This window comes from Variovorax guangxiensis (assembly GCF_003952165.1).
GTDB classification, from domain to species: domain Bacteria; phylum Pseudomonadota; class Gammaproteobacteria; order Burkholderiales; family Burkholderiaceae_C; genus Variovorax; species Variovorax guangxiensis.
Map to the genome: position 1 here is coordinate 108500 of NZ_RXFT01000011.1, position 52535 is coordinate 161034.

Annotated in this window: 61 protein-coding genes (2 of these 61 running past the window's edge); 31 read left to right on the forward strand and 30 right to left on the reverse strand. The window is 68.3% G+C overall.

Annotated elements, in window-relative coordinates:
- Nucleotides 1-507, reverse strand: partial view of an RluA family pseudouridine synthase gene (locus tag EJP67_RS23685; RefSeq protein WP_126024167.1) — the 5' portion only. Its footprint begins 144 nt before the window's first position; 507 of the gene's 651 nt are visible here — the first part of the coding sequence; the start codon lies at nt 505-507; its stop codon lies beyond the left edge, outside the window.
- 87 nt (nt 508-594) lie between these two features.
- Between EJP67_RS23685 and EJP67_RS23690 the strand changes: the two genes are divergently transcribed.
- A complete protein-coding gene (locus EJP67_RS23690) occupies nt 595-1911 on the forward strand; it encodes an MFS transporter (RefSeq protein ID WP_240650758.1) in 1317 nt (438 codons plus the stop codon).
- On the opposite strand, the gene EJP67_RS23695 is transcribed toward EJP67_RS23690, so the two are convergent.
- The 3 genes from EJP67_RS23695 to EJP67_RS33685 are packed head-to-tail and all read right to left on the reverse strand — an operon-like array spanning nt 1908 to nt 2622.
- On the reverse strand, nt 1908-2195 hold the full coding sequence (locus EJP67_RS23695; protein ID WP_126024168.1) for a 2Fe-2S iron-sulfur cluster-binding protein: 288 nt from the start codon (nt 2193-2195) through the stop codon (nt 1908-1910). The genes EJP67_RS23690 and EJP67_RS23695 overlap by 4 nt on opposite strands.
- A complete protein-coding gene (locus tag EJP67_RS23700; RefSeq protein ID WP_126024169.1) occupies nt 2192-2473 on the reverse strand; it encodes a VF530 family protein in 282 nt (93 codons plus the stop codon). Before EJP67_RS23700 ends, EJP67_RS23695 begins: the two co-directional genes overlap by 4 nt.
- A complete protein-coding gene (locus EJP67_RS33685; protein ID WP_165909684.1) occupies nt 2473-2622 on the reverse strand; it encodes a hypothetical protein in 150 nt (49 codons plus the stop codon). The genes EJP67_RS23700 and EJP67_RS33685 overlap by 1 nt, the downstream gene beginning before the upstream one ends.
- 87 nt (nt 2623-2709) lie before the next feature.
- Between EJP67_RS33685 and EJP67_RS23705 the strand changes: the two genes are divergently transcribed.
- The 3 genes from EJP67_RS23705 to EJP67_RS23715 all read left to right on the forward strand — a co-directional run bounded on the left by EJP67_RS23705 (nt 2710) and on the right by EJP67_RS23715 (nt 4936).
- Complete coding sequence (locus tag EJP67_RS23705; RefSeq protein ID WP_126024170.1) at nt 2710-3228, forward strand: GNAT family N-acetyltransferase; 519 nt, start codon at nt 2710-2712, stop codon at nt 3226-3228.
- Between the two features lie 15 nt (nt 3229-3243).
- On the forward strand, nt 3244-3936 hold the full coding sequence (locus EJP67_RS23710; protein WP_126024171.1) for a PepSY-associated TM helix domain-containing protein: 693 nt from the start codon (nt 3244-3246) through the stop codon (nt 3934-3936).
- Nucleotides 3937-4027: 91 nt separating this feature from the next.
- A complete protein-coding gene (locus tag EJP67_RS23715; RefSeq protein WP_126024172.1) occupies nt 4028-4936 on the forward strand; it encodes a DUF808 domain-containing protein in 909 nt (302 codons plus the stop codon).
- 258 nt (nt 4937-5194) lie between these two features.
- Here the strand turns inward: EJP67_RS23715 and EJP67_RS23720 are convergent, their stop codons facing one another.
- Complete coding sequence (locus EJP67_RS23720; RefSeq protein WP_126024173.1) at nt 5195-6616, reverse strand: lactonase family protein; 1422 nt, start codon at nt 6614-6616, stop codon at nt 5195-5197.
- 292 nt (nt 6617-6908) lie between these two features.
- Between EJP67_RS23720 and EJP67_RS23725 the strand changes: the two genes are divergently transcribed.
- Nucleotides 6909-7490: a hypothetical protein gene (locus tag EJP67_RS23725; RefSeq protein WP_126024174.1), complete on the forward strand. Its 582-nt coding sequence runs from the start codon at nt 6909-6911 to the stop codon at nt 7488-7490.
- A 133-nt stretch (nt 7491-7623) separates the two neighbouring features.
- Here the strand turns inward: EJP67_RS23725 and EJP67_RS23730 are convergent, their stop codons facing one another.
- The 3 genes from EJP67_RS23730 to EJP67_RS23740 all read right to left on the reverse strand — a co-directional run bounded on the left by EJP67_RS23730 (nt 7624) and on the right by EJP67_RS23740 (nt 10633).
- Nucleotides 7624-7836 (reverse strand): hypothetical protein, encoded by a 213-nt coding sequence (locus EJP67_RS23730; protein ID WP_126024175.1) that lies wholly within the window; start codon nt 7834-7836, stop codon nt 7624-7626.
- A 26-nt stretch (nt 7837-7862) separates the two neighbouring features.
- Nucleotides 7863-9350: a PPC domain-containing protein gene (locus tag EJP67_RS23735; RefSeq protein ID WP_126024176.1), complete on the reverse strand. Its 1488-nt coding sequence runs from the start codon at nt 9348-9350 to the stop codon at nt 7863-7865.
- A 95-nt stretch (nt 9351-9445) separates the two neighbouring features.
- Nucleotides 9446-10633 carry a YncE family protein gene (locus tag EJP67_RS23740; protein ID WP_126024177.1) on the reverse strand — a complete coding sequence of 396 codons (1188 nt, stop codon included), beginning with the start codon at nt 10631-10633 and terminating at the stop codon, nt 9446-9448.
- Nucleotides 10634-10726: 93 nt separating this feature from the next.
- On the opposite strand from EJP67_RS23740, the gene EJP67_RS23745 reads away from it, so the two are divergent.
- From EJP67_RS23745 to EJP67_RS23755, 3 genes are all read left to right on the forward strand, one after another.
- Entirely contained in the window at nt 10727-10999 is a 273-nt protein-coding gene (locus EJP67_RS23745) for a DUF2164 domain-containing protein (protein ID WP_126024178.1), read from the forward strand.
- A gap of 90 nt (nt 11000-11089) precedes the next feature.
- A complete protein-coding gene (locus EJP67_RS23750; protein ID WP_126024179.1) occupies nt 11090-11512 on the forward strand; it encodes a hypothetical protein in 423 nt (140 codons plus the stop codon).
- A gap of 31 nt (nt 11513-11543) precedes the next feature.
- Entirely contained in the window at nt 11544-12344 is an 801-nt protein-coding gene (locus EJP67_RS23755; RefSeq protein ID WP_126024180.1) for an enoyl-CoA hydratase/isomerase family protein, read from the forward strand.
- 17 nt (nt 12345-12361) lie between these two features.
- Here the strand turns inward: EJP67_RS23755 and EJP67_RS23760 are convergent, their stop codons facing one another.
- Complete coding sequence (locus EJP67_RS23760; protein ID WP_126024181.1) at nt 12362-13465, reverse strand: M14 family metallopeptidase; 1104 nt, start codon at nt 13463-13465, stop codon at nt 12362-12364.
- Nucleotides 13466-13508: 43 nt separating this feature from the next.
- Nucleotides 13509-14837, reverse strand: a complete 1329-nt coding sequence (locus EJP67_RS23765) for an MFS transporter (RefSeq protein WP_126024182.1) — start codon at nt 14835-14837, stop codon at nt 13509-13511.
- 131 nt (nt 14838-14968) lie between these two features.
- Here EJP67_RS23765 and EJP67_RS23770 point away from each other — a divergent pair, with 131 nt between their 5' ends.
- Complete coding sequence (locus EJP67_RS23770) at nt 14969-15871, forward strand: LysR family transcriptional regulator (RefSeq protein ID WP_126024183.1); 903 nt, start codon at nt 14969-14971, stop codon at nt 15869-15871.
- Here the strand turns inward: EJP67_RS23770 and EJP67_RS23775 are convergent.
- Nucleotides 15868-16527, reverse strand: coding sequence for a glutathione S-transferase (locus tag EJP67_RS23775; RefSeq protein WP_126024184.1), 660 nt, complete (start codon nt 16525-16527; stop codon nt 15868-15870). The genes EJP67_RS23770 and EJP67_RS23775 overlap by 4 nt on opposite strands.
- A gap of 68 nt (nt 16528-16595) precedes the next feature.
- On the opposite strand from EJP67_RS23775, the gene EJP67_RS23780 reads away from it, so the two are divergent.
- From EJP67_RS23780 to EJP67_RS23790, 3 genes are all read left to right on the forward strand, one after another.
- Entirely contained in the window at nt 16596-17465 is an 870-nt protein-coding gene (locus tag EJP67_RS23780; protein WP_184636244.1) for a helix-turn-helix domain-containing protein, read from the forward strand.
- A gap of 53 nt (nt 17466-17518) precedes the next feature.
- The gene (locus EJP67_RS23785; protein ID WP_126024186.1) at nt 17519-18421 is read left to right on the forward strand and encodes an SDR family oxidoreductase; all 903 of its coding nucleotides are present in this window, start codon (nt 17519-17521) and stop codon (nt 18419-18421) included.
- 100 nt (nt 18422-18521) lie between these two features.
- Nucleotides 18522-19244 carry a DUF899 family protein gene (locus EJP67_RS23790; RefSeq protein WP_126024187.1) on the forward strand — a complete coding sequence of 241 codons (723 nt, stop codon included), beginning with the start codon at nt 18522-18524 and terminating at the stop codon, nt 19242-19244.
- Here the strand turns inward: EJP67_RS23790 and EJP67_RS23795 are convergent.
- On the reverse strand, nt 19238-19846 hold the full coding sequence (locus tag EJP67_RS23795; RefSeq protein ID WP_126024188.1) for a GNAT family N-acetyltransferase: 609 nt from the start codon (nt 19844-19846) through the stop codon (nt 19238-19240). The two genes, EJP67_RS23790 and EJP67_RS23795, sit on opposite strands and share 7 nt — an antisense overlap.
- A gap of 101 nt (nt 19847-19947) precedes the next feature.
- Here EJP67_RS23795 and zigA point away from each other — a divergent pair, with 101 nt between their 5' ends.
- Nucleotides 19948-21141 carry a zinc metallochaperone GTPase ZigA gene (gene zigA, locus EJP67_RS23800; protein ID WP_126024189.1) on the forward strand — a complete coding sequence of 398 codons (1194 nt, stop codon included), beginning with the start codon at nt 19948-19950 and terminating at the stop codon, nt 21139-21141.
- A 6-nt stretch (nt 21142-21147) separates the two neighbouring features.
- Here the strand turns inward: zigA and EJP67_RS23805 are convergent, their stop codons facing one another.
- On the reverse strand, nt 21148-21621 hold the full coding sequence (locus EJP67_RS23805) for a Fur family transcriptional regulator (protein ID WP_126024190.1): 474 nt from the start codon (nt 21619-21621) through the stop codon (nt 21148-21150).
- Between the two features lie 202 nt (nt 21622-21823).
- Between EJP67_RS23805 and EJP67_RS23810 the strand changes: the two genes are divergently transcribed.
- The 7 genes from EJP67_RS23810 to EJP67_RS23840 all read left to right on the forward strand — a co-directional run bounded on the left by EJP67_RS23810 (nt 21824) and on the right by EJP67_RS23840 (nt 27764).
- Nucleotides 21824-22834, forward strand: a complete 1011-nt coding sequence (locus EJP67_RS23810; protein ID WP_126024191.1) for a Bug family tripartite tricarboxylate transporter substrate binding protein — start codon at nt 21824-21826, stop codon at nt 22832-22834.
- Nucleotides 22835-22987: 153 nt separating this feature from the next.
- Nucleotides 22988-23650: an alpha/beta hydrolase gene (locus EJP67_RS23815; protein ID WP_126024192.1), complete on the forward strand. Its 663-nt coding sequence runs from the start codon at nt 22988-22990 to the stop codon at nt 23648-23650.
- Nucleotides 23651-23683: 33 nt separating this feature from the next.
- Entirely contained in the window at nt 23684-24001 is a 318-nt protein-coding gene (locus EJP67_RS23820; protein WP_126024193.1) for a putative quinol monooxygenase, read from the forward strand.
- Between the two features lie 137 nt (nt 24002-24138).
- The gene (gshA, locus tag EJP67_RS23825) at nt 24139-25698 is read left to right on the forward strand and encodes a glutamate--cysteine ligase (protein ID WP_126024194.1); all 1560 of its coding nucleotides are present in this window, start codon (nt 24139-24141) and stop codon (nt 25696-25698) included.
- Between the two features lie 149 nt (nt 25699-25847).
- Nucleotides 25848-26774 (forward strand): SDR family NAD(P)-dependent oxidoreductase, encoded by a 927-nt coding sequence (locus EJP67_RS23830; protein WP_126024195.1) that lies wholly within the window; start codon nt 25848-25850, stop codon nt 26772-26774.
- 113 nt (nt 26775-26887) lie between these two features.
- Nucleotides 26888-27307: a nuclear transport factor 2 family protein gene (locus EJP67_RS23835; RefSeq protein WP_126024196.1), complete on the forward strand. Its 420-nt coding sequence runs from the start codon at nt 26888-26890 to the stop codon at nt 27305-27307.
- On the forward strand, nt 27297-27764 hold the full coding sequence (locus EJP67_RS23840) for a MerR family transcriptional regulator (protein WP_126024197.1): 468 nt from the start codon (nt 27297-27299) through the stop codon (nt 27762-27764). The genes EJP67_RS23835 and EJP67_RS23840 overlap by 11 nt, the downstream gene beginning before the upstream one ends.
- Here EJP67_RS23840 and EJP67_RS23845 read toward each other — a convergent pair.
- The 3 genes from EJP67_RS23845 to EJP67_RS23855 all read right to left on the reverse strand — a co-directional run bounded on the left by EJP67_RS23845 (nt 27751) and on the right by EJP67_RS23855 (nt 29414).
- A complete protein-coding gene (locus EJP67_RS23845) occupies nt 27751-28110 on the reverse strand; it encodes an HPF/RaiA family ribosome-associated protein (protein WP_126024198.1) in 360 nt (119 codons plus the stop codon). The genes EJP67_RS23840 and EJP67_RS23845 overlap by 14 nt on opposite strands.
- 102 nt (nt 28111-28212) lie before the next feature.
- Nucleotides 28213-28641 (reverse strand): CBS domain-containing protein, encoded by a 429-nt coding sequence (locus tag EJP67_RS23850; protein ID WP_126024199.1) that lies wholly within the window; start codon nt 28639-28641, stop codon nt 28213-28215.
- Nucleotides 28642-28787: 146 nt separating this feature from the next.
- Nucleotides 28788-29414, reverse strand: coding sequence for a cell envelope protein SmpA (locus EJP67_RS23855; RefSeq protein WP_126024200.1), 627 nt, complete (start codon nt 29412-29414; stop codon nt 28788-28790).
- A 227-nt stretch (nt 29415-29641) separates the two neighbouring features.
- Here EJP67_RS23855 and ylqF point away from each other — a divergent pair, with 227 nt between their 5' ends.
- A complete protein-coding gene (ylqF, locus tag EJP67_RS23860) occupies nt 29642-30598 on the forward strand; it encodes a ribosome biogenesis GTPase YlqF (RefSeq protein WP_126024201.1) in 957 nt (318 codons plus the stop codon).
- Nucleotides 30599-30610: 12 nt separating this feature from the next.
- Here ylqF and EJP67_RS33690 read toward each other — a convergent pair whose 3' ends face one another.
- Nucleotides 30611-31432 (reverse strand): hypothetical protein, encoded by an 822-nt coding sequence (locus tag EJP67_RS33690; protein WP_165909685.1) that lies wholly within the window; start codon nt 31430-31432, stop codon nt 30611-30613.
- 141 nt (nt 31433-31573) lie between these two features.
- Between EJP67_RS33690 and EJP67_RS23870 the strand changes: the two genes are divergently transcribed.
- The gene (locus EJP67_RS23870; RefSeq protein WP_126024202.1) at nt 31574-32668 is read left to right on the forward strand and encodes a suppressor of fused domain protein; all 1095 of its coding nucleotides are present in this window, start codon (nt 31574-31576) and stop codon (nt 32666-32668) included.
- A 116-nt stretch (nt 32669-32784) separates the two neighbouring features.
- Here the strand turns inward: EJP67_RS23870 and EJP67_RS23875 are convergent, their stop codons facing one another.
- A complete protein-coding gene (locus tag EJP67_RS23875; protein ID WP_126024203.1) occupies nt 32785-34434 on the reverse strand; it encodes a DUF4139 domain-containing protein in 1650 nt (549 codons plus the stop codon).
- Nucleotides 34435-34657: 223 nt separating this feature from the next.
- Between EJP67_RS23875 and EJP67_RS23880 the strand changes: the two genes are divergently transcribed.
- Nucleotides 34658-35104: a PaaI family thioesterase gene (locus EJP67_RS23880; RefSeq protein WP_126024204.1), complete on the forward strand. Its 447-nt coding sequence runs from the start codon at nt 34658-34660 to the stop codon at nt 35102-35104.
- Here EJP67_RS23880 and EJP67_RS23885 read toward each other — a convergent pair.
- Nucleotides 35016-36263 (reverse strand): acyltransferase family protein, encoded by a 1248-nt coding sequence (locus EJP67_RS23885; protein WP_126024205.1) that lies wholly within the window; start codon nt 36261-36263, stop codon nt 35016-35018. The genes EJP67_RS23880 and EJP67_RS23885 overlap by 89 nt on opposite strands.
- Nucleotides 36264-36429: 166 nt before the next feature.
- Between EJP67_RS23885 and EJP67_RS23890 the strand changes: the two genes are divergently transcribed.
- The 4 genes from EJP67_RS23890 (at nt 36430) to EJP67_RS23905 (ending at nt 40823) form a co-directional block, all read left to right on the forward strand.
- Nucleotides 36430-37380 carry a LytTR family DNA-binding domain-containing protein gene (locus EJP67_RS23890; protein WP_126024206.1) on the forward strand — a complete coding sequence of 317 codons (951 nt, stop codon included), beginning with the start codon at nt 36430-36432 and terminating at the stop codon, nt 37378-37380.
- A gap of 152 nt (nt 37381-37532) precedes the next feature.
- Entirely contained in the window at nt 37533-38735 is a 1203-nt protein-coding gene (locus EJP67_RS23895) for an ammonium transporter (protein ID WP_019654985.1), read from the forward strand.
- Nucleotides 38736-38798: 63 nt separating this feature from the next.
- A complete protein-coding gene (locus tag EJP67_RS23900) occupies nt 38799-39776 on the forward strand; it encodes an MBL fold metallo-hydrolase (protein ID WP_126024207.1) in 978 nt (325 codons plus the stop codon).
- A 111-nt stretch (nt 39777-39887) separates the two neighbouring features.
- Nucleotides 39888-40823 carry a M14 family metallopeptidase gene (locus EJP67_RS23905; protein WP_126024208.1) on the forward strand — a complete coding sequence of 312 codons (936 nt, stop codon included), beginning with the start codon at nt 39888-39890 and terminating at the stop codon, nt 40821-40823.
- 39 nt (nt 40824-40862) lie between these two features.
- Here the strand turns inward: EJP67_RS23905 and EJP67_RS23910 are convergent, their stop codons facing one another.
- From EJP67_RS23910 to EJP67_RS23930, 5 genes are all read right to left on the reverse strand, one after another.
- Complete coding sequence (locus EJP67_RS23910) at nt 40863-41195, reverse strand: HepT-like ribonuclease domain-containing protein (RefSeq protein ID WP_126024209.1); 333 nt, start codon at nt 41193-41195, stop codon at nt 40863-40865.
- 20 nt (nt 41196-41215) lie between these two features.
- Entirely contained in the window at nt 41216-41506 is a 291-nt protein-coding gene (locus EJP67_RS23915; protein WP_126024210.1) for a nucleotidyltransferase family protein, read from the reverse strand.
- A gap of 67 nt (nt 41507-41573) precedes the next feature.
- Nucleotides 41574-41897, reverse strand: a complete 324-nt coding sequence (locus EJP67_RS23920) for a hypothetical protein (RefSeq protein WP_126024211.1) — start codon at nt 41895-41897, stop codon at nt 41574-41576.
- A 22-nt stretch (nt 41898-41919) separates the two neighbouring features.
- The gene (locus tag EJP67_RS23925) at nt 41920-42828 is read right to left on the reverse strand and encodes a M23 family metallopeptidase (RefSeq protein ID WP_126024212.1); all 909 of its coding nucleotides are present in this window, start codon (nt 42826-42828) and stop codon (nt 41920-41922) included.
- A gap of 37 nt (nt 42829-42865) precedes the next feature.
- Nucleotides 42866-43438 carry a pseudouridine synthase gene (locus EJP67_RS23930; RefSeq protein ID WP_126024213.1) on the reverse strand — a complete coding sequence of 191 codons (573 nt, stop codon included), beginning with the start codon at nt 43436-43438 and terminating at the stop codon, nt 42866-42868.
- Between the two features lie 92 nt (nt 43439-43530).
- On the opposite strand from EJP67_RS23930, the gene EJP67_RS23935 reads away from it, so the two are divergent.
- Entirely contained in the window at nt 43531-43839 is a 309-nt protein-coding gene (locus EJP67_RS23935; RefSeq protein ID WP_240650759.1) for a hypothetical protein, read from the forward strand.
- A gap of 16 nt (nt 43840-43855) precedes the next feature.
- Here EJP67_RS23935 and EJP67_RS23940 read toward each other — a convergent pair whose 3' ends face one another.
- Nucleotides 43856-45673 carry a glutamine--tRNA ligase/YqeY domain fusion protein gene (locus EJP67_RS23940; RefSeq protein WP_126024214.1) on the reverse strand — a complete coding sequence of 606 codons (1818 nt, stop codon included), beginning with the start codon at nt 45671-45673 and terminating at the stop codon, nt 43856-43858.
- Between the two features lie 148 nt (nt 45674-45821).
- Between EJP67_RS23940 and EJP67_RS23945 the strand changes: the two genes are divergently transcribed.
- Nucleotides 45822-46163: a hypothetical protein gene (locus tag EJP67_RS23945; RefSeq protein WP_126024215.1), complete on the forward strand. Its 342-nt coding sequence runs from the start codon at nt 45822-45824 to the stop codon at nt 46161-46163.
- 83 nt (nt 46164-46246) lie between these two features.
- On the opposite strand, the gene EJP67_RS23950 is transcribed toward EJP67_RS23945, so the two are convergent.
- From EJP67_RS23950 to EJP67_RS23970, 5 genes are read right to left on the reverse strand one after another with little or no spacing between them, the layout of a single operon-like run.
- Nucleotides 46247-47086: a LytR/AlgR family response regulator transcription factor gene (locus EJP67_RS23950; RefSeq protein ID WP_126024216.1), complete on the reverse strand. Its 840-nt coding sequence runs from the start codon at nt 47084-47086 to the stop codon at nt 46247-46249.
- A 24-nt stretch (nt 47087-47110) separates the two neighbouring features.
- Entirely contained in the window at nt 47111-48181 is a 1071-nt protein-coding gene (locus EJP67_RS23955; RefSeq protein WP_126024217.1) for a sensor histidine kinase, read from the reverse strand.
- Nucleotides 48178-48480, reverse strand: coding sequence for a 2TM domain-containing protein (locus EJP67_RS23960; RefSeq protein ID WP_126024218.1), 303 nt, complete (start codon nt 48478-48480; stop codon nt 48178-48180). Before EJP67_RS23960 ends, EJP67_RS23955 begins: the two co-directional genes overlap by 4 nt.
- Complete coding sequence (locus EJP67_RS23965) at nt 48477-49430, reverse strand: sterol desaturase family protein (RefSeq protein WP_126024219.1); 954 nt, start codon at nt 49428-49430, stop codon at nt 48477-48479. The genes EJP67_RS23960 and EJP67_RS23965 overlap by 4 nt, the downstream gene beginning before the upstream one ends.
- 39 nt (nt 49431-49469) lie before the next feature.
- Nucleotides 49470-49991 carry a DUF6622 family protein gene (locus EJP67_RS23970; protein ID WP_126024220.1) on the reverse strand — a complete coding sequence of 174 codons (522 nt, stop codon included), beginning with the start codon at nt 49989-49991 and terminating at the stop codon, nt 49470-49472.
- A 310-nt stretch (nt 49992-50301) separates the two neighbouring features.
- Between EJP67_RS23970 and EJP67_RS23975 the strand changes: the two genes are divergently transcribed.
- Both EJP67_RS23975 and EJP67_RS23980 read left to right on the forward strand, forming a co-directional pair.
- Nucleotides 50302-51972 carry an efflux RND transporter periplasmic adaptor subunit gene (locus EJP67_RS23975; protein WP_126024221.1) on the forward strand — a complete coding sequence of 557 codons (1671 nt, stop codon included), beginning with the start codon at nt 50302-50304 and terminating at the stop codon, nt 51970-51972.
- A 49-nt stretch (nt 51973-52021) separates the two neighbouring features.
- Nucleotides 52022-52535, forward strand: the beginning of a protein-coding gene (locus tag EJP67_RS23980) for an efflux RND transporter permease subunit (protein WP_126024222.1). The gene runs 2606 nt beyond the window's last position; the window shows 514 of its 3120 coding nt (coding positions 1-514); its start codon is at nt 52022-52024; its stop codon lies off the right edge, out of view.

Below are 52535 nucleotides of genomic sequence, written 5' to 3' on the forward strand. Positions count from 1 at the left end.
ATGTCCGATCGACAGCAGATGCACGCGCAGCTGATGCGAACGGCCCGTCAGGGGCTCCAGCAGCACATGTGTGGCGGCGGGCTCGCCGGGCAGCACTGACAGCGCCTTCCATCGCGTGAGGCTGGGCTTGCCCTCCGGATCGATCTTCTGCAGCGGGCGGCGCGGCCAGTCGGCCATCAGCGGCGCGTCGATCAGCGACCACTCCTTGCGCAGCGGCATCGCGCCATCGACGATGGCTTCGTAGCGCTTGTGCACCTCGCGGTCGGCGAAGGCCGCGCTCAGCGCGCGCTGCATCTCGATGCCGCGCGCCATCAGCACCAGGCCGCTGGTGGCCATGTCGAGCCGGTGCACGATCAGCGCGTCGGGCCACTGCCGCATGGCGCGGGCGCTCAGGCAGTCCTGCTTGTCCTCGCCGCGGCCGGGCACACAGAGCAGGCCCGCAGGCTTGTCGAGTACCAGCAGGTACGGGTCTTCGTGAACGGGTTGCAGTGGCGGCGGGGCGGTCATGGAAGCCGCAGAGTGTAGACAGCGGGGCGCCGGGCCCCTTGCCCAGGCTCACGCCCCGCTCATCCGGCCTCGGCTATCCTCGGACGAATGTCCGGCCCCGCCCAAGCCTCCGCTTCCTCTTCCCCCGACGCCCAAGCCACATCGACGGCCGCAGCGATTTCTCCCCCCAGCTTCTCCGACCTGACGCGCGAACGCCCCTTCATGCAGATGTGGACGGCGCGCCTCTTCGGCACGGCCGCCTCGCAGATGTTGCTGGTGGCCATCGGCTGGCACATGTACGAGCTCACCGGCAGCGCCTGGGACCTGGGTCTGGTCGGCCTCTACCAGTTCGTGCCCGCGCTGCTGCTGGCGCTGCTGGCCGGGCACATCGTCGACCGTCACCATCGCGGGCGCATCGTGGCGGCCTGCTTCGCGGTGCAGGGGCTGGTGGCACTGGTGCTGCTGCTGGCGGTGCTCGAGAAGCACGACACGCGCGGCCTGCTGCTGGGCCTTTCTCTGGTGCTGGGCGCGGTGCGGGCCTTCCAGATGCCGGCGCAGCAGGCGCTGACGCCGCTGCTGGTGCCGCCGACCATGCTGTCTCGCGCGATGGCCTTCAGCTCGGCGGGCATGCAGGGCGCGATCATCGGGGGGCCTGCCCTTGGCGGCCTGCTGTTCGTGGCGGGCATGGCGGTGGTGTATGGCGCCAGCGTGGCCTTCTTCGGTGTCGCCTGCGCGCTGGTGCTGCGTCTGCGTTATGCCTACACGCCGGCCGCGCGCGAGCCGGTGACGCTGTCCACGGTGTTCGCGGGCGTCGATTTCATCTGGAAGCGCAAGCCCGTGCTCGGCGCCGTCTCGCTCGACCTGTTCGCGGTGCTGCTGGGCGGCGCGGTGGCGCTGCTGCCGATCTATGCCAAGGACATCCTGCACACCGGTCCCTGGGGCCTGGGCCTGCTGCGCAGCGCACCGGCGGTGGGCGCGCTGGTGATGTCCATCGCGCTCACGCGCCGGCCGGTGGAGCGCCACATCGGGCGCACGCTGCTGCTGGCCATCGGGCTCTTCGGGCTGTGCATGGTGGTGTTCGGCATTTCGAAGAGCTTCGTCGTCTCGCTGATCGCGCTGGCGGTCTCGGGCGGTGCCGACATGGTCAACGTGGTGATCCGCCAGACACTGGTGCAGCTGGAAACGCCCGACGCCATGCGCGGGCGGGTGAGCGCGGTCAACTCGATCTTCATCGGCGCGAGCAACCAGCTCGGCGAGTTCGAGTCGGGCGCCACGGCGGCGCTGCTGGGGCCGGTCGGCTCGGTGGTAGTGGGCGGCGTGGGCACCATGCTGGTCGCGCTGACCTGGTTCAAGCTGTTTCCGTCGCTGGCGCAGCGCGACCGGCTGGTGGTGGCGGCGCCTTCGGTCAGGCCGCCGGCCGCCTAGTCGGCAAACAGGGAGCGCGCGCCCGGCACTTCGAGCGTGACGTCGCCCAGCGCCTGTGCCACGCAGGGCAGGATCCAGCCCTCGGCCTTTTCTTCGGCGCTCAGGCCTGGCCATTCGATGATGTGGCGGGTTTCGCCCGCGAGCCGCAGGCAGATGCAGGTGCGGCAGGTGCCGTTGCGGCACGAGCTCGGCAGCTCGATGCCGGCGGCCTCGGCGGCCTTCAACAGGGTGGTTTCGGCGTCGGTCTCGAAGTCGAGGCCCGAAGGCTCGATCCGGACCTTCATGGTTGCTGCTGCTGTTGCTGGTGCTGCTCGCGGCGTTGCTCGCGCAGCATGAAGAGATACAGGCTCTCGACCTTCTCGCGCGCCCACGGCGTCTTGCGCAGGAACTTGAGGCTGGAGCTCACGCTCGGGTCGAGCGTGAAGCAGCGGATGGGAACGAGCTCGCTCAGGCGCTCCCACCCGTAGTGGCCGGCCAGCGCCGTGACGATGGCCTCCAGCGTGACCCCGTGCAGCGGATTGCGAGGCTGGGGCCTGGGGGCGGGCGCTGGCGCTTCGCTCATCACTTGTTCTTGAGCTTGCCGCGGGGGATCACTTCGGTCGTGATGGTGCGGACCGGCTCGATGCCGCCAGTGCTCACAGGCTTGGGCGGCGAGGTGTCCTTCTTCGGCTTCTTCGCTTCCTTGTTGCTGCGTTGCTGACCCTTGGCCATGTCGGTTTCTCCTGTAGTTGCGACGTATGCGGCCAGCAGTTTAGCGGTGCGGCGACAATAGCCGGTTCCATCCGATTTCCCGCATCCATGTCAGATTACGAAGTTCGCCCCGCGACCCTGCGCGACGCCAAGGCCGTCGCAGAAATCCACGCACTCTCCGTCAAGGCCGCCTACGAAGGCATCCTTCCCGAGGAAGAACTGCGCGCGCTGGCCCCGGCCTCGCGCGAAGCCAAGTGGCGCGAGGCCATCGAATACAGCGAACCCCAGGTGCACGTGGTGGTGCAAGGCAGCGAGGTCGTCGGCTTCGTGGGCTTCGACCGCTCGCGCGACCCCAAGACGCCGCCGACCACCGGCGAGATCTGGGCCATCTACGTCAAGCCCGAGCACTGGGGCAAGGGCGCCGGCGTGGCCCTGTGGGACGCCGCCCGCGAAGGCCTGGAGGAAGAGGGCTGCACCACGGTCACCATCTGGGTGCCCATTCGCAACGACCGCGCCATGCGCTTCCACGAGCTCGCAGGCTTCAAGCGCGAGATGAAGACCGCCAAGACCACCGCCATCGGCACCGTGCGCATCGAGGAAATCCGCCTCAAGCGCAACGTGGCCTGAGCCGGCGACCGCCACATGGACGCCGCCGGCAGCAGTTCTTCCTCCCTCGGCCATGCCGCGCGCGTGCGCTCGCACCAGCGCCGCACGGCCACCGTGCAGTGGATCCGCCGCACCCACGGCTGGTTCGGCCTGTGGGGCGCGGTGCTGGGGCTGCTGTTCGGCTTCAGCGGCATCTGGCTCAACCATCGCAACGTGCTGAAGCTGCCGCAGGCCCAGGAGCGCAGCCGTGCCCAGCTGGCGCTGCCCGATCCGGTGCCGGAAACGCCCGAGGCCATGAGCCGCTGGCTGCAGGAGGCGCTGCGCATGAGCGGCCCGCCGAATTCCAGCCGCGTCGAGGCTGCCAAGCCCGTCGCATGGGCCGACAAGAGCGACAAGACGGCTCCCGCGCTGACGCAGCCGGCGCACTGGATCTTCAACTTCGGCGGCCCCAACGAGATCGTCCAGGCCGAATACTGGCAAGGCAACCGCTCGGTGGGCGTGACCACCACGCGCAACGGCTTCGTCGCCACGCTCACCAACATGCACAAGGGCGGCGCCATGCCGCTGCCCTGGATCCTGCTGGTCGATACGCTGGCCGGCAGCCTGATCTTCCTGTCGATCTCGGGCGTGGTGCTGTGGATGCTCACGCACCGGCGCCGCCGCGTCGGCCTGGCGCTCTTCGGCGCCTCGCTCGCGGCCATGCTGGCCATTGCGCTGAGCGCGCTCTGAGGGCCCGGGAGGCGCCGGCGTACGGGTATTGCGGGGGCGCAACCCGGCTGCGGATAAGCTCGCCGCTTCCTTTTCAGCCCGAATCCTGCCCATGGCCTCCAGCCTGCTCCTGCTGCTCGACGACATCGCGACCGTTCTCGACGACGTATCGGTCCTCACCAAAGTAGCCGCCAAGAAGACGGCCGGCGTCCTGGGCGACGACCTCGCGCTCAACGCGCAGCAGGTCACCGGCGTGAAGGCCGAGCGCGAGATCCCGGTGGTGTGGGCCGTGTGCAAGGGCTCCTTCGTCAACAAGGCCATCCTCGTGCCGGCCGCCCTGGCCATCGGCACCTGGCTGCCCTGGCTGGTGACGCCGCTGCTGATGATCGGCGGCGCTTTCCTCTGTTTCGAAGGCGCGGAAAAACTGGCGCACAAGTTCCTGCACAAGGACGAACACGACACCGACACGCAGCGCCACGAGAAGGCCATGGCCGATGCCTCGATCGACGTGGTCGCGATGGAAAAGGACAAGATCAAGGGCGCGGTGCGCACCGACTTCATCCTCTCGGCGGAGATCATCGCCATCACGCTGGGCACCGTGCAGGGCCAGCCCTTCACCACCCAGCTGAGCGTGCTGGTGGGCATCGCGCTCATCATGACCATCGGCGTCTACGGCCTGGTGGCCGGCATCGTGAAGCTGGACGACGCGGGCCTCTACCTGAGCCGGCGCGCGAGCGCGGGCGCCCAGGCCCTGGGCCGGGGCATCCTGGCAGCGGCGCCGTGGCTCATGAAGGCGCTGTCGGTGGCCGGCACGGCCGCGATGTTCCTCGTGGGCGGCGGCATCCTGGTGCACGGCGTACCGGCGCTGGGCCATGCAGTCGAGGACTGGGCCAAGGCCACTGGCGGCGTGTTCGGCACGCTGGGCTCCATGGGCGTGAATGCCGGCGTGGGCCTGGTGGCCGGCGCCATCGTGCTGGGCGCGGTGGAGCTGGTCGGCAAGATGCGGGGCAAGAAGGCCTGACGCGGTCCGGCTGCCGGTTGTTGGTGTGAGGGGCTGTTGAGCTTCGGCGGATGGCCGCTGCTGCACCGAGGGGCGTTCTGTGGCCTTCGCCAACTGCGTAACTGCGTAACTGCGTAACTGCGTAACTGCGTAACTGCGTAACTGCGTAACTGCGTATTGCAGTTGCGTTGCGCCTCATCTGACCTGTTCCGAGCCTTGCAGATGCGGCTGCGGGCCCATTCGCGAAACTAGCGGGGCCTGACCCGGAGCCCGCGCTACCTACTTCGTGAGCGCGAAGAACTGCGGCCCGTTGGCTCCGGCTGGTCGCGCGGTTTGCAGAGCGAGCGCGCCGGTGGTCCGGTCGATCGTGAAGATCGAGATCGTGTTGTCGCCTTGGTTCGCCGTGTAGGCGAACCGGCCTGTGCGATCCACGGTCACGGAGTTGGGCGTGTTGCCTCCGACGGAGAACGGTTGGCCCGGTACCGCTGTCAGCGCGCCGGTTCGTGGGTTGATGGCGTAGGCCGAGACGTCGTGGGAGTTCCGGTTCGCAACGTACACGAAGCGTCCGGTCGGATCGATGGCCATGCCGAAGGGCGTGTTGCCGGAGGGCACCGAGCCGATCGAAGTCAACGCGCCCGTGGTCTGGTCGATGGAATAAGCGAGCAGGGTGCCGGGGTTGTTGCCGGTGCTCACGTAGGCGAAACGCCCGCTGGGTTCGGCCGCGACGTCGACGAAGCCGCCGACCGGCAGCGCGACCGGCACGGGTGGCGAGATCGGAACGCCGGTGCCCTGGTCCAGGCGGAACACCTCGACGGACGCACCGTTGGGCACGAACGCGAATCGCCCGTCGGGATCGAAACCCAGCTTGCGGCTGTTGCCGCCGGCCACGGCCACGGCCGTGCTGCCGTCGAGGTCGCCGGTGGTGGCGTCGATATTGAGCCGATGGATCTGCCCGTCGCCGATCACGTAGGCAAAACGCCCCTTGGGTTCGACGCCGACAAAAACCGGGCTCGTGCCGACGCCGGTGGTGATATTGAGGTCTTGCGACAGCGTGCCGGCGGGATCGATGGTGTATTGGGTGACGCCTTTGGTACCGACGTAGATGCTGGCGTAGAGCTTTTTCCCCGAGGGATGCACTGTCACGTGCTGGGGGGTGCCTGCCAGGGAGTACGCAGCGGGAGTGGCTGCCGACAAACTGCCATCCGCAGAAACGGTGTATGCAGTCAGATTATTCGATCGCTCGTTGGCCGCAAAGCCGAAACGATCGGCTCCGGCCTCCGAGCAATTGACCCTCACCGAGTTCACTGCCGCCCCCGCCACCGTCCCGAAGGCCTGTTTCGCAACGCAGACCTGCAGCGCCGTGGGCTGCGTCTTCACGGTCACGCCGTAGTCGGCACCGTCGTCCAGCGAAGTGGCGAAGCTGAAGCTGCCATCGGCGCCTATGGCCAGGTCGTCGCCCGCGTTGTTCTGCAGCACCAGCCCGCTGCCTGCCAGGCCAGTGACGGTGCCGCCGACGGCGAACTTCGGTGCGCCCGGGGGCGGTGCAGGAGGAGGCGGTGCGTCGCCTCCGCCGCCGTTGGCCGCAGGAAATGGCGTGAAGGAGAAGCCGCCGCCTCCGCCCCCGCCGCACGATGCAAGCATCAAGGGCACGGCGATGGCCAGGGCGAGGCTCAGGTGGGTGCGAGGGGGCAGCGGCGGCATTTTTTTCTTTGGGAAACAAATGTGGCCGCGATGTTATCGGGACACGCTTCCATTTGCACGCCCCGCGACTGGCCGCCGTCCGCATGCCCGATGGCCGTGCCTATGAACAGCATCCGCTGCCGCGCCGGATGTCAGCAGGCCATACCGGCTGACGGCAACCAGTCCGGGGCTGCCGTCCGTCGCCTGGCGTGGAACGACCGCTTGAATCCGCCGCCGGATGCCGCTGTGGGCCAACTGGATCATGATGCAGGCCTTGGTCGTTTGCCGAGCCCATTTGCCGAGCTCATTTGCCATGAAAAAAATTCGCCACCTTCTCGTTCTTTTCACTGCGGCCGCGTGCACCCACACCGGCGCTCAAACCGCGAGAGCCACCCCGCGCGGTTCCAGCGACTTCCCGAGCCCCGCCGCGTCGCATGGCTCCGTTTCCGAATCGAATGCCGCCGTGTTCAAGGCTTGCGCCAACGCCCCGATAGCGAATGGGACGTGCCCGCTCGATGCGGTCTTCGGCCTCTTCAAGCTGGCGCCGAACAACGACGTGCTGGATTTCAAGGCTTCGAACACCGTCCCCCGGACGATCAACCAGAACTACGGCTGGATCCTGAAGCTCAACCGGAAGACCGGCAAGGTCCGCGTTCTCGAACGCATGACATTGCCGGAAACCCCGAAGACATGGGGCACCGGCGGCCAGCCTTACGGCATGTCGGCGGACCGCAAGACTCTTTCGCTGGACGTGACCTTGACCATCCACGACGGCACCATTGCGAAGTCCTGGGATGTGGTCGAGGGCGATCCTCCCGGCCACTACCTGATCACCGCCTACGTCGAAGACTCCGCCCCGGTGCAGTTCGAGTTCGATGTCATCGATCCAAGATGACCAACTGCCGTGGTCCTGTGCGTTGAATGCGGCTGAGCTGTCTTCCCACGGCAGTTCATGATCGTCCACCGGGGCGCGCCGCTTCGTGCCGTTGGCTGCTGCTGCGCCAGCCCGCCGCGCTGCGGATTTTTCCCTACTCGCGCTTCCTGCCCAGCTTCACCAGCTCGACCACGATCAGCGCGATGCCCAGCACCAATGCGAACCAGCCCACCAGATAGGCCCCCGCCACCATCTCGAACCAGCGCGTGCCCTGCAGGAAGCGCGGCGCCAGCAGGACGGCGATGCCGATCACCAGGCAGAGGATGCCGCGTTCGAGGGTGCGGAGAGGGCGGGATGGTCTTGTCATGCGAGCGGGAGTGTACCGGCGGGATATCAGTAGCTGACGTTCAGGCTGACGCCGGAATAGCCGATGTATCCGTAGATCGCGATGTAGAAGTCACCAGGTGGCGGATTGCTGATGTTCGCTATCTCGTTGCTGCCATTGACGTAGGGACGAATGTCCCAGGCCGTTGCACTCGGCAGACCGCCAAAGCGGATGTACATATCTCCATCACCGCCAGCTGGCCCGGTCATGCTGACGTTCATTTGCGCAATGCCGGGTGGCACCGTGATCTTGAAGTATTTCCAACTGCCAGTGCTGCCGGCAAGCCCTTGCGCTGGCTGGCCATTGGCCAAGGCGGTGATCGCAGGCTGGGTGTCAAGCTTGTACGACCGCATCTTCACGTCATAGTCACTGACAGGTTGGTTCGCTGCTGTCCATGCGATGGTGAAGTTGCCTGCTTTGTCGATTGCAGAGTTCGCATAGAACACGTTGGCGAAACCAGGATCCACCTGGAACTCGTTGCCGATGGGAGTGCCATCGCTCATGAATTGCCTGGCGTAGAGGATGTATCCCGTTGCTGGAGGTGTCGCCTGCATTCTCCAGGTTGCTACGAAGCTGCCATCTTCGGTCATGCTCACATGGGCCTGAGGACTTGACTGCTGCGTTGTCTGATTCAGCCGGATGGGCGATCCAACGGCGTAGCCCGACGCATTAAATCGCAGCACGTAGGAATCCCAGGTGAGTCCGTCCTGGGTGGAGTTCCATGCGATGACGAAAGAACCTTGCGGGCTTGTGGCGAGTACCCCACCGTCTCGTGCCCCTGGCAACGTCGAAGGAATGATCGTTGGCGAGGTGATCGGCTGCGCTTGACTGTTGAAGCGCTGCATGTAGAGCGCCAAGTTGTTGCTCGAGGAATTGTTCACCACAATCCAGGACACCGTGATGTTTCCGGCCGCATCACTGACCATGGTGTTGACGCTCACGGTGTTTGCTATGGGAGCCAAGACCTGGGTTTCGTTGCCCAGAGGAATGCCCGCAGCCGTGAAACGCCTGAGCGCAAGCGCCGAAGTTTGGTTGACGGAGGTCGAATAAAAAATCGAGAGATTGCCATCCGCGTCCATGCTAGTCAGGGCAGCACTCGCATTGAGATGAGGTCTGAATGAGCTTGTTCGAATGTTCCCGTTGCGGTCGTAGAGCGTGATGTTCGCGTTTGCGCTCGTGACGGTGAAGTTCCCCACGCGGTCCGTGGAGATGCCATATGAATAAACCGGCACCGCCATCTTTGTCGGCGAAAGTACCCCGGCAGAACTGATGCGTTGTACATAGCCGGTCGCGGCGGGATAGTCCATCCAGTGCAAGAGCTTTTCGCCGTTCCCGCTCGCAACCAGGCTGGAGAGCCCGGCTATGGCCTGATTTCCCGGAAGGCTTGTATTGACAACGCTGGGGTTGTCGATGGGGCCTGCATTCGCAAGCCCTCCCAGACAAGACAGAACACAGACCGCCACCGTCAAGAGACGTTTCAATGAAGCTAACAACATGAATTCCCTCTTCCTATATTTCGATTTTTAGTCTTCGATTAACGGCTCGAAGAAAAGCCGATTCATTTGTGCGCGGCAGCCCCGATCTCGTCTCGTTAGTGTGTCGTGGCGCCGCGCATGGCTGCCGGGTGGCCCTGCAGCGAAAGGGACTTCCCCGTCGGTACCAGCGTATCCCCGTCCAGCCGCAGGATCGTGACATCCTGGTCGATGAAGTTGCCCACGTACAGATACCTGCCATCGGCGCTCCACACCGCACCCTCCGGCAGCCCGCGCACCACCACCTCGTTGGCGCGCGTGACCTTCTTGCCGTCGATCTTCAGCAGCACCACCGAGCCGTTGCGGTTGTAGAAGTAGGCGTTCTTCGCCGCGTTGCTGCCGCGCAGGATCACCGCCACCGCATGCTTGCCGGTCGGGCTCACGGCCAGGCCCTCGGGGCCGTCGCCGACGACCACCTTGTCGACCACGCGCGGCGGCGCGGCTTCCATGTCGATCACGCTGACCGTGTCGACCTGTCCGTCGGAGGCGCCCGAGTTGCCGTTGTCGGCGGTCAGCGCGAGCTTGCCGTCGGGCGTCACGTCGACGTTGTAGGGCCACAGGCCTGCGGCGAGGTCGACCTTGTTGTAGCTGACCTTCTCGCCGTTCACGTCGAGCAGCGCGATCTTGTGGCTCGGGAACTTGGCCGCCAGCGCACGCTTGCCGTCGGGCGTGAAGCGCACGTGCGCCACCGAGTCGCCCATGGCCACGGTGTCGACCAGCGTCACCTTCTTGCCCGAGATGCGCAGCACGCTCACCGAGTTGTCGGCGCGGTTGGCCACCAGCGCCAGGTCGCCCGCGCGGTTGATCGACAGGCCCGAGGGCTGCCTGCCCACCTGCAGCGTGTCGAGCAGCCTGGGCGGCGTGGTGGTCAGGTCGATCACGAAGAGCCGGTTGTCGGGCACCTGCTTGCGCGCGCCGTTGTCCTCGACCACGTTGAGCGAGTTGGCGACCAGCGCCAGCGTCTCGCCGGGCGTGATCGCGAGGTTGGTCGGCGGACCGGCGATGGTGTTGTCCAGCTGCAGCGTGCCGAGCACCTTGGGCGCCAGCGGATCGGTGCCGATGTCCAGCACCTGCACCGTGTCGCGCCCCATCGGGCCGAGGATCACTGCGCCGGCGTCGTTCCACGACTGCTTCTCGTCGTTCGCCACCAGCATCAGCTGGCGCTGGGGCAGCGTTGGGGTGAGGTTCGTGCAGCCCGCGACGAGCGCAAGGGCCGCGGCCGCGAGCGCGGTGGAACGCAACTTCATGGGTGTCTCCGGTGTGTGTTGTTGTGAGCGCGCATGGTAGCGAAGGGGGCCGCCGGCACAATGGGCCGGTCGATCCAACTTCCGGAACAGCCCATGACCATCGAGATACCGAAGGAAGCCCGCCAGCAGGCCATCACCTCCATCGAGCGCTATTTCCGCGAGAACATGGAAGAACCCATCGGCAACGTCGCGGCGGGTGCGCTGCTCGGTTTCTTCCTGGAGGAGATCGGGCCGCTGGTCTACAACCGGGCGGTGGCCGAAGTGCAGGAGCGGCTGCAGGCGCGCGTTTCGGAGATCGACCTCGAGGTGCACGAGGACGAATTCCAGTACTGGCGCAAATTCGACAAGCAGAAGAAAGGCCGCTAGCAGAAAGGCCGCTAGCGAAGCCTGCCAGCGTAGCGCCCGCGCATCGTGGCGAGTTCAGAAATGCTTCAAAACGTTGCAGAATTCGCAGCCATGCACCTCCACCGCACCTCCCAAAGCCGCGCGACTCCTTCCGTTTTGCGCGCCCTTGCGGCCTTGCCCTTCGTGCTCGCCGCTTCTTTCGCCACCGCACAGCAGGACCCGTCGGGCTTTCCGCTCGACTCGGTCGGCTACCTGAACGAGGAACTGCCCCGCATGGAGGCGGCCATCGCCGCGAAAGACCGCAGCTTCTTCCACGGCGCGATGGTCCGCACAGTGCAGTTCTCGGAGCGCTGGGGCTTCAAGAGCAAGGCCAATCCCGAACTCGCGGCGTACCCGATGTGCACGGCGGCGGTGATGGACTACGCTGTGGTCGGCATGTGCCGGCTCGCACCGTCCGACGAGTGCGAGCCCGGGCTGGCCTCGCGCTTCGACGCGAACGTGCAGCGCTGCCGGGAGCTGGCGGCAAGGAAATAGCCCAAAGAGACGAAAGAAAGAGACACCCGCCATGGACTACGCCGCCCGCTACAAGACCCTCGCCATCGAGCGCCGCGGCGCGAACGGCGGGGTGCTCGACATCCGGATGCTGGCGGCCAACGGCAAGCTGCCCACGGCGGGCCATGACGGCCATCGCGAACTCGCCGAGATCTGGCGCGACGTGTCGGCCGACGACAGCGTGCGCTGCGCGGTGCTGCGGGGCGAAGGGCTGGGCTTCTCGGGCGGCGGCGACCTCGCCATGGTGCAGGACATGACCACCGACGACGCGGTGCGCCAGCGCGTGTGGCGCGAGGCGCGCGACCTCGTCTACAACATCATCAACTGCGACAAGCCCATCGTGAGCGCCATGCACGGCCCGGCGGTGGGCGCGGGCCTGGTGGCGGGGCTGCTGGCCGACATCTCCATCGCCGCGAAGAACGCGAAGATCGTCGACGGCCACACCCGCCTGGGCGTGGCGGCGGGCGACCACGCCGCCATCGTCTGGCCGCTGCTGTGCGGCATGGCCAAGGCCAAGTACCACCTGCTGCTGTGCGAGCCGGTGAGCGGCGAGGAAGCCGAGCGCATCGGCCTCGTGTCGCTCGCGGTGGAAGAATCCGACCTGCTGCCCCGCGCCTACGAGGTGGCCGAGCGGCTCGCGGCCGGCAGCCAGAGCGCGATCCGCTTCACCAAGTACGCGCTGAACAACTGGTTGCGCCAGGCCGGCCCGACCTTCGATGCCTCGCTGGCGCTCGAATTCATGGGCTTCGCGGGGGCCGGTGTGCGCGAGGGCGTCGCCTCGTTGCGCGAGAAGCGCGCGCCCAACTTCGGCTGAACAAAGACCGGCCGGCCTCAGGCCTTGCGCAACCCCTGCAGCGTCTGCAGCAGCACCACCCGCGTCTGCCCGAGGATCATCCCCTTCCACTCGTCGTTGTCGCAGTAGAAGCCGTCGCGCAGCCGCGTGCGGATCTCGCGCTTCTGCGCTTCCGGCGCCTCGGGGTGGCGGCGCAGCCAGGTGTCGGCGCGCAGGCGGTCGAGCACTTCCAGGTCGGGCAGGGTGCCGAATTCGAGGCCCATGGGCGCGATCTTCGCGTTGGGGCATTCGTCGTACGCGGTGGAAATCACAGGGCCCGACACGTCGGCCGAGGCCGAGTCGCCGGCGAAGGGCGCGAACACGTCGGCGCCCCACCAGTCGTGAGCCCGCGCCAGGTCCTCGGGCGTGTTGCGGCCGGGGTAGATCTTCTCGCCGTGGCCGTAGGGGCCCAGACCGGTGTGCACGTCGATCCAGCCGAGGTGCGTGGCCGAGGCGGCGTACTTGCGCAGGATCTTGCGGATGGTCCTGTTGCTCCACGAAGGCGCGGTGCCGCCGTAGAACAGGCCGTCGGGCGAGGTGTACTGGCCGCGCGTCACGGCGGCGCGGAAGGCGCGCATGCCGTGCTTCTCGACGTAGGCGGCCACGGCCGCTTCGTCGGCGGGCGTCGGCGGCCAGGTGGCGGGCAGCACCAGGGGCTCGACCTCGGCGTACTCGGCATTCACCGGCAGCGGCGCGTTGAAGTCGATGTGGTTGCGGTTCAGGTCGATGTTGTCTTCGTTCGTGCGGTGCAGGTGCGAGAAGCCGTGCGGATTGACCGCGTGCACCAGCAGCAGCGAGACGCCGGCCTGCTCCAGCCGCGAGAGCAGGTCCGCGTCGTTGAGCGTGGCGATCTGCGTGCCCGAGCCGCAGAAGCCTTCGGGGCCGTGCGTGCCCGAGCTCACGAGCAGCACCTTCTTCGCGTCGATGGCGCCGACCAGCGCGACGTCGGTGGCCAGCTCTTCGCCGAGCGCGCCCCTGTGCGCTTCCATCACGAAGGATTCGATGGCGGCGCCGCGCTGCGCGGCAGCCTCCAGGAACTTGGCGCGGGCCTCGACATACGTGCCCGAGAAGAAGCGCGTGGCAGCGGTGGGTTGTGCTTGCATGGGGTGGGACTCCTGTGCTTTGAATGGTGATGAAGGCCGTGGGTCAGGCCGATGCCGAATGGGCGCCGGCGGCGTCGATGTCGCGGCCCGTATGGTCGCGAAGCCAGAGCAGGCCCAGCAGCGAGACCACGGTCATCGCCACCAGGTACCAGGCCGGCGCGAGCTTGCTGCCCGTGGCGTTGAGCAGCCAGGTGCTGATGAAGGGCGCAAAGCCGCCGAAGAGCGCCACGCCCACGCTGTACACCAGCGACATGCCGCTGGCGCGCACCGCCTTCGGGAACATCTCCGGCAGCATCGTGATGCCGGGCACCGTCTGGACGACCAAGCCGAAGCTGAACACGCCGAGCACCACGAACAGCACCGTGGGCGTGGGCGAGGCGTTCAGCCACAGGAAGCCGGGATAGATCAGCAGGGCGAGCGCGACGCGGCTCCAGACGATCAGCGTCTTGCGGCCCACCACGTCCGACAGCTTGCCGACGAAGGGCGCGAAGGCGAAGGAGATGAGGCCGGTGAGCGCGGCGCCGAAGAGCGCCACCGAGGGCGTGAAGCCCAGCTCGCGCACGGCGTACGTGGGCATGTAGAAGGTCACGACATACGCCGCCGTGGTGCCGCCGACCAGCGAAAGAATGGCCGCCAGCACCGTCCTGCCGTGCTGCGTGCAGACGATCTTCAGGCTGCTCTCGCGCGGCGCGGCGGCCTCCCGCGGCGAGATGTGCAGCGACTCTTCGAGATGGCGGCGGATGTACATGCCCACCGGCGCGATCAGCATGCCGATGATGAAGGGAATGCGCCAGCCCCAGCTCTGCATCGATTCGGCAGACAGCGTGAAGGTCAGCAGACCCACCACGACGGCGCCGAGCATCACGCCCAGGCCCTGGCTCGCGAACTGCCAGCTCGCCATGTAGCCGCGGTTGGCCGGCGTGGCGTGTTCCACCAGCAGCGTGGTCGATGCGCCGACCTCGCCGCCGGCCGAGAAGCCCTGGATGAGCCGCGCCAGCACGATGACGATGGGCGCCGCGACGCCGATGGCTGCATAGGTGGGCGTGAAGGCGATCATGGCGCAGCCCAGCGCCATCAGGAAGATGGTGAGCGTCATGGCCTTCTTGCGGCCCGCGCGGTCCGCGTATGCGCCGATCACGATGCCGCCCAGCGGCCGCATGATGAAGCCCACGCCGAAGCTGGCCACCGTCAGCAGCAGCTGGCCGTAGGAACTGAAGGTCGGGAAGAACAGCTTGCCGATCACGAGCGCCAGGAAACCGTAGACGGTGAAGTCGAAGAACTCCAGCCCGTTGCCGATGGTGGTGGCCACGATGGTCTGGCGGCGGCGCGCGGGGGACGAGGACGGCGCGGGCCGGGTGCTTGGGGTGCTCATGTGTCTCCAGTGTTGGCTTTGCTTTTCGGAATGTCGGTCGAAGGTCTACGCCCTGGCCGCGCCGGATGCTAGAGATTCGCCGCTGTCATGAAAAGACAATAATTGGGCTTCGAAGATAACTTTTGGTTTTCATGAAACCCAACCAGCTGCATGCCTTCGTGGCCGTGGTGGAGCAGTTGAGCATCCGTGCCGCCGCGCGCGTGCTGGGCATCTCGCAGCCGGCTGTCACCAAGATCGTGCGCGAGCTGGAGCGCGAGGTCGGCGCGCCGCTGGTGGAGCGCAGCGTCAAGGGCGTGCAGCTCACCGAATTCGGCAAGGCCTTCGCGCCGCGCGCCCGGCTGCTGCTGGCCGACATGCAGCGCGTCCGCGACGAGATCGCACAGATCCGCGACGGTCTCACCGGCAAGGTGGCGCTGGCCGTCAGCACCTCCTTCGCGCTCACCGTGCTGCCGGTGGCCTTCAAGGACTTCCACGCGCGGCTGCCCGCCGTAGACGTGCAGTTCAGCGAGACCGTGCTGCCCTGGATGCTTGCGCGCCTGCGCGAGGGCTCGCTCGACTTCGCGGTGGCGCACGTGGTGCCGGGCCGGCTCGATCCGCAGTTCGAGGCGATGGAGCTCTTCCCGGTGAAGCTTGTGGTGGGCCTGCGCGAGCGCCATCCGCTGCGCGCGAGCAGATCGATACGCGATCTCTACAAGGCCGAGTGGATTCTTCCGGGCGACGACCACTTCAGCGGCCGCGAGGCGGTGTCGCCCTTGCTGCCGCTGGGGCTGCCGCCGCCGGCGCGGGTGATCCAGGGGCAGTCGGTCACGGTGGCGCTGGCGCTGGTCGGGCAGATGGACCTCGTCGGCCTGTTCGTCGAGCCGCTGGCCACGCTGACCTTCAAGCGCCACGGCATCCGCCGCGTGGAGATCGAGGAAGAGCTGCCGACGCTCAGCGTGAGCGTCATCAAGCGGCGCGGGCAGTTGCTGACGCCGGCCGCGCAGCATTTCGTCGAATGCATCCAGCGGGCCTCGGCGGCGGCGGTGGCTGCCTAGGCCTGGGCAGGAGGAAAGACCACGCCGGCCTCGCCCGGCTTCCAGGGCTCGTACTTGTGCATGGCGCGCTCGAAGAGTTCCGATGCGGTCCAGCCCGAGAGCCAGGCCTGCAGGCGCGGCCAGGGCTGGGCGCCGAACCATGCCGCGTCAACCATCGCGAACTGGCGCACGAAGGGCATGAGGGCGGCGTCGGCCAGTGTCGTGCGGGTGCCGGCCAGGTTCGCCGAGGTCGAGAGCCGGGCTTCGAGATCGCGCAGGAAGGCCGCGCCACGCTCGCGTGCGGGCTCGCCGCCGTCCGCATGCCGGTCGGGGTACTTGTAGCGGTCGAGCTGAGGCTTGAAGCCCTCGTCGCAGGCGGCGACCAGCGCGAGCATGTCCTGCAGCGTGCCGGTCTCTGGCTGGAGCCAGCCGTGTGGATCGCTGCGGCGCAGCGCCCACAGCATCACGTCCAGGCTCTGCTCCAGCACCGCGCCGTCTTCGGCGACCAGCACCGGTACCGTCCCCTTGGGAGAGGCCGCGAGCATGTCGGCCGGCTTGTTCTTCAGCGCCACCTCACGCAGCTCGCACCGCTGGCCGCCGGCGACCAGCGCGAGGCGGGCGCGCATCGCGTAGGGACAGCGGCGGAACGAGTAGAGAACGGGCAGGGCGGGAGGCATTCGATCCGGACAGGCGAAGCAGCCGATTTTCGGACATGCCACGGCCGTTTTTCCAGACAATCGGGCCCATGGGTGAACGCCTCTTCCTCCGGCTCGACGACGACCCGCTGCACGGGCCGGAATCGGGTGCACCCGCCGGCACGCTGCGCGCGTTTCCGGTCGCGGCCGCGCTGCGCGGACATGTCTCGCACCTCATGCTGTGCCGCGAGAACCTTGCCGACGGCCACGAGGTACGCGAGCGGGTGTTGCCTGACGGCGCTGTACGGCTGATCTTCAACTTCGGCGATGCGCCTTTCGTCGGGGACGAGCAGGGGCAGGCGGTGGAGGCCATCGGCGCCTCGATCACGCCGGTCATGTTGCGCATGCGGCGGAAGGTGGAGGGCCTTTCCGTCACCCTCCGCCCCGGTGCCGCCGCCGCACTGCTGGGACTGCCGGCCGGAGAGATTGGCGGCACGGCGGTGCATCTCGACGAGCTCTGGCGTGGCGAAGGCGCGGAACTGCTCGAACGCATGACCGAAGCGCGTGACGACGCGACGCGTGTGGCACAGCTGCAGGCCGCGCTGCTGCGCAGGCTCCGCGATGACGATGCCGGGGGCAACGCTGCCGCCATCCGCGCGGCGCAACTCATCGCAGACTCCGGTGGGCGGCGCCCTTTGCGCGAGGTGGCTGCGGCCGTGGGCGTCGGAGAGCGGCGCCTGCAGCAGCTCTTCCATGCCCACGTCGGGCTTTCGCCGCGCGCCTGGAGCCGGCTCGCGCGCATGCACGGCTGCCTGCGCGCGCTGCGGCAGCAGCCCTCGCCGGCCTGGGCCGAGGTGGCGCTGGAGGGCGGCTTCTACGACCAGTCGCATCTGGTCAACGAGTTCCGCGCGCTGTGCGGCGTTACGCCGACCGAGTTCCTCGACCAGGCGGTTTCGGGTTCTTCCAAGACGGCGGGTTGAGCGCTGGCTATCTTCATCCGCTCTCAGGCAAAAGGATCAAAGGAGCCATCAGGATGAACGACGAAGAAAAGACGCCAGGCCGGCCGCTGAAGGACTGCGTGGCGGTGGTGACCGGCGCGAGCCGCGGCGCGGGACGCGGCATCGCGATCGAACTGGGCGCTGCCGGCGCCACCGTGTACGTCACCGGGCGCAGCACGCGCGAGCGGCCCGCCGACACCTACGGCCAGCTGATGGCCCTGTCGGACATGGCCGCGCTGCCCGGCAGCATCGACGACACGGCGGACGAGGTCACGCGCCTGGGCGGGCGCGGCATCGCGGTGCGCTGCGACCACACCAGCGAGGAAGACGTGGCCGCGCTCTTCGCCCGCGTGGAGCGCGAGGCCGGCCGAATCGACCTGCTGGTGAACAACGCCTGGGGCGGCCACGAGACCTTCACCGGCGTGTTCGAGGCGCCGTTCTGGGAACACCCGCTGTCGAACTGGGACTCGATGTTCGACCGCGGCGTGCGCAACCACCTGCTGGCCAGCCGCTGCGCCGCGCCGCTGATGGTGCGGGCGAAGAAGGGCCTGATCGTCACCACCACTTTCTGGGACCGAGGCCACTACATGCGCGGCAGCCTCTTCTACGACCTGGCCAAGGCATCGATGACGCGGCTGGCCTTCGGCATGGCGCAGGACCTGAAGCCGCACGGCGTGGCCTCGGTGGCGGTGTCGCCCGGCTGGATGCGCACCGAGTTCGTGCTGGCCGGCCACAAGACCGACGAGGCCCACTGGCAGCAGCGCCCCGAACTGTCGCGCACCGAGTCGCCGCGCTACGTGGGACGGGCCATCGCGGCGCTGGCCGGCGACCCGATGGTGATGGACAGGAGCGGCGAGGTGCTGCGCGTAGGCGACCTGGCGCGCGAATACAGTTTCACCGACATCGATGGCAGGCAGGTTCCGCCTTTCGAGATGTAGCAGGCCAGGGACGGCGGCCGAAGCAGGCAAATGCTGACAGGTGCAGGCGGCCGCGCGGTGAGGAAATCTCGTTCATCGTTTGTTCTTCCGGAGGCGATCCATGGCGACCCAGACATCCCCGGCCCGGCCACAGCTCAAGCCCGCCATCGAACTGGCCAGGGCCAACCCGGTGCGCTTTCCCAACGAGAGCGCCGAATACCGCGAGGCCCGCACGGCGCTCCTGGCCGAGGAGATCGAACTGCGCCGCCACCTGGAGCGCGTGGCGCAGCAGCGGCGCGAGCTGCCGCCCGGCGGCGTGGTGCCGCAGGACTACCTCTTCGAAGGCAGGGAAGGGCCGGTGCGGCTTTCCGGGCTCTTCGGCGGGCACGGCACGCTCATCACCTACAACTGGATGTTCGGCCCGAAGCGCGAGCGCCCGTGCCCGATGTGCACTTCGCTGTTGAGCGCCTACGACGGCGAGATGCCCGACATCCTGCAGCGCGTGGCTTTCGCGGTGATCGCGACTTCGCCCATCGCCCGGATGACGGCGTTTGCCGCCGAGCGCGGCTGGCGCTACCTGCCGCTGTATTCGTCGGCGGGCAACACCTTCAACCGCGACTATGCGGGCGAGACGCCCGAGAGCGGCGACAACCCCGCGTTCAACGTGTTCCGGCGCGAGAGCGATGGAACCATCCGTCATTTCTGGGCCGGCGAAATGGGCGCCGGAGTTTCAGACCCGGGGCAGGACCCCCGCGGCGCGCCCGATCCGATGCCGATCTGGAACCTGCTCGACATGACGCCCGAGGGCCGAGGGACGGACTGGTATCCGAAGCTGGCCTACTGAGCGGCCGGGGCGAGCCCGCGTACATCGATGCGGAAGCGCAGCTCCGGCGTGCCGCCGAGTGCGGGCAGCTTGACGAATTCTTCCACCAGCACGCCGCCGTTGGCGCGGATAACCTGCTGCGAGGCGATGTTGCCGGGGGCGGTCGTGATTTCCACCTGGTCGAGGCCCATGGCGCGCGCCTCGGGCAGCAGCGCGCGCAGCGCGGCCTTGGCGTAGCCCTTGCCGCTTTTCCACGGCACCACGGCGTAGCCGATGTGGCCGAGGCAGTAGGCGGGCAGGGAGTTGCTGCCCGGCTGCCAGCGCAGCTGGATGCTGCCGCAGAACTCGCCGTCCCACATCCAGCGCCGGTAGCCCGGCAGGCGCGGCACGGTGCCGCCATCGGGCAGCGAGACGGGCGGGCCCTTGGCTTCCGGGTCGACGAGGCTGGCCAGAAAGCGCGCGGGGTCGATGCGGATCTGGGCAAGCTCTTCCAGGCCGGCCTCGGGCCGGAGGTTGTTGGGCGACCAGCCGCGCTCCAGCGCCGCAATGTAGCCGGGGAGATGTTCCCGCGAAGGCCAGACGAGCTGCAAGGGCGACGCGGAGAAATCGGAAAGGGCGGTCATGCCGCCGATGGTAGGCGAAGGCCCCGGCGCGGCAGAAAACGCAACGCAGTTGCATTGGGTTCATATAATGCAATTCTGTTGCATATATGGAGCCAATCCCCATGGCCGACCGCCTTCCCGTTACCGTTCTCTCCGGCTTCCTCGGCGCCGGCAAGACCACGCTGCTGAACCACATCCTCCACAACCGCGAAGGCCGGCGCGTTGCGGTCATCGTCAACGACATGAGCGAGGTCAACATCGACGCGGCCCTGGTGCGCGGCGGCGGCGCCGAGCTCTCGCGCACTGACGAGAAGCTGGTGGAGATGAGCAACGGCTGCATCTGCTGCACGTTGCGCGAGGACCTGCTCGTCGAGGTGCGGCGCCTGGCGAAGGAAAAGCGTTTCGACCAGCTGGTGATCGAGTCCACCGGCATCTCCGAACCCCTGCCGGTGGCCGAGACCTTCACCTTCGCCGGGGAGGACGGCAAGAGCCTGTCGGACGTGGCGCGGCTCGACACCATGGTGACGGTGGTCGACGCCTTCAACTTCCTGCGCGACTACGGCTCGCCCGACAGCCTGGGCCAGCGCGGGCAGTCGCTGGGCGACGAAGACGCGCGCACGGTGGTCGACCTGCTGATCGAGCAGATCGAGTTCTGCGACGTGCTGGTGGTCAACAAGACCGACCTCGTCACGCCCGAGGAGCGCGAGCGGCTGATGGCGATATTGCGCAGCCTGAATCCGCGTGCGCGCATCGAGGTGTCGGAGTTCGGCCGCGTGGCGCTCGACCGCGTGCTCGACACCGGCCTCTTCGACTTCGAGCAGGCCGAGCGGGCGCCCGGCTGGCTGGCCGAGCTGCGCGGCGAGCATGTACCGGAGAGCGAGGAATACGGCATCCGCAGCTTTGTCTACCGCTCGCGGCTGCCGTTTCACCCGATGCGCTTCTGGAAGCTGGTGCAGAGCGAGTGGGAGGGCGTGGTGCGCTCCAAGGGCTTCTTCTGGCTCGCCAGCCGCGCCACGCGCGCGGGTTCGTGGTCGCAGGCCGGCGGGGCCTGCCGCTACGGCGTGGCGGGCTTCTGGTGGGCGGCGGTGCCGCGCGAGCACTGGCCGACCGATCCGGATGCGCTGGAGCTCATCCGCAAGAACTGGGACCCTGCCACCGGCGATGCCCGCCAGGAGCTGGTGCTGATCGGCATCGGCATGGACGAAGAGGCGCTGCGCGCCCGGCTGGACGCCTGCCTGCTCACCGAAGACGAGATGCGCTTCGGCGCCTCGTGGTGGCAGAACTTCCCGGATCCGTTCCCGTCCTGGAACGTCTGAGGCGCGCTATCTGGCGCAGTCGCCGCAGGTGCCGTGGAGGGTCAATGCGGTGTGGCGCGTATCGATGCCCTGCTTGCGCAGCGCTCGCCCCAACCGGCCCATCACCTTCGGCAGCTCCGGGTCGGAAGGCAGCGCCAGCACCTTGTGGCACTGGTCGCATTCGAAGGTGTTGCCCGACTCGGCCTCCACGTGGCGCGAGAAGCGGTTGACGCGGTCGGCGCCCACGCGGCGGTCGCACAGGCCGGCCTCGACCAGCCGGTCGAGCACGCGGTAGACCGTCACCCGGTCGGGCGCCTCGCCGGTGGCGGCGGTGTAGGCGGCTGCCACTTCCTCGTGCGTCAGGGGTTGCGAGCTGTGCTCCAGGAGCTCGAGCACGGTCTGGGCGGCGCGCGTCACGCGCAGGCCGTTCTCGCGCAGCAGCGTTTCGCTGTCGAACGGGGCGGCGCGCGGGGGCTTCGGGTGCGAGGTCGGGGTCTTCATGAGGTCTTCTTGCGAAACGCCATTGTGTTGCATCCCGCGGCGGCAAGGGTAGGGCTGGCGGAAATGACCTGCCTGGCGATGTTCCACCCGGCCCGGGCGCATATGCCGGAATGCGCCTAAGCATCTGACGAATGGGTCGTTCGCCTGCGGGCCGCGGCGCGACAGAATCGCGCCCTTTGTCTTTTGCGATCGAAAGTCTCCCATGCGTGCCCCCTTGCGTGCCCATCCTTTTCTGTCGAAGCTGCTCAAGCCGATGCTGCTGCTGGGAGCCTTTGCTTCCTTGGCGGTGGCAGCCCAGGCGCAGCCGGCGGCCGGCGCCTATCCGTCGAAGCCCGTGCACATCACCGTGGCGAACACGCCCGGCAGCTCGCCCGACGTGCTGGCGCGCTATCTGGGGCAGCGCCTTTCGGAGCAGTGGAAGCAGCCGGTGGTCGTGGACAACCGCGCGGGCGCGGCGGGCATCCTGGCGGCCGACGGGCTGGCCAAGGCGCAGCCGGACGGCTATTCGCTGCTGGTGGGCGCCGACGGGCCCATCACCATCCTCCCCAACATCCAGGCCGGCCTGCCCTACGACGCGCGGCGCGACCTGGTGCCGGTGGTGTCGCTGGGGCAGATCGACTTCGTGCTGGTCGCCAACCCGAAGACGGGCTTTCGCACGGTGGCCGACTTCGTGCGCGCGGCCAAGGCCCGGCCCGGTCACATCAACTACGCCTCCGCCGGCAACGGCAGTCCGCAGCAGCTGAGCATGGAGCTGCTCAAGCAGAAGGCGGGCATCTACGTCACACACATCCCGTACCGCGGCGGCCCGCTGGGCATGCAGGACGTGATCGCGGGGCAGGTCGACGTGATGTTCATCGCCGTCGGCCCCGCGCTGCCGCACATCCGCAGCGGCCGGCTGGTAGCGCTGGGCACCAGCGGCGAGAAGCGCCATGCGCTGCTGCCCGAGGTGCCGACGGTGGCCGAGAGCTACAAGGGCTATCGTTCGGGCACGTGGTTCGGCCTGTTCGCGCCGGCGCGTACGCCGCAGCCGGTGCTGGACGCCATCGCCTCGGAGGCCGGGCGGATCGTGCAGGCACCGGCCACGCGTGCCGAACTGGCGGCGCAGGGCATCGAGGCCACGGGGTACGCGCAGCGCCAGTTCCAGACGCAGGTGTCGGCCGAGTACGAGCGCTATGCGCAGATCGTGAAGGCCGTGGGCATCAAGGCCGAATAGCAGGAATCGTCCAAGTTCCGCCCGGGGAAGTAACGGCGGGGCTTTACATCGAAACCTTGTGCAAGTCGGTCTACCGGCCGTTTCCGCGGCTCGGGCGACGCCGGGATGCGCTAAGGTCCGGGCATCCGCGTTCCTGAATACCTTCGCCCGACCATGTCCCGTCCACCCATCGAGATCGAAACCGCCCCCAACCCCACCGCCACGGTGATCGTGATGCACGGCCTCGGCGCCGACGGCAACGACTTCGTTCCAATCGCCGGCGAGCTCGACCTGTCGGCCGTGGGGCCGGTGCGCTTCGTGTTCCCCAACGCGCCCGTGATGCCCGTGACCATCAACGGCGGCTACCGGATGCCGGCCTGGTACGACATCGTCGTGCCCGACCTCGAGGCACAGGAAGACGAAGCCGGCCTGCGCCGCTCGCAGGCGACCATCGAGGCCGTCATTGCCAACGAGAAGGCCCGGGGCATCGCGGCCGGGCGCATCGTGGTGGCGGGTTTCTCGCAAGGCTGCGCGATGGCGCTGATGACCGGCCTGCGCCACACCGAGCGGCTGGCCGGCGTCGTCGGCCTCTCGGGCTACCTGCCGATCGCCGCCACCACCGCGGCCGAGCGCCACGCGGCCAACCACGAGACGCCGGTGTTCCTCGCCCATGGCCGGCAGGACCCGGTGGTGCCCTACGCGGCCGCCGTGCGCACGCGCGAGGCGCTTTCCGCGCTGGGCTACGCCGTCGAATGGCACGAATACGACATGGCGCACTCGGTGTGCATGGAAGAAGTCGCCGACCTGAACCGCTTCCTGCTGCGGGTGCTCGGCTGAACCAGATCAACGCTCGCACGAAGGAGCCGCAACATGATCCTCGTCATCGGCCACGCACTGGCCAAGCCCGATACCCTGCAGGCGATGCTCGCCATCAGCACCGAGCACGTGCTGCGATCGCGCTCCGAGCCCGGCTGCATCTCGCATGAAGTCTCGACCGACGCGCAGGAGCCGCTGCGCCTGACCTTCGTGGAGCGCTGGAGCGACATGGATGCGCTGCAGGCCCACTTCCGCGTGGACGCCTCTCGTGCGTTCGCCAAGGCGCTTTCGGCGATGGCGGAGGGCACACCGGAGATCCACGTCTACCGCTCGGAAGAGATCGACCTCTCGGCAGGCCAGGCCAAGGCCTGAACCGCGTCCGGAACGCCGACAGCTATCAAAAACATAGCGCACAACAGGGTAACCAGCCCCGGGATTCCCTGCACGAGCAGTGCCCGCTTGCCCGTGCTACCTTCCAGCCCCTCAGAAGATTGATGGGTCATAACAATATGAGCAACAGATTGCAGGAGAGGTTGGGTGCACTTTCAGCCGCACGACTGAAGGGCATGCGACGCGGTATCGAGAAGGAGAGCCTGCGCGCGCTGCCCGACGGCAAGCTTGCGCTGACGCCGCATCCGCTGGCACTGGGCTCCGCGCTCACGCATCCGCACATCACGACCGACTTCAGCGAATCGCAGCTCGAACTCATCACGGGCGTGCACGCGGACGTCGACTCGGCCGTCGAGGAACTCACGCGGGTGCACCAGTTCACCTACCGCGTGCTCGACGGACTGGGCGACGAGCGCCTCTGGGTGTCGAGCATGCCCTGCGGCCTGCCGACCGACGAGACCATTCCGATCGGCCGCTACGGCTCCTCGAACGTGGGCCGTGCCAAGAGCGTCTACCGCATGGGCCTGAGCCACCGTTATGGCCGCCGCATGCAGACGATTTCGGGCATCCACTACAACTGGTCGCTGCCCGAGGTGTCGAGCGAAGAGTATTTCGCGCTCATCCGCAACTTCCGCCGCCACGCCTTCCTGCTGCTGTACCTGTTCGGCGCCTCGCCGGCGCTGTGTTCGAGCTTCGTGGCGGGCCGCCCGCACGAGCTGCAGCCGCTGGGCGACGGCAGCATGTTCATGCCGCACGGCACCTCGCTGCGCATGGGCCGGCTGGGCTACCAGAGCGACGCGCAGGCCTCACTGGCCGTGAGCTACAACAGCCTCGAAGGCTATGCCGCCTCGCTGCAGGACGCGCTCACCCGCCCGTGGCCGGCCTACGAGGCCATCGGCATCCGCAACCTGGGCGGCGACTACAACCAGCTCGGCACCAGCCTGCTGCAGATCGAGAACGAGTTCTACGGCACCATCCGCCCCAAGCGCGTGATCAACCCCGGCGAGCGGCCGCTGCACGCGCTGCGCGAGCGCGGCGTGGAGTACGTCGAAGTGCGCCTGATGGACCTCGACCCCTTCGAGACCGTCGGCATCAACGCGCAGACCATGCGCTTCATCGATGTGTTCCTGCTGCACTGCCTGCTGAGCGACAGCCCCGACGACACGCCGCAGGAAATCGCCGACCTGGCGCAGAACCAGCATCTCACCGCCGCGCGCGGCCGCGAGCCGGGCCTGAAGCTGCGGCGCAACGGCGCCGAGGTGACGCTCGCCGACTGGGGCCTGGAGCTGGTCGGGCAGTGCCTGCCCATCGCCGCCGCGCTCGACGCGGCGCAAGGCAGCGGCACGGCGCATGCCGACGCGGTGCGCGCCGCCGGCGCCGCGCTGCGCAACCCCGACAGCCTGCCCTCGGCCCGCGTGCTGGCGGCCATCGAGAAGGAACACGCCAACTCCTTCGTCGGCTTCGTGCGCGCCCGCTCCGAGCAGACCCGCGCCACGCTGCTGGACCTGCCGTTCTCGGCGGCCCAGCAGGCCGAGTTCGAGCGGATGACGGCCGAGTCCATCCAGGAGCAGAAGCGCATCGAGGCGGCCGACACCATGCCCTTCGAGATCTACCGCGAGCAGTACGTCTCGCCCGCGCGCCTGGGCATGCCACGCAGCCGAACTCCGGTCGCTGCCTGAGCGCCGCTGACACGCTGGCGACTGGGCTCGCCGCGCCGAAGCTGCCCCGCGGCCGCTTTCTGGGGTAAAACGCCACGCTGCCGCCCGGGCAAGGCAAGCCCGGCGCGGCAACGAACAACGGCAACTCCCATGGAAGGCGACAAAGAGACATGAGCAACGGCAGCAACCTCGATTTCAAGGGCCGCGTGGCCATCGTGACCGGCGCGGGCGGCGGCCTGGGCCGCCAGCATGCACTGGCGCTGGCCGCGCGCGGCGCGAAGGTGGTGGTCAACGACCTGGGCGGCGCGCGCGACGGCTCCGGCGGCTCGGTGAGCGCCGCGCAGGCGGTGGTGGACGAGATCAAGGCGGCCGGTGGCGAGGCGATTGCCAACGGCGCGTCGGTGACCGACTTCGAGGCGGTGCAGGCCATGGTCAAGGAGGCGGTCGACGCCTGGGGCCGCGTCGACATCCTCGTGAACAACGCGGGCATCCTGCGCGACAAGAGCTTCGCCAAGATGGACCTGGCCGACTTCAGGCTGGTGGTCGACGTGCACCTGATGGGCGCCGTGAACTGCACCAAGGCCGTCTGGGCGCTGATGAACGAGCAGAAGTACGGCCGCATCGTGATGACCACTTCTTCGTCGGGCCTGTACGGCAACTTCGGCCAGAGCAACTACGGCGCGGCCAAGCTCGCGCTGGTGGGCCTCATGCAGACGCTGAGCATCGAAGGCGCGAAGAACGACATCCGCGTGAACTGCCTGGCGCCCACGGCGGCCACCCGCATGACCGAGGACCTGTTCCCCAAGGAAATGCTCGAAGCCTTCCGCCCCGAGGCGGTGGTGCCGGCGATGCTGGTGCTGGCCGGGCAGGACGCGCCCAACCGCACCGTCCTCTGCGCGGGCGCCGGCACCTTCGAGGCCGCGCACATCACGCTGACGCAGGGCGCCTGGCTGGGCATCGAGGCCGACACGCCGGAGCAGCTGGCGGCGCGCCTGTCGGAAGTGACCGACCGCGAAGGCGAGGCGGTGCCGCAAAGCGGCGCGGCCCAAGGCGCCAACGAAGTCGCCAAGGGCATGGCGAACGCCAAGCGGGGCTGACCACCGGTTCGGCCCGGCACCGTGTTCATGGCGCGCTTGACCTGGAGCGCACTCGAGCATTTCCAATGAATCCACCGGGCATCCGGTGCATTCAACAAAAAGGAAATGAAGCCATGAACACGATCGAGAACAAGGCCATCGTTCAGCGCATCCACGAAGAGCTGGACAAAGGCAACGGCCGGCCCTTCGTCGAGAGCCGCGCCGACGACGCGAGCTGGAAGCTCGAAGGCAGCACCGCCTGGTCGCGCACCTACCAAGGCAAGAAGGCGATCCGCGAGGAGCTGCTGGACCCGCTCTTCGCCCAGTTCGCCGCACCCTACAGGAGCAGGACCGAGCGCATCATTGCCGAGGGTGACCGGGTGGTGGTTCTCTTCAGCGGCGACGTGCCCACCAAGGCCGGCAAGCGCTACAACAACCGCTATTGCTATGTCTACCGACTCGAAGGAGGCAAGGTGAAAGAGCTGACCGAATACTTCGACACCGCGCTGGTGCAGGAGGCGCTGCAGCCTCCGGCCGTCGTCCATGCCGGCTGAGAAAGCCACCAAGAGGGGCTCTCCCTTCCACATCGGCGAACTGGCCAAGCGCACAGGCCGCACGGTGCACGCCATCCGCTGGTACGAGACGCAGGGTCTCGTGCCCGGCGTGGCGCGCGACGAGGGCGGCCGGCGCCTCTATGTCGAGCTGCATGTCGGCTGGCTCGACCTGATGGAGCGGCTGCGCCGCACCGGCATGTCGATCGCCGAGATGCGCGAATACACAGCGCTCGCGCTGCAGGGCAAGACCACGCTGCGCGAGCGGCGCGACATGCTCGCCGCTCACCGCGAGCGCGTGAACGAAACCATCGCCGAGTGGAAGAGGGCGCTGTCGCTTGTCGAGCGCAAGATCGACTTCTACGACGAGTGGATGGCCAGCGGGCATCGCCCGCCGCTCATTGCCGCGGAACCCTTGCCCGCGCCGAAGAAGCGCGGAAGCGGCGCTACTCGGCGATGAAGCCCGGGTCGGTGCGGATCGAACCCCTGTCCCGGTGGTTGTGAAGCCGTCCCAGCGTGTTCTCGATCAGGCGCTTGAGCTTGTCGGAGGCGCCACGGAAAGCCTCGTCGAGGCTGGCCGCGTGCTGCGTCACCGCCAGCGGCTGGTGGTGCGCCAGGCGCGCTTCCATCACGCAGCACTTGTCGCTGCCCCCGGCCTTGTCGTGGTTCTCGTCGCTCAGGTGCACCTCGACGCGCGTCACGTCGTCGACGAAACGGCCCAGGTTCTGCTTGATCTCGGTGTCGGCCCAGCGCTCCAGCGCGTCCTTGTTGGTGATGCCGTTGCTCGTGTTGACCTGTATCTGCATGCAATATCCTCGCTGGATGGATGAACGAAGGCCCACTTTGCACCGTGCGGCGCCGGGCGGGCCGTAGGTCTGGTTCCTACCCGCGCGACGGGCAGGCCCCAATCAGCTCTGGATGTAGGTGGTCAGCTGCTCGATGGTGGCTTCCTGGTCCGAGATGATGTCGTCCATCAGGTCCTGGATGGAGATCATGCCGACCACCCTGTCGCCGTCGACCACCGGCAGGTGGCGGAACTTGCGCTGGCTCATGAGCGCCATGCACTCGCGGGTGCGGGTGTGCGGCGTCACGGTCATCACGTCGGGCGTCATGATCTCGCGCACCTTCATTTCCTTGGAGTTCTTGCCCTGCAGCGCGACCTTGCGGGTGTAGTCGCGCTCGGAGAGAAAGCCCACCAGCCTTTCGCCGTCCATCACCATCAGCGCGCCGACCTCGAAGCGCGCCAGGATGGAGAGCGCGTCGAACACGCTGGTGTCGGGGGAGGTGCGCCATGCCGCGGAATCATGGCGCTTGAGCAGTTCGGAGACGGGTTTCATCGTGTGCAACTCCATGAAGGGTTTTCGATTCGACCGACGCTCGGGCGCCGCACTCGCTCAAATCATAGGGGCGATGAATGACCGCGCGGCGCAAAAAACTCTAAGGGATTGCGCGTGTGTGCAAGACACGCGCAATGCGCGAGAACTTAAGGCTGCGCAGCCGCGGCCGCAGGGGCGGCGATGAACACGCGGTTCAGCGCCACTGCGTCGCCGACCACCGTCTTCACCAGGCCCTTCTCGTCGAACTGCACCTGGAACTCCGACCAGCTGTCGCGCCAGTAGCGCCACACCGGGGCGTCGAGGCTCGGGTTCTCGCTGGCCACCGGGTAGGCAATGGCCATCAGCACCTGCTCGCGCGTCATGCCGGGCATCACCTTGCCGGCGAGGATGGCCTCGCGCACCGGCGCGGGGAAGGTCGCCAGCTTCTGCTTCGGGTCCGCCGTCACCACGTAGCGCTGCGCGAAGGTCGGCAACGGGATGTTGCGGCTGTAGTCGTTCTTGATGCGCTGCTGCTTGCCGGCGAGCTCCACGCCGAACCAGCGGAAGTCGTACGTCGTGATGCGCGCCGGGGTGCCCACGGCGACGATGCTCGTGCCCTGCTCGTCGTAGTTGATGTCGCTGATCGAGTCGCCGTAGGTGCGCATGTTGCAGCACAGGTAGCCGCTGACGAGCGGGCCGGGCGGCGGGGAGGGCCGCTGGGCATGGGCGACGGTGATGGACGCGGGCACGACGGTGGCTGCCAGCAGGGCGGCAGCGGCAAGACGCTTGAGCATTTGTGGATTTCCCTCGGAGTTGTTGGAATCGCTGCGGATCGCTGTCCTCGGCAGCGAAGGGATTCTAGGAGCGAACAATCCCCAAGCGAAGGCAGAATGAGCGCCCGCAGCTATCGAAAGCGTAGCAACCAGCTTGCGTTCAGGTTCCCGGTTCACAATGCGCCCCGGCGGCCCTGCCGCCCGCCCGAATTCACAGAGACAGCGCGAAAAGAAAGAAGAGCCCACCGATGGCGATCCAGTGGTTCCCCGGTCACATGTATTCGACCCAGAAGGCCATCACCGAACGGGTGAAGGACATCGACGTGGTCATCGAGCTGCTCGACGCCCGCCTGCCCGGCTCCAGCGCCAACCCGATGCTGGCCGAGCTCACGGCCGGCAGGCCCACGCTGAAGGTGCTCAACAAGCAGGACCTGGCCGACCCCGCGCGCACAGCCCTCTGGCTGGCGCACTTCAACGCGCTGCCCGCCACCCGCGCCATTCCCCTCGACGCGAGCCAGACCACGCCCGCGCAGCAGATCGTGAAGGCCTGCCACGAACTCTCGCCCAACCGCGGCGGGCTGGCCAAGCCGATGCGGGTGCTGATCTGCGGCATTCCCAACGTGGGCAAATCCACCCTCATCAACACCCTCACCGGCGGGCGCAAGGCCAAGACCGGCGACGAGGCCGGCATCACCAAGCTCGAACAGCGCATCACGCTGGCCGACGACTTCTACCTGTGGGACACGCCAGGCATGCTGTGGCCGCGCATCATCGTGCCCAAGAGCGGCTACAACCTCGCGGCCAGCGGCGCGGTGGGGCGCAACGCCTTCGACGAGGAGGAAGTGGCGCTGGAACTGCTCGGCTACCTCAAGGCTAACTACGCCGCCGGCTTGGCCGCGCGATTCAAGCTCGTGGAGCTCGACGCCGAGACCATGGCCGGCATGAAGGACGAAGCCCTGCTCGACACCATCGGCCGCAAGCGCGGCGCCCTGCTGGGCAAGGGCCGCGTCAACCTGCAGAAGGCCGCCGAGATCGTGATGCACGAGTTCCGCGCCGGCAACCTCGGGCGCATCACCCTCGAGACGCCCGGGGAGTTCGCCGTGTGGCTGGCCGACGGCCAGCGCGCCGACGCCGAGCGCGCGGCGAAGAAGGCCGCGCGCAAGCAGAAGGGCAAGCCGAAGGCAGAGGCGGCGCCGGAAGGCTGAATCGGCCGCGGCTCAGTCGAGCGCGAACAGCGCGGCCGCCGCCTCGTCGAGCGCCGCGACCCTGCGCGAATCGGAACGCGGGCCGGCCGCCTGCAGCGCGCGCTGATACATCGCCACGCGCGTGGCCGACACCGGCCTGCACAGCGGCCGCCCGCGCGTCTGCGCGATGCCGCGCCCGGGCACCACGTAGCGCCCCGGGCTGAGCCGCGCGAAGCGGATGTAGGCCTGCAGCGTGGGGAGCACGTCGGCGTGCAGCGCGTTCATGCGCTTCTCGGCCTCCTTGCCGATCTGCGCGTAGCCCTTGGCGTCCTTGGTGATGGGCAGCCCGAGGATGTCGGCCATGTCGATCTCGAAGTGCGTGAAGTCGCCGTACGGGCGCTTGCAGTCGATGACGAAGCTGCTCCAGTTCGCGTGCTGCAGCAGGCGGATGTGCTCTTCGGTCACGTCGAAGGCCGCGCGCTTCTCGAAGGGCGGCTGGAAGGCGTAGTGGCCGGCCACGAAGCTCGCGTGCAGGAAGAAGGCGGCCGCCACGTTAACGAATCGGTCGAAGACCGGCGAGCTGCCGCCATCGAGCACGTCGCCGAACTGTTCGAGCGTCATGTCGGGCGGCACGATGGCGGGCGCGCCGGATTCGCAGCCGACCCACTCGGCGTGGCTGCGGCGGAACCAGTCGATGTCGGCCTGCGTGATCTCGATGCTGCCCGGCTGGGGCGGCGCTGTCGGGGCGGATGCGGGCGCATCCTGCGACTGCCCGCAGCCCGAGGCGGCCAGCAGGGTGGTTGCGGCGCATGCGGCAGAAAGTACCAGCGCATCCCGCCGATGGAACCATCTCAATTTGTTCTCTCCAGGGAAAAGCTATCTGTCCGGCGCACGAGGATGCCATGCGGGCCTGACATCTGCCTGAGGACGGCCGGGGCATGAGGAGCGTCAGGGGGCGCGGTGTAGGCTCGCCGCATCCACATCGCAAGGAGCGACATGACCGAAGCAGCGCAGGACCGAGGCAACGACGACGATGGTGACGACGAGCTCTCGCCCGGCTGGGACGCCATCGCCGCCGCCATGGAGCGCCTCTACCCCGGCCAGGAGCCGAAGCACTACGGCACGGTGATCAAGTGGATGCTCGGCGGGCCCGATCCGCTGGACGGCGTGAGCGTGTGGAAGCGCATGGAGCCGGTGCCGCACTGGCACTACCTGAGCTACGGGCTCAGCGAGCTCTACACCAAGGAGTCGGACGTCGCCGAAACCAGCGGCTACGGCTTCGAGCTCACCTTCCGCCTCGCCTGCGAGCCCAACGAGGCCGAGCCGCCCGCGTGGGCCATCAACTTCCTGCAGAACCTCGCGCGCTACGTGTTCAAGAGCGGCAACGTGTTCGACGACGGCCACTGGATGACCGCCAACGGTCCCATCGCGCTGGAGCGCGAGACGCTGATCCGCTCGATGGGCTTCGTGTTCGATCCCGAGCTGCCGGCCATCGACACGCCCAACGGCCGCGTGAGCTTCATCCAGGTCGTGGGCCTGACGGAAGACGAGGAGCGCGCGGGCAAGCGCTGGGACACGCGTCGGCTGCTCGATGCGCTGCTGCCGGCGATGCCGCTGTGGGTGACCGACCTCGGGCGGCCTTCGCTGCTCGACGATGCCGAAGTGCGCGGGCGCGTGGAGGAGGGCGCGGCGCGCGAGGGCTCGTCCAGCGGTTTTCTCTTCACCGAAGTGCTGGGCTGGGAGACGAGCAAGCGGCTGCTGCGCGCGCCGGTCACCGAGATCACGCTCGGGGCGCGGCAGGTCGACGAACTGGTCGCGCTGCTGCCGCTGCGGCTGCCTTTCGGGCGCGACTTCCACTTCGCGAGCCGCGAGCGGGCGCTGGTCTTCGCGCACGGCGAGACCGACAGCGTCGAGGAGGAGGGCGACAGACTCACGCTGCGGCTTTCCGACGCCACGGTGCGCGAGCTGGCCCATGCGCTGAAGCCGGTCGCCGGCATCTACGAGGTGCGGGGTTTTGGCACCGTGCGCTGGAAGGTGCAGAAGACGACCATCAAGGACCCGCAGGGGAACGTGGTCCGCACCATAGGCTGACCAGTCGCCCCCGAAGCCAGCCTTGCGCCAGCCAGCTGCGAGGTGGCGTGCAAGCCCGAGGCGCATGGCAAGTCGGGCCACGGCACCAAGCACGCCGACCGATGTCGCGCGGCAGCTCAGCGCATCTGCAGTCGCGCGTCCTTCGGATAGCCGATGGTGTAGTCGGCCGTCACGCGCGCGGTCTGGCCGGCCGCGAGGTCGAGCTGCCACATGGCCAGGCCGGGCTGCTTGTTCCAGGCCAGCTCGGCGGGCTGCGGCGAAAACTCCGAGGCCACGCGCACCTTCTCGTCGACCGAGACCGGAGCGGCTTCCAGCACCTGCACCGCGATCGGCGTGCGGTGGCGGTTCTCGACCACGTAGGCGCGCTGCACCTTGCGCTCGGCGCGCGAGCCGGCGAAGCCGCCCGTGCCCTGGTTGTCGCGCTCGGGCTCGGCCTGCACGCGCACCAGTTCGTCGCGGCCGAAGGAAAGCGTCAGGCGCGCGTCGGTGGGCGCGTTCCAGCGGCCGCTGCCGACGAAGGCGCCATCGCGGTAGAGCTGCATCGGGCCGGCGGGCCACACGCCGGCGGGCTGGTCGAGTTCGGCGACAAGGAAAGCGCTGGCGTCCACGCGCGGGCTGGTGCGCGCGGCGAGCTTGGCCGTATCTTCGTGCTGGCCCAGCGCCATGGTCACGCGCTGGCCGTTGGAGGGCACGTCGATGGCCTGCGGCACCGAGAATTCGGTGGCGAAGCTGTTGTCGAACACGCTCACGTCGAACAGCGGCTCCGTCCGGCGCTCGCGGCTGTCCATGGACTTGCCGGCCATGATGGGCGACGGCGCCATGGCCGCCGCCGGCGCGGAGGGGTAGGCCATCTCGGCCAGCGGGCGCGGCGGCGGCTCGATGCCGATGCGCCATGCCGTCGGCAGGCGACCCGTTGTTTCGCGGCGCGGCTGTCCGGTCGAAAGCACCAGCTTCACGCCGCGCCAGTCCTCGCCCGTGGCCTGCGCCACCAGCGCCTGGCGCTCGATGCGCACCTTGCGCGTGGTGGTGTCGAGCAGCGCGCGGTAGGTGGGCGTCCAGCCGGGGCCGTTGACCTGGTAGCTGAGCTTGACGTCGGCATCGGCGCCGGCGGCCAGGGTCACCGTCACGGCCGTCACCTGGCCGCCGTTGCCCTGGGTGCGGGTGCGCTCGGCCAGCAGCGGGTTGAGCTGGCGGTCGATCTCGGCCTGTTTGCGCTGGATCTGGTGCTGCTTGAGCAGTGAATCCTGCCCGGTGCGGCGCATGGCTTCGGTCATGGCGGCGAGGTTGCGCGCGTCCATCGGCGCGCGCGCGCCGGGGGCATCGCCGCTGCCGCCGGCCAGGCCCTTGAGGTAGCCGGTGACCATGCCCAGCGCATCGGTCTCGGCCTGCAGGGCTGCCTTCTGGTCCTCGAGCTCGCGGATGCGGCCGTCGAGCGGGCTGGTCGAGCAGCGTGCCGAGAGCTCGCGCTGCTCGCTGAGCACCGAGGTTTCGCCGATGCGCACCGAGGCATCGGCCGATACCTGCAGGCTCTGCACGTCCAGCCCCGCGGGCAGGCAGGCGAAGGTGACCGAGCGCGCGCCGGCCGCGACGCGCGCCACGCGCTCCACGGTGGCGCTGCCGGGGTAGACCTTGACCTGGGTGATGCGCGAGTCGGTGGCTGCCGTGGCGGGTTGTGTAGTCGCCTGGCCCTGGGCGCTCAGGCTCAGGACCAGCAGGACGGCGGCACCGGCGGTGGCGCGGAGGAGGGCGGAAGTCGATGCTTTCATGGGATGCCTCTGGAGCTAAGGTGATGAATGACCCAGGCTCATACGGGCGGCCCCGGCGATCGGGGTTAAGGCATCGTCAAAAAAACTTCATGCAGCCGGCGGCGCTGTCGCCAATGCAACCGGCACGGCGTTTCCGGTCGCGCGCGCGACGGCGGATGCGAGGCGTGCTTCATAGAGTGGCCGCATCGTCTTTCCACCCAACCCCGGACAAGGACACACCGCCATGCTCGACACCATCCAGGCCATCAACAAGACCGCCGCCTTCAACCGCTGGGCCGGCTTCGAAGTGACCAGCGCTGCCAACGGCGAAGCCGAACTGCGCATGAACTGGCGCGAGGAGGACATGGGCCAGTACGCCGGCTTCCTGCACGCCGGAATGATCGGCGCGATGCTCGACACCGTGAGCGGCTACGCGGCCGCCACCGTGGCGGGGCGCGTGCTGGCATCGCATTTTTCGGTGAACTGCGTCTCGCCCGCCATCGGGCGCGCCTTCGTGGCGCGCGGGCGGGTGGTGAAGGCCGGGCGCAAGCAGGTGTTCGCGGCGGCCGAGCTCTATGCGCAGGGCGAGGGTGCCGATTCGCTCAAGCTCGTGGCGACGGGGAACGCAATCCTGGTTCCGGTCGAAGATCCTGCTTCCGCGCCGCCGAAGAAGGCGCAGCCCGCGGCCTGAGCTTCAGCCCGAAGAGCGGCCGCAGCAGGTCGGTGCGGCGGATCAGCCCGTCCGTCAGCAGCCAGCAGCCCAGCAGCGTCAGCGCTACCAGCAGCGCGGGCTCCATGACCGGGCCGAGCGCGAACGGGGCCAGCAGGGTCACGCCGGCGATGATCAGCGTCTGGTGCAGCACGTACCACGGGTACACCGACTCGTTGGCCCAGCGCAGCCAGGGCCAGGGGCGGTTCAGGTGGCGATGGCCGTGGCCGAGGATGGTCGCGACGGCCAGCCACAGGTAGAGCATGCGCAGCGTGTCCATCAGCAGGCCCGGGGGCGGGCTCTTCATGCCGGTGCGCAGCGCGATGAAGGCGGCGATCACCGCGACCGCCAGCGCGAGCGACACGCGGCGCAGCCGCTCCAGCTCCTTCCACACGCCGGTGTCCACGCCCATCCAGTAGCCGTAGAGAAACATCGTGAAGTAGAGGCTGTGCAGGTGGAAGTCGCGCACCAGGTTGTGCGTGGCCGGAAAGCGCGAGGCCAGCAGCATTGTGAAGACCAGCAGCGGCACCACCGGCAACAGCAGCAGCTTCCAGCCGCGCAGGCCGTTGAAGGCGCCGCGCAGCCGCTGGCCGGCGGCGGATTTCCACAGCGGCAGCGTCAGAGCGACCAGCGCCGTGTAGGTAAATAGATAGGGCAGGTACCAGAGGTGGTTCCAGGTGATGCCGAACTCCGCGCCGTCGAAGGCCTGCTTCGGCCAGGGCTGGGCCATCGACAGGTAGCGCAGCAGGAAGGCGCCGAAGCCCGGCGCGACCAGCCCGTTGGCCACGCCCTGCGCGTAGGCCTGGTAGGGCACGATCACCGCCATGCCGAAGGCCAGCGGCAGCATCAGCCGCAGGCCCCGGCTGCGCAGCAGGCCCCAGGTGCCCTGGCCCCGGCTCAGGAAGCCGAGCGACACGCCCGAGATCAGGAAGACCAGGTCCATGCGCCACAGGTTCAGGATGCGCATCGGCCATTGCAGCCATTCGGCCGCGTGCGGGCTCTTGAGGTGCCAGGGCCAGTCGGCCACGTAGTACATGCCCACGTGATAGAGGATGACGAAGAGGAAGGCCAGCGCGCGCAGGGCGTCGATGTCGTGACGGCGGTGGGCGGGCGGAGTTGCTGGAACGGGATCGGCGGTCATGGGCGGCTCCTCGAAGCGGGAAGGCCGCCATGCTCGGCCCGGCCGGCCCAGCGCGGCGCGGCCGGGGGACGGATCGCCCCCCGCTTTGTGACGAGCGGTGGCCCGCGGGGACGAAATCCGGCCCCGAAAAGCCGTCCCGGGGCCCGTTTTCGGGAGAATCCCGGCCATGGGAGACCCCCGCAAGAACCTGTACGAACGCTACGCGCCGATCCGCCGTCCGCTGGAGGTGGCTTTCTGGATCGTGCTGATGACGCTGCAGGCCGCGTTCAGCACCGTGGTGGCGATCATGGACGTGCGCACGCGCGCCGTGCCCCGGCCCAATTGGGAGGTCGCGACCTGGGAGGTGTCGAGCCACCTGGTGCTGTTGCTGCTGGTGCCCGCGCTGGCGGCGGTCGAGCGCCGGCTGTCGCCGCTGGCGCGTGCCCATCTGCTGCGCTTCCTGGCCTGGCACCTGGTGGCGAGCGTGGTGTTCAGCGTGGTGCACGTGGCAGGCATGTTCGGGCTGCGGTCGATGGCCTACGCCATGGCGGGCGAACGCTACGACTTCTGGAACTGGGCCGGCCAGTGGAGCTACGAGTACCTGAAGGACGTGCGGGTGTACGCGAGCATCGTGTTCGGCATCTGGGCGTACCGGCTGTTCCTGCTGCGTCTGCAGGGAGAGGCACGGGTGCTGGATGCGCCGGAGGAGGGCGTGACTGCGCCGGCTCCCGTCCCGATCCCGGCTTTGGCGGAACCGGAGGGATTCGAACCCTCCGTGCCCGACGCACCCCCGCCGCCGCCAGCCCGCCCCGAACGCTTCCTGGTGCGCAAGCTGCGCCGCGAATTCCTCATCGCCGCCACAGACATCGACTGGCTCCAGGCCGAGGGCAACTACGTCGGCCTGCACGTCAACGGCCACGACTACCTGCTGCGCTCCACGCTGACCGACTTCCTGGCCCAGCTCGACCCGGCGCTCTTCGTGCGCGTGCACCGCAGCCATGCAGTGAACCTGGGGCGCATCAAGGAAATCGAGCCGCTGGACGGCGGCGACGCCCGGCTGCACATGCACGACGGCACCACCGTGCCCTGCAGCCGCCGCTATCGCGATGCCCTGCGCACGGGCATCGGCGCGGCCTGATCCGGTGCGCGGCGGGCCGTGGCCGGCCCGTTATTGGTTCATTCCGCACCATCAGAGAGCTTTCAGGCACCATTTTTGCTTCATTGGCCCGCCGCGCCGGTTGATTCAGGTGCGACGCACCAATTCAAACCAAAAATCCGCAAGAAGCTCCAATGGACGCACTCAAACAGGGCGCAGACGCGCTGTTCATCCTTCTCGGCGCCATCATGGTCCTGGCCATGCACGCCGGCTTTGCCTTTCTCGAACTGGGCACCGTGCGCAAGAAGAACCAGGTCAATGCGCTGGTGAAGATCCTGGTCGACTTCTCGGTCTCGACCATCGTGTATTTCCTGGTGGGCTACGGCGTGGCCTACGGCACGCATTTCTTCGTGAGCGCCACCGAGCTGTCGGCAAAGAGCGGCTACGAGCTGGTGAAGTTCTTCTTCCTGCTGACCTTCGCCGCGGCCATACCGGCCATCATCTCGGGCGGCATCGCCGAGCGCGCCAAGTTCTGGCCGCAGCTCATCGCCACGGCGGTGATCGTCGGCTTCGTCTACCCGCTCTTCGAGGGCATCGCCTGGAACAAGCACTTCGGCATCCAGGAATGGATCGCCTCGCTGACGGGCCACGAGTTCCACGACTTCGCTGGCTCCGTCGTGGTGCATGCGGTGGGCGGCTGGCTGGCGCTGCCGGCGGTGCTGCTGCTGGGGGCGCGGCGCAACCGCTACCGCGGCGACGGCTCGCTGAGCGCGCATCCGCCGTCGAACATCCCGTTCCTGGCGCTGGGCGCGTGGGTGCTGTGCGTGGGCTGGTTCGGCTTCAACGTGATGAGCGCGCAGAGCATCGACAAGATCTCGGGCCTGGTGGCCGTGAACTCGCTGATGGCGATGGTCGGCGGCACGCTGGTGGCGCTGGCCATGGGCAAGAACGACCCGGGCTTCGTCTACAACGGCCCGCTCGCCGGCCTGGTGGCGGTGTGCGCCGGCTCCGACCTGATGCACCCGCTGGGCGCGCTGGTGGTGGGCGGCGTGGCCGGCGGCATCTTCGTCAAGCTGTTCACGCTCACGCAGAACAAGTGGAAGATCGACGACGTGCTGGGCGTCTGGCCGCTGCACGGCCTGTGCGGCACCTGGGGCGGCATCGCGGCCGGCATCTTCGGCACGCAGGCGCTGGGCGGCATAGGCGGCGTGAACGTGTGGGCGCAGCTCATCGGCACCGTGATGGGCGTGGCGTGGGCCGCGCTGGCTGGCGCGGCGGTGTACGGCGCGCTCAAGGCGGTGGCCGGACTGCGGCTGTCGCAGGAAGAGGAATACGACGGCGCCGACCTGTCGATCCACCACATCTCGGCGACGCCAGAGCGCGAAGTCAACTGGTAAGCGGCAAGGTGCGGCGGCTTGGGCTATTCTCGGCGCCCCTTACAACCGCCGAGGAGTAGACCCATGACAACGACACCCGCTCGCTGGCTGCGCAAAGGCGTCGCCGCACTGGCCGGCAGCCTGCTGATGCTTTCGTTCTCTTCCGTGGCGCAGGCCGGCGCGCCGCAGGTCAAGACCCAGGCGCCGGGCTTCTACCGGATGATGCTCGGCGACTTCGAGGTGACGGCGCTGTTCGACGGCACCCTCGACCTCGAGCCCAAGAAGCTGCTCACCAACACCACCCAGGCGCAGGTCGGCAAGCTGCTCGACCGCGGCTTCGAGAAGGACGCCGTGCCCACATCGGTGAACGGCTACCTCATCAACACAGGCAGCAAGCTGGTGCTGGTCGACACCGGCGCCGGCGGCCTCTTCGGCCCGACGCTCGGCAACCTGCAGGCCAACCTCAAGGCGGCGGGCTACCAGCCCGACCAGGTCGACGACGTGCTCATCACCCACATGCACGGCGACCACGTCGGCGGCCTGGTGCAGGACGGCAAGCTGGTCTTTCCCAACGCCACCATCCACGCCGGGCAGGAAGACGCCGACTTCTGGCTGAACAAGGCCAACCTGGAGAAGGCCTCCGCCGAGATGAAGGGCTTCTTCCAGGGCGCGATGGCCTCGCTCAACCCCTACGTGGAAGCCGGCAAGTTCAAGGGCATGAAGGGCGGCACCGAACTGGCGCCCGGCATCAGGGCCGTGCCCGCCCATGGCCACACACCGGGCCACAACATCTATGTCGTCGAGTCCAAGGGCCAGAAGCTGGTGCTGTGGGGCGACCTGATGCACGTGGCCGCCGTGCAGTTCGCGCAGCCGCAGATCACCATTTCGTTCGACGTCGACTCCAGGCCCGCAGCGGCCGAGCGCAAGAAGGCGTACGCCGACGCGGCCAAGGGCCGCTACCTGGTCGGCAGCGCGCACCTGCCGTTCCCGGGGCTCGGCCACGTGCGGGCCGAAGGCAAGGGCTACGCCTGGGTGCCGGTGGACTACCAGCAGGTGCGCTGAGCCAGCGATGAAGGTTGAGCGGCGCGGGCCGGTGTTGCGGCGCCCCGCGCGCGCGAAGGCGCGCCCTGTAGCAAACTGGCCGGCTGCTTCGCTTTCATCATCCATCGCCCCATGACCCAAGCTCCCCCCGCCCTCGAAGTCCTCCCCCGCGACCTGTCCGCCTACCGCAAGGGCAACGTCGGCGTCGACTACGTGCACCGCTTCGAGTCCGGCAAGCCCGGCCCGCACGTGCTGATCAACGCGCTCACGCACGGCAACGAGATCTGCGGCATGACGGCGGCCACGCACCTGCTCGACAACGACGTGCGTCCCAAGATCGGCACGCTCACCGTGAGCTTCGCCAACGTGGCGGCGTATGAATCCTTCAACGAGTCGCTGCCCTTCGACAGCCGGCAGTTGGTGCACAACCTCAACCGCATCTGGTCGCCCGAATGGCTGGACGGCAAGGAGGACAGCCCCGAGCTGAGCCGCGCGCGCATCCTGCGACCGGTGGTGGACGCGGCCGACCACATCCTCGACATCCACTCGACCAGCCAGCCCGTCGTGCCCTTCTGGGTGTACCCGGGCTTCGAGCGCAACGCCCGGGTCGCGCAGGCCATCGGCCGCCCCGCGGTGCACCTCGTGATGCCCGACGGCCTGGGCTCCGGCACGCCGCTCATCCAGTACGGCAGCCACGGCGGCCCCGACGGCAAGGGCGTGGCGATGGTGGTCGAATGCGGCCAGCACTTCCTGCGCTCCGCTTCTGATCTCGCCACCGCCGTCACCTATGACTTCCTCGCGTATTTCGGCCTCGTCGACAAGGACCCGGCCACCCCGCCGCCCGAGCCGCAACGGCGCTTCCAACTGATGCAGACCTACGTCATCAAGTCGCCCGACTTCGCCTTCGTGCGCCCGCTCATCGGCTTCGAGACCTTCGCCAAGGGCGAGCTGATCGCGACCAACGGCGACGAGGAGATCCGTGCGCTGTGCGACGACTGCACGATCTTCATGCCGGCCCAGCGTGCGATCGTGGGGCGCGAGGCGGTTTATCTGACCAAGCCGATCTGATACCCGGCGTGCCTGCGCCAACCAGGGGACGCAAAGGGCTCAGGTTTCCAACAGCCGCACGACCTGCTCGCGAAGCGAAGGCAAATCGTGCTGGATGGTTTGCCAGACAAGGGTGTGATCGATGGTGAAGTAGCCGTGGGAAAGCGCGTTGCGCATCTCGTAGGCGAAGCGCCATGGAACAGCAGTGTGGGCGGCCGCGAATTCCGAGTGGTGCTTCACGATGTTGTTGCTGGCTTCGCCGATGACTTCCAGGTTGCGCACCACCGCGTCCTGGGTCTTGCGATCGGCCAGATAACTGTCGGCTGTAGCGCCGGTCGTGTAGTCGCGGATGTTGTCGATCGCCTGCAGGATGTGGCCCAGGTAATCCGCCACCCGTTGCGGATCTCTTCAGCTCATACCGGCATAGCCTCGCGCAGCACCTGATCGCGGAACCTGGGAGGCAGGCCGTTGGGCGTGAGTACGTCTACTTCCATGCCCAGAAGGCTCTTCAGCTCGTGCCTGATGGCCCCGATGTCCATGAGCGTGGTTTGCGCCGTGGGCTCCACCAGCAGATCGAGGTCGCTGTCGGCCTCGTCCTCGCCGCGCAATGCTGAACCGAAGACTCGCACACTGCTGACGTGATGGCTCAACGCGATCTCGCGGATGCGATCACGATGCAGCGACAGGGCTTCGGAGGGGCGCATGGTGCCGAGTGTAATGTTTGGCTGCCCACGACCCTCGGGCCACGAGGCTGGTCCGTCAGGCAGCCGGTCAGCAGATCAGCAGGTGCCGCGGCTTGTCCGCGGTGCTGTAGTCCGCGTGCCAGTAGTGCGGGTCGTCGCAGGGGCTGAAGACGGCCTGGGCGCTGGCGTGGCGGGCGTCGAAGTGCTTGTCGAGCGTGACGTGCACCGAGCCGGGGTCGGGCCAGTCGGTGCCCGCATCGCAGACGCGGTTGCCTGACGAAACCTCGGCCGCGACGATCGCCTTCAGGGCCGGGTGCAGGCGCTCGTTGAGCAGGGCGAGGATGTCGCGCCGACTGCCGGGGCGGATCGATGTGGCGAGGCAGGCTTCGGTGAAGGCGGGATCGGCGGCCATCGTTGGAGCGGTTCCGTCTATGTCAGGCCGCAATGAACAACGCCGGATCCACCATCGCCCGGTTCAGCATCACCGACCAATGCAGGTGCGGCCCCGTCACCCGCCCGGTGGCGCCCACGGCTGCAAGCTGTTCGCCGGTCTTCATCACGTCGCCAACCTTCACGTCGATGCGGCTCAGGTGGCAGTACATGGTCAGCAGGCCGCCGCCATGGTCGAGCCAGACGGTGCCGCCGTTGAAGAAATAGTCTCCCGTGTCGATCACCTTGCCGGGCAGGGGCGCGAGCACCGGCGTGCCGGTGCCGGCCGCGATGTCCATGCCGCTGTGCGGATTGCGCGACTGGCCGTTGAACACGCGGCGCAGGCCGAAGGAGCTGGAGCGGCGGCCGGGAACGGGCACGCGCATCTGCAGGGCGGTGTCGGGGCGCATGTCGGTGAGAGTGGCCATCACGCCGGTGAGGTGGTCGCGCTCCTTGACGTAGCGCGCCTCGTCCTCGGGCGAGAGGTCGACGGTGCGCGGGGCCACGGTGAGGCGTTGCTCGCGGTACTGCTTCGGGGCCACGGTGTAGGCGATCTGGCGTTCGGGCTTGCCTTCGGCGCGCACGGTGATGCTGGCCTCGCCGGGCTCGGTCGCGAGCGGAATGCCGACGAGCGCGGTCCATTCGATGGCGTCACCCACCACCAGCAGGGGGATGTCGCCCGCGAAGGCCTGCGGCCGCCTGGCCGACGGGCCCAGCGACAGGCGGGCGACGCCGCCGGGCACCTGCGATGCGCGTGGCCATACGCCGGGTGTTGCCGCGGGCTGTTTCTTTGCTGCCGTCGACTTGGTCGCGGCGCCGGCGTGCATCGCGGCGATCAGGCCGATGGTGCCGAGCACGGCGCTGCGGCGGTCGAGGGCGAGATGGGTGAGGGAATAGGAGGGCGTTTGCTTCATTTGAAGAGAAGGTCGGGAAGTCGATGGATGGAGGGCGCTATCCGCTCCAGGTTCCGGGCGCGAGGCCTTCGAGCGTGTGAGGGCCGATCGCGGCGCGGATCAGCCGCAGCGTCGGCAGCCCCACGGCCGCGGTCATGCGTCGCACCTGGCGGTTGCGGCCCTCGCGGATCGCGAGCTCGATCCATGCGGTGGGAATGCTCTTGCGCTCGCGGATGGGCGGCTGCCGTTCCCACACCTCGGGCGGCGGGTCGAGCAGCCGGGCGCGCGCCGGGCGGGTGGGGCCGTCGTTGAGCTGCACGCCATTGCGCAGGGCGGCAAGCGCCGCTTCGGTCGGCTCGCCTTCGACCTGCACCCAGTAGATCTTTTCCATCTTGAAGCGCGGATCGGCGATGCGCGCCTGCAGCCTGCCGTCGTCGGTGAGCAGCAGCAGGCCCTCGCTGTCGGCGTCGAGCCGGCCTGCGACGTAGACGCCGGGGATGTCGATGAACTCCTTCAGGCCACGCCAGCGGCCCTCGGGCGTGAACTGGCTGAGCACGCCATAGGGCTTGTTGAAGCGGATCAGGCGGGAGGAAGAGGGCGATGAACGAGAAGAAGGGCTCGGACGATTCATGTGCCGACAGGATAGCCCGGGTCCGTCCTGCAACCTCCGGCGGCCGGCACGGCTCCAATCGGATTGTTCATTCGAGACACAGGGAATCCGGTATGACGATCACGATGCGAAGCTCCATCCAACTCGCCTGTGTGGCGATGGCCGGCCTGCTGCTGGCGGCATGCAACAGCACGGCCATCCGCGTGGGCGGCGCGCCCGATGCCAGCGTGAAGAACTGCGTGGCAGCGGCCGCGCGCGAACTGAAGGTGCCGCCGGCCAGCATCGTCGCCGACAAGGGCACGACGCCGCGTGACGGCGTCTACACGGTCAACCTGAGGGTCGGGCCGCAGGGGCGCTCGGCGGTGTGCACCACCGACGAGAACAGCGCGGTGATCGGGGTGGTCTACAAGCGGCCCGAGTAACTGCGGGTCTGCTTGCTTACTTGCCCCAGCTGTCCCGCATCCCGGCCGCGCGGTTGAACACCGGCTTGCCGGCGGCGGCGCTGGCCTTCGCGTCGAGCACGAAGTAGCCGTGCCGTTCGAACTGGATGCCGACGCCCGGCTCGGCCTTGGCCAGTGAGGGCTCGACGAAGGCCGAACACACTTCCAGGCTGTTCTTGTTCAGCTCTTCCAACAGCTCGCCGCTGCCCGGCTGCGCCGCGGCGAACAGGCGCTCGTAGAGCCGCACTTCGGCCTGCACCGCGTCGGCGGCGGCCACCCAGGTGATGTTGCCCTTCACCTTGATCGCGTCGGCGCCGGGGGTGCCGCTCTTGGTGTCGGGCACCAGCGTGGCCTGCACCTCGACGAGCCTGCCGCTGGCGTCCTTGGTGCCGCCGGTGCATTCGATGACGTGGCCGTACTTCAGCCGCACCTTGTTGCCGGGGAAGAGGCGGAAGAAGCCCTTGGGCTGCACTTCTTCATAGTCGGTGCGCTCGATCCAGACTTCGCGGCCGAGCTTGAACTCGCGCTGGCCCATCTCGGGGTGGTGCGGGTGCACGGGGGCCGAGCAGTTGTCGAGCGCATCGTCACCGCCCATCAGTTCGCCCCAGTTGGTGATGACCAGCTTGACCGGGTCGAGCACGGCCATGGCGCGCGGGGCGACAGGGTCGAGGGTGTCGCGCAGCGCGGCCTCGAGGCTGGCGTAGTCGATCCAGCCGCCCGACTTGGTGGTGCCGCTGCGTTCGCAGAACAGGCGCAGCGCCTCGGGCGTGTAGCCGCGGCGGCGCAGGCCGGCGATGGTGGGCATGCGCGGGTCGTCCCAGCCGTCGACGTACTTCTCCTCGACCAGCTGGCGCAGCTTGCGCTTGCTGGTGAGCACGTGGGTCACGTTCAGGCGAGCGAACTCGTACTGGCGCGGGTGCGGGCTGGCGATGAGGCCGCCTTCGGCGAGGCGGTCGAGCAGCCAGTCGTAGAAGGGGCGCTGGTCTTCGAATTCCAGCGTGCAGATGCTGTGGGTGATCTGCTCGAGCGCGTCCTCGATGGGGTGCGCGTACGTGTACATCGGGTAGATGCACCACTTGTCGCCGGTGTTGTGGTGGTGGGCACGGCGCACGCGGTACAGCGCGGGGTCGCGCATGTTGATGTTGGTGCTGGCCATGTCGATCTTCGCGCGCAGGATGGCGGCGCCATCGGCCACCTGGCCGTCGCGCATGGCACGGAAGCGCGCGAGGTTCTCCTCGGGCGTGCGGGTGCGGAAGGGGCTGTCGGTGCCGGGCGTGTTGAAGTCGCCGCGGTTCGCCCGCACTTCATCGGCGGTCTGCTCGTCCACGTAGGCGAGGCCGGCGCCGATCAGGTATTCGGCGGCCTCGTACATGAAGTCGAAGTAGTCGCTCGCAAAGTACTCGTGCGGCTGCAGGGTGCCGGGGGCGCTGGGGCGGTCGGCCAGGTAGGTTTCGTAGCCCAGCCACTTCACCGCGTCGCGGATGGAATCGACGTATTCCTGGTCTTCCTTCTCGGGGTTGGTGTCGTCGAAGCGCAGGTGGCTCACGCCGCCGTATTCCTTGGCCAGCTCGAAGTTGAGCCAGATGCTCTTGGCGTGGCCGATGTGCAGGTAGCCGTTGGGCTCGGGCGGAAAGCGCATGCGCACCTTGGCCGGGTCGGCCATGCCCTGCGCGTGATGGGCGGCGTTGCCGGGCGATCCGCCCCACTTGCGGCCAGAATAGGCACCCTGCGCGAGGTCGTTCTCGATCACGTGGCGCAGGAAATTGCTCGGTGCAGCTGTCGTCTTGGTGCCGCTTTTGTCGGTCGGGGAGGTCATCGCGGCATTTTAGGGGGCACCCCCTATGGGTTACCTTTGGCAACGTTCTTCACATTGGCCGGTGCACCCCGTTTGCATTTGCCGCGTTCAATACACCACATGGGCGGTCCGGGTCCGGACTGCCCAGCCAAACAAGGAGAGCAGGATCATGAGCTTCACACGTTCAACCTTTTTCAAGTGGGCCGCCGCGGGCGTCGTGGCAGCCGGTGCATTGTTTGCCGCCACCTCGGCCAGCGCCCGCAGTGATGTGAGCTGGTCGATCGGCGTCGGCGTCCCCGGCGTGGCCGTGGGTGTTGGCAGCCCGGCCTACTACCCGGCCCCGGTCTACGTGCCGCCGGCCCCCGTCTACTACGCGCCGCCGCCCCCGGTTTACTACCGCCCGCCGCCGGTCTACTACCGTCCGGCCCCCGTTTACTACGGCCCGCCGGCCTATTACGGCCCGCGCTACTACGGTCGTGGCTACTACCGCGGACATGGCCACTGGCGCTAAAAAGCCACGGCAATCGTGACTGAATGAAAAAGGCCGGCCCCGAAAGGGCCGGCCTTTTTCTTTGGGCGCTCGCCCGGCCGATTTCACATCGCGCGAAAAAGATGGGCGTAGAGCCGGCTGACCGGAATCTTCTCGGCCCGCCCGCGCAGCATCAGGTGCAGCTTGCCGGCCTCGTCGCGGTGCACCGACTCGATGGCCGAACTGCGCACCACCACCGCCCGGTGCACCTGCCAGAAGGTGTCGGCGTCGAGCTGGGGCAGCAGCTGCTTCAGCGGCGTGCGGATCAGGTATTCGTGCGTGGCGGTCAGCACGCGCAGGTATTTGTCGGCCGCCTCGAAATAAAGCACTTCGTCGATGGGCACCATGCGCACGGTGCTGCCGCCGGCGTCGCTGGCGGCGATCATGCGCAGCGGGGCGGGTGTAGCCGTGGCGACTCCTGCGCCGGCGGCGCCCAGCACCTGGCGCCATTGGGCGAGCGTCTGTTCCAGCGCCGCATCCGCCAGCGCGGGCGTGGCCGCCGGCTGCCGCGCGGCCAGCGCCTGTTGCAGGCGGCCCACGGTCTTGCGCAGGCGGTCGGGCTGCACCGGCTTGAGCACGTAGTCGATGGCCTGCGCCTCGAAGGCGCGGGCGGCGTATTCGTCGTAGGCCGTCACGAACACCAGCTGGGGCATGGGTGCTTCGTCGGCGGGCCAGCAGTCGGCCAGTTCGGCGGCGGCGCCCAGGCCATCGAGCCCGGGCATGCGGATGTCGAAGAAAAGCACCTGCGGCAGCAAGCGCAACGCCTCGCGCACGGCGCTGCGGCCGTCGCCCGCGGTGGCGACGATCTGCAGTTCGGGCCATGCCGCGGCCAGTTCGGCCTTGAGGGCCTGGGCCAGAAGGGGCTCGTCCTCGGCGATGAGGGCGGTGGGGGATGCAGTGGTCATCTTGTCGTTGTTTTCGTGTTGCATTCAGGCGGGTGCCGGAAAGCTCAGCGTGGCGAGGGTGCCGCCCGAAGGCGAGGGCGCCAGGCTCATGCGGCCGCGCTCGCCGTACACCGTGGCCAGCCGCTCGCGCACCTGCTCCAGCCCGAAGCCGCTGCCCTGCGACGGCGGCGCCGCGCCGAGGCCCACGCCGGTGTCGCTCACCTCGATCACCAGCAGGCCGCCTTCTTCTTGCCGGCGCGCACGCACGACGATCTCGCCGCCTTCCACCTTGGGCTCCAGCCCGTGGCGGATGCTGTTCTCCACCAGCGGCTGCAGCAGCAGCGGCGGCACCGGCGCATCGCGCAGATCCTGCGGCAGGTCGAGCGTGTAGCGCAGCCGGTCGCCCATGCGCACCGACATCAGCTCCAGGTAGTCGCCCAGCCGCTCGAACTCGGCCGACAGCGGATGCGAGAGCGCGCGCGAGCCGCTGAGCGTCATGCGCAGGTAGCTGTTGAGCCGGTCGAGCATGGCCACGGCGCGCGGCGGGTCGACGGTGATCAGCACGCGCAGGTTGGCCAGCGTGTTGAAGAGCATGTGCGGCTCCAGCTGCGTCTCCAGCAGCTTCAGCCGTGCCTCGGTGGCATTGCGCTGCGCCAGCTCGATCTGGCTCTGCATGTGCTTGCTCTTGCCGAGGCTGTAGAAGAAGAAGCACATGCCGACGGTCGCGATGATGGTGATCGTGACGCCGGTCGCCAGCTTGTGGCCTTTGAAGTCGAGGAAGTCGTACCGGGGCGCGCCGAACACGGCGTCGCCGATGAGATTGCCCACGAAGAAACCGATGGCCACGCCCAGCGCGATCAGCATGAAGCCCCAGGGCCAGTTCGGCCAGTGGGTTTCACTGGCCCCGCTGAGCAGGAGCCGCCCCGTGTCGATGAACAGCCAGCTGATCATCCCGATGGCCAGCGAATAGACCAGATGGCCGGCCCAGTTTTCGCCCCCCGTGATGGTCATCGCGATGGCGATGAGGCAGCAGAAGACAGCGGTGATCAGGCCATGCCGCAGCATGTCCCGGATGTTTTCCGCGCGGAAGCGGTGCAGCGGCGTCGTGGAATTCATCCGCGGTCCTGGCCCCCCAGCGCGCGGCGCTCGCGTTCGACCAGCCGGTCGTAGAAGCCGCCGCCCGGTGCGATGAACCAGACCACCGCCCCATGGATCAGGAGCCCCAGCCCCCAGCCCATGAGCGGATACATCGCCCAGCTGCGGCCGTTGGCGGCCGAGATGGTGACCAGCCCCAGGTTGACCAGCACATAGACGAAGGCGTGGATGTACCAGCCCATCTTGGCGCCGGCGCGGCGGCGGGCGATGCGCTCGACGTCGCAGCGGAAGGAATCGGAGGACGATGCGTAGGAAGTCATGACAGCTCCTTGTATTGGACAGGAATGAAATCGGTGGTCGCCACGGCAGGCTGCGGCGCCGCCTGCAGGGCCGCGCGCTGGCGCAGCTCCTCGGTGGTGTCGCCTGGGCCCTCGGGCTTCCAGCCGGGCGGCTTCACGAGGTAGCCGACGAAGGCGCGCACCGAGCGGGCCGAGGCGAGGTCGCGAAAGAGCGCGCGCCACTGGCCGAACTCGATCTCCAGGATGTTGTGCGTGGTGACCGGGTTGACGAGGCCGTAGCGGCAGGGCACGTCGGCGCGCTCCGGGATGTAGGTGCCGAACAGGCGGTCGAACACGATCAGCACGCCGCCGTAGTTGCCGTCCAGGTATTCCAGGTTCGAGGCATGGTGCACGCGGTGGGCCGAGGGGGTGTTGAGCACCCATTCGAGCGGGCCCAGGCGCGGGATCCAGGTCGCGTGGATCCAGAACTGGTACAGCAGGTTCAGCGTGAGCATCAGCAGGATCACCCGCGGCGGCATGCCCAGCAGCGGCGCCAGCATGAAGAAGGCCAGGGTGCCGGTGAGGCGGCCGGTCCAGCCGAAGCGGTAGGCGGCCGACAGGTTCAGCTGGTTCGGCGAATGGTGGATGGCATGGGTGCACCAGAACCACCGCACGCGGTGCGCGGCGCGGTGGTACCAGTAGTAGCAGAACTCCTGGCCGATGAAGCAGGCGGCCCAGCCGGTCCAGTGGTCCATCGGCAGGGTGAAGAGGCGGTGGGCGTAGAACCAGTCCATCGCGCCGGTCCAGAAGGCCAGGGGCAGCAGCCAGCGCAGGGGGTATTCGCGCACCAGGAAGTCGAACACCGAGACGCCGGCGGCCTTCCAGTCGTAGCTGCGCCAGCCGTTGCGCCACGAAAGCACCAGGGCCTCGGCGATGGAGGCGACGAGCACCACCGTGACGGAAACCTTGAGGATCAGCAGGAGCGCGTTCATGGCGGCGTTTCTTATTCTGGAAGTGGTGGCCCGGGAATATTAGGCGGCGCGGGCGGCGGCAGCCATAGCGTCAGTGCGGATGGCCAGCTTCCACAGGCGCGCGGCGCGGGCCGCGAACACACCGGTGAACGCGCCGTACAGCACGGGCACCACGAGTGCGAGGGTGGGCTGGTGGCGCAGCTCGGGGTGCATGGCCAGGGCGGCGCCGACCACGTACTTGGTCAGGAAGATGCCCATCATGAGCATCAGCGGCACCGGGCTGCCGGCCACGTCGAACTGGCGGGTGGCCGCGTCGTAGCGGGTGGCGGCGTGCAGCGGGCGCTGCAGCACCAGGGCGGCCATCACGGCGGCGGCGGCGGCCCAGCCCAGCAGGGCGCCGAAGGAGTCGCCGAAGACCGAGGCCACGCCGTACAGCGACAGGCCGCCCATGGCGACGGGCATCAGCGTGACGCGGGTCAGGCTCACCTGGTTGGCCAGCAGCTGCCGGGCGCCGAGCCACAGCAGCAGGAAGAAGACGGCGAACACCCACTTGGGCGTGTGAAGGATGATCTGCATCAGCATGGCGGCACTCCGTTGAAGGTGAAAGGTGAAGAAAAGCTGAAAAGGCGGCGCAAGGGAATCGATGGGGTGGACTGTGCCGGCGGCCCCGCATGCCCGCCATCGCCGTGCGACGGAATGCGCGCAGGCGGCGCCAATTGCAGCCGGGCGGCGCGAATTGCGGGGTTTCGCGGCAATTCGGGGAGGCTTCGAGGAGGCTCCGACGGGGCGCCGGCCAGCTTTACCGCCGCTTTACGGCCCAGCAAAGAGCCGGACTACCATCCGCGCTGTACTACGCTGGTCCGCACCTCTGCACCTTTCGCACGCACCGTCCATGGAACAAGAAAAACCAACCGAGCCTCTGCCTTCCACCGTGTCTCCCACGCATCCGACGGTACGCAGACGCCGTTGGATGGGCAGCCTGCTGGCCTTGCTGCTGCTGGCGGTGATGGGCGGCGGCGCCTGGTATCTGGTCCAGCGCTCGAAGATGCCGGTTGCCGGCCCTGGTGCGGGCCCCGGCGCCGGGCGGCAGGGCGGTCCCGGAGGCCCGGGCGGGCCGGGGGGGCGTGGTGGCGGTGGCGGCGCGGCCTCCAGCACGGTCGGCATCGCGACCGCCCGGCAGGCCGACATCCCCGTGCAGCTCGAGGCGCTGGGCACCGTCACGCCGCTGGCCAACGTGATCGTCCAGCCGCAGGTGTCGGGCGTGCTCACGGCGGTGCTCTTCCAGGAAGGGCAGATGGTCAAGAAGGGCGACGTGCTCGCCACCATCGATCCGCAGCCGTTCCAGAACGCGCTCGGCCAGGCCACCGGCGCACGCCAGCGCGACGAGGCGCAGCTCGCTGCGGCGCGCGTCACGCTGCAGCGCTACCAGACCCTGCTGGGCCAGGACTCGATCGCCCGGCAGGACGTGGACACCCAGGCCGCGCTGGTCAAGCAGCTCGAAGGCACGGTGGCCATCGACCGCGCCAACGAGAACACCGCCAAGCTCAATCTCGCCTGGAGCCGCATCACCGCGCCGGTGAGCGGGCGCATCGGCCTGCGGCCGGTGGACGCGGGCAACTACATCTCCACCGGCACCACCAACGGCGTCGCCACCATCACTCAGATCGCGCCGATCGACGTCGAATTCGCCATCCCGCAGGACCGCGTGCCCGAGGTGCAGGAGCGCCTGGCCCAGGGCGCCAAGCTCGACGCCACCGCCTTCGACCGCACCCGCACTCGCCGGCTCGCGAACGGCACTTTCTCCACGCTGGACAACCTGGTCGACACCGCCACCGGCACCGTCAAGGCCAAGGCCCGCTTCACCAACGCCGACAACGCGCTGTTCCCGAACCAGTTCGTCAACCTGCGGCTGCTGCTGCGCACCGTGAGCAGCGCCGTGGTGGTGCCCGTCACCGCGCTGCGCCACGGCCCCAACGGCGACTACGTGTACGTGCTGAACGAGGACAACACCGTGTCGCAGCGGCCGGTGACGCGCGGCGAATCCAGTGTGGACAACGTCGCGATCATGTCGGGCCTGAAGGCCGGCGAGCAGGTCGTGACCGAAGGCGGCGACCGCCTGAAGGACGGCGCGCGGGTGCAGACCCAGGCCGACCGTCCGGCCGGCGCGGCGTCGGCACCGGCAGGCGGTACGCATCGCGGCCGCCGCCAGGGTGGTGGCGCAGGTGCCGGCGGGCCCGGCGCGCCCAGGGGCGGTGAAGCCGCTCCGGCTGCTGCTGCCCCCACGGCCCCTGCAGCCCCTGCAGCCCCTGCAGCCCCGGCCGCATCCCCGGCGCCCTCGGCCGAGTCGGCCCCTGCTGCCCCTGCAACCCCCGCCAGACTCCCTACCGCCGAGCAGCGCCAGCGCATGCTCGACTCCGCCAAGGACAACCCCGAGCAGCTCGAACGCCGCAAGCGTTTCCTCGAGGCGCTGGACCGCGGCGACCCGGCCGCGCTGGAACGCTGGCAGCGCATGTCCGAAGGCCGCGGCGGCGAAGGCGCGCAGGGCAGGCGCGGCAACCAATGACGAGCGGTCCTTGCAGTAGCAGTAGTAGCAGCAGCACGGAGGCCCCACGTTGAGCCCGTCACGTCCGTTCATCCTCCGGCCGGTGGCGACTTCGCTGCTGATGGTCGCCATCGTGCTGGCCGGCCTGGTGGCGTTCCGCTTCCTGCCGCTGTCGGCGCTGCCGCAGGTCGACTACCCGACCATCCAGGTCCAGACGCTCTACCCCGGGGCCAGCCCCGAGGTGATGAGCAACACCGTTACCGCCCCGCTGGAGCGCCAGTTCGGCCAGATGTCGGGGCTCGACCGCATGAGCTCGACCAGCGCCGCGGGCGTGTCGATCATCACGCTGCAGTTCTCGCTGGGCCAGACGCTGGACGTGGCCGAGCAGGAGGTGCAGGCCGCCATCAACGCCGGCGGCTCGCTGCTGCCGGCCGACCTGCCGGCGCCGCCTGTGTACGCCAAGGTCAACCCGGCCGACGCGCCGGTGCTCACGCTCTCAATCACCTCCGACACGCTGCCGCTCACCGACGTGCAGAACCTGGTCAACACCCGGCTCGCTCAGAAGATCAGCCAGGTCTCGGGCG

What these genes read in the sequence shown, in the direction of transcription:
- EJP67_RS23835 (WP_126024196.1), top strand. Translation starts at nt 26,888, where the DNA reads ATGAACACGATCGAGAACAAGGCCATCGTTCAGCGCATCCACGAAGAG.
- EJP67_RS23745 (WP_126024178.1), top strand. Translation starts at nt 10,727, where the DNA reads ATGACCATCGAGATACCGAAGGAAGCCCGCCAGCAGGCCATCACCTCC.
- EJP67_RS23810 (WP_126024191.1), top strand. Translation starts at nt 21,824, where the DNA reads ATGCGTGCCCCCTTGCGTGCCCATCCTTTTCTGTCGAAGCTGCTCAAG.
- zigA (WP_126024189.1), top strand. Translation starts at nt 19,948, where the DNA reads ATGGCCGACCGCCTTCCCGTTACCGTTCTCTCCGGCTTCCTCGGCGCC.
- EJP67_RS23790 (WP_126024187.1), top strand. Translation starts at nt 18,522, where the DNA reads ATGGCGACCCAGACATCCCCGGCCCGGCCACAGCTCAAGCCCGCCATC.
- EJP67_RS23880 (WP_126024204.1), top strand. Translation starts at nt 34,658, where the DNA reads ATGCTCGACACCATCCAGGCCATCAACAAGACCGCCGCCTTCAACCGC.
- EJP67_RS23730 (WP_126024175.1), bottom strand. Translation starts at nt 7,836, where the DNA reads ATGACAAGACCATCCCGCCCTCTCCGCACCCTCGAACGCGGCATCCTC.
- EJP67_RS23905 (WP_126024208.1), top strand. Translation starts at nt 39,888, where the DNA reads ATGACCCAAGCTCCCCCCGCCCTCGAAGTCCTCCCCCGCGACCTGTCC.
- EJP67_RS23795 (WP_126024188.1), bottom strand. Translation starts at nt 19,846, where the DNA reads ATGACCGCCCTTTCCGATTTCTCCGCGTCGCCCTTGCAGCTCGTCTGG.
- EJP67_RS23900 (WP_126024207.1), top strand. Translation starts at nt 38,799, where the DNA reads ATGACAACGACACCCGCTCGCTGGCTGCGCAAAGGCGTCGCCGCACTG.
- EJP67_RS23955 (WP_126024217.1), bottom strand. Translation starts at nt 48,181, where the DNA reads ATGAATTCCACGACGCCGCTGCACCGCTTCCGCGCGGAAAACATCCGG.
- EJP67_RS23765 (WP_126024182.1), bottom strand. Translation starts at nt 14,837, where the DNA reads ATGAGCACCCCAAGCACCCGGCCCGCGCCGTCCTCGTCCCCCGCGCGC.
- EJP67_RS23715 (WP_126024172.1), top strand. Translation starts at nt 4,028, where the DNA reads ATGGCCTCCAGCCTGCTCCTGCTGCTCGACGACATCGCGACCGTTCTC.
- EJP67_RS23840 (WP_126024197.1), top strand. Translation starts at nt 27,297, where the DNA reads ATGCCGGCTGAGAAAGCCACCAAGAGGGGCTCTCCCTTCCACATCGGC.
- EJP67_RS23925 (WP_126024212.1), bottom strand. Translation starts at nt 42,828, where the DNA reads ATGAAGCAAACGCCCTCCTATTCCCTCACCCATCTCGCCCTCGACCGC.
- EJP67_RS23755 (WP_126024180.1), top strand. Translation starts at nt 11,544, where the DNA reads ATGGACTACGCCGCCCGCTACAAGACCCTCGCCATCGAGCGCCGCGGC.
- EJP67_RS23705 (WP_126024170.1), top strand. Translation starts at nt 2,710, where the DNA reads ATGTCAGATTACGAAGTTCGCCCCGCGACCCTGCGCGACGCCAAGGCC.
- EJP67_RS23915 (WP_126024210.1), bottom strand. Translation starts at nt 41,506, where the DNA reads ATGCGCCCCTCCGAAGCCCTGTCGCTGCATCGTGATCGCATCCGCGAG.
- EJP67_RS23850 (WP_126024199.1), bottom strand. Translation starts at nt 28,641, where the DNA reads ATGAAACCCGTCTCCGAACTGCTCAAGCGCCATGATTCCGCGGCATGG.
- EJP67_RS23970 (WP_126024220.1), bottom strand. Translation starts at nt 49,991, where the DNA reads ATGCTGATGCAGATCATCCTTCACACGCCCAAGTGGGTGTTCGCCGTC.
- EJP67_RS23720 (WP_126024173.1), bottom strand. Translation starts at nt 6,616, where the DNA reads ATGCCGCCGCTGCCCCCTCGCACCCACCTGAGCCTCGCCCTGGCCATC.
- EJP67_RS23895 (WP_019654985.1), top strand. Translation starts at nt 37,533, where the DNA reads ATGGACGCACTCAAACAGGGCGCAGACGCGCTGTTCATCCTTCTCGGC.
- EJP67_RS23770 (WP_126024183.1), top strand. Translation starts at nt 14,969, where the DNA reads ATGAAACCCAACCAGCTGCATGCCTTCGTGGCCGTGGTGGAGCAGTTG.
- EJP67_RS23845 (WP_126024198.1), bottom strand. Translation starts at nt 28,110, where the DNA reads ATGCAGATACAGGTCAACACGAGCAACGGCATCACCAACAAGGACGCG.
- EJP67_RS23930 (WP_126024213.1), bottom strand. Translation starts at nt 43,438, where the DNA reads ATGAATCGTCCGAGCCCTTCTTCTCGTTCATCGCCCTCTTCCTCCCGC.
- EJP67_RS23960 (WP_126024218.1), bottom strand. Translation starts at nt 48,480, where the DNA reads ATGACTTCCTACGCATCGTCCTCCGATTCCTTCCGCTGCGACGTCGAG.
- EJP67_RS33685 (WP_165909684.1), bottom strand. Translation starts at nt 2,622, where the DNA reads ATGGCCAAGGGTCAGCAACGCAGCAACAAGGAAGCGAAGAAGCCGAAG.
- EJP67_RS23785 (WP_126024186.1), top strand. Translation starts at nt 17,519, where the DNA reads ATGAACGACGAAGAAAAGACGCCAGGCCGGCCGCTGAAGGACTGCGTG.
- ylqF (WP_126024201.1), top strand. Translation starts at nt 29,642, where the DNA reads ATGGCGATCCAGTGGTTCCCCGGTCACATGTATTCGACCCAGAAGGCC.
- EJP67_RS23740 (WP_126024177.1), bottom strand. Translation starts at nt 10,633, where the DNA reads ATGAAGTTGCGTTCCACCGCGCTCGCGGCCGCGGCCCTTGCGCTCGTC.
- EJP67_RS23805 (WP_126024190.1), bottom strand. Translation starts at nt 21,621, where the DNA reads ATGAAGACCCCGACCTCGCACCCGAAGCCCCCGCGCGCCGCCCCGTTC.
- EJP67_RS23775 (WP_126024184.1), bottom strand. Translation starts at nt 16,527, where the DNA reads ATGCCTCCCGCCCTGCCCGTTCTCTACTCGTTCCGCCGCTGTCCCTAC.
- EJP67_RS23815 (WP_126024192.1), top strand. Translation starts at nt 22,988, where the DNA reads ATGTCCCGTCCACCCATCGAGATCGAAACCGCCCCCAACCCCACCGCC.
- EJP67_RS23780 (WP_184636244.1), top strand. Translation starts at nt 16,596, where the DNA reads ATGGGTGAACGCCTCTTCCTCCGGCTCGACGACGACCCGCTGCACGGG.
- EJP67_RS23945 (WP_126024215.1), top strand. Translation starts at nt 45,822, where the DNA reads ATGAGCTTCACACGTTCAACCTTTTTCAAGTGGGCCGCCGCGGGCGTC.
- EJP67_RS23935 (WP_240650759.1), top strand. Translation starts at nt 43,531, where the DNA reads ATGACGATCACGATGCGAAGCTCCATCCAACTCGCCTGTGTGGCGATG.
- EJP67_RS23830 (WP_126024195.1), top strand. Translation starts at nt 25,848, where the DNA reads ATGAGCAACGGCAGCAACCTCGATTTCAAGGGCCGCGTGGCCATCGTG.
- EJP67_RS23820 (WP_126024193.1), top strand. Translation starts at nt 23,684, where the DNA reads ATGATCCTCGTCATCGGCCACGCACTGGCCAAGCCCGATACCCTGCAG.
- EJP67_RS23870 (WP_126024202.1), top strand. Translation starts at nt 31,574, where the DNA reads ATGACCGAAGCAGCGCAGGACCGAGGCAACGACGACGATGGTGACGAC.
- EJP67_RS23690 (WP_240650758.1), top strand. Translation starts at nt 595, where the DNA reads ATGTCCGGCCCCGCCCAAGCCTCCGCTTCCTCTTCCCCCGACGCCCAA.
- EJP67_RS23725 (WP_126024174.1), top strand. Translation starts at nt 6,909, where the DNA reads ATGAAAAAAATTCGCCACCTTCTCGTTCTTTTCACTGCGGCCGCGTGC.
- EJP67_RS23760 (WP_126024181.1), bottom strand. Translation starts at nt 13,465, where the DNA reads ATGCAAGCACAACCCACCGCTGCCACGCGCTTCTTCTCGGGCACGTAT.
- EJP67_RS23750 (WP_126024179.1), top strand. Translation starts at nt 11,090, where the DNA reads ATGCACCTCCACCGCACCTCCCAAAGCCGCGCGACTCCTTCCGTTTTG.
- EJP67_RS23975 (WP_126024221.1), top strand. Translation starts at nt 50,302, where the DNA reads ATGGAACAAGAAAAACCAACCGAGCCTCTGCCTTCCACCGTGTCTCCC.
- EJP67_RS23855 (WP_126024200.1), bottom strand. Translation starts at nt 29,414, where the DNA reads ATGCTCAAGCGTCTTGCCGCTGCCGCCCTGCTGGCAGCCACCGTCGTG.
- EJP67_RS23695 (WP_126024168.1), bottom strand. Translation starts at nt 2,195, where the DNA reads ATGAAGGTCCGGATCGAGCCTTCGGGCCTCGACTTCGAGACCGACGCC.
- EJP67_RS23700 (WP_126024169.1), bottom strand. Translation starts at nt 2,473, where the DNA reads ATGAGCGAAGCGCCAGCGCCCGCCCCCAGGCCCCAGCCTCGCAATCCG.
- EJP67_RS23885 (WP_126024205.1), bottom strand. Translation starts at nt 36,263, where the DNA reads ATGACCGCCGATCCCGTTCCAGCAACTCCGCCCGCCCACCGCCGTCAC.
- EJP67_RS23965 (WP_126024219.1), bottom strand. Translation starts at nt 49,430, where the DNA reads ATGAACGCGCTCCTGCTGATCCTCAAGGTTTCCGTCACGGTGGTGCTC.
- EJP67_RS23735 (WP_126024176.1), bottom strand. Translation starts at nt 9,350, where the DNA reads ATGTTGTTAGCTTCATTGAAACGTCTCTTGACGGTGGCGGTCTGTGTT.
- EJP67_RS23950 (WP_126024216.1), bottom strand. Translation starts at nt 47,086, where the DNA reads ATGACCACTGCATCCCCCACCGCCCTCATCGCCGAGGACGAGCCCCTT.
- EJP67_RS23710 (WP_126024171.1), top strand. Translation starts at nt 3,244, where the DNA reads ATGGACGCCGCCGGCAGCAGTTCTTCCTCCCTCGGCCATGCCGCGCGC.
- EJP67_RS23875 (WP_126024203.1), bottom strand. Translation starts at nt 34,434, where the DNA reads ATGAAAGCATCGACTTCCGCCCTCCTCCGCGCCACCGCCGGTGCCGCC.
- EJP67_RS23920 (WP_126024211.1), bottom strand. Translation starts at nt 41,897, where the DNA reads ATGGCCGCCGATCCCGCCTTCACCGAAGCCTGCCTCGCCACATCGATC.
- EJP67_RS23940 (WP_126024214.1), bottom strand. Translation starts at nt 45,673, where the DNA reads ATGACCTCCCCGACCGACAAAAGCGGCACCAAGACGACAGCTGCACCG.
- gshA (WP_126024194.1), top strand. Translation starts at nt 24,139, where the DNA reads ATGAGCAACAGATTGCAGGAGAGGTTGGGTGCACTTTCAGCCGCACGA.
- EJP67_RS23890 (WP_126024206.1), top strand. Translation starts at nt 36,430, where the DNA reads ATGGGAGACCCCCGCAAGAACCTGTACGAACGCTACGCGCCGATCCGC.